The organism is Edaphobacter sp. HDX4 (assembly GCF_036877565.1).
GTDB lineage: Bacteria > Acidobacteriota > Terriglobia > Terriglobales > Acidobacteriaceae > Edaphobacter.
This window is the reverse complement of record NZ_JAEDXW010000017.1, coordinates 57672-114737: the sequence shown is the minus strand read 5'-3', so window position 1 is coordinate 114737 and position 57066 is coordinate 57672. Positions and strand designations below refer to the sequence as shown.

At 57.4% G+C, this 57066-nt stretch carries 54 protein-coding genes and 1 pseudogene (2 of these 55 running past the window's edge); 31 read left to right on the top strand and 24 right to left on the bottom strand.

Annotated features, from left to right (window positions below; all coding sequences use genetic code 11):
• Positions 1–186 carry the final stretch of a hypothetical protein gene (locus tag JAO29_RS16380; RefSeq protein WP_334269325.1) on the top strand. The gene continues 756 nt to the left of window position 1, outside the view, so only the last 186 of its 942 coding nucleotides appear in the window; its start codon lies off the left edge, out of view; it ends in the stop codon at positions 184–186.
• A gap of 96 nt (positions 187–282) precedes the next feature.
• Here JAO29_RS16380 and JAO29_RS16375 read toward each other — a convergent pair whose 3' ends face one another.
• Together JAO29_RS16375 and JAO29_RS16370 are read right to left on the bottom strand one after the other, a co-directional pair.
• Complete coding sequence (locus tag JAO29_RS16375; RefSeq protein WP_334269324.1) at positions 283–546, bottom strand: hypothetical protein; 264 nt, start codon at positions 544–546, stop codon at positions 283–285.
• A 42-nt stretch (positions 547–588) separates the two neighbouring features.
• Positions 589–1647, bottom strand: coding sequence for a hypothetical protein (locus JAO29_RS16370; protein WP_334269323.1), 1059 nt, complete (start codon positions 1645–1647; stop codon positions 589–591).
• A gap of 263 nt (positions 1648–1910) precedes the next feature.
• Between JAO29_RS16370 and JAO29_RS16365 the strand changes: the two genes are divergently transcribed.
• Positions 1911–3242, top strand: coding sequence for an NAD(P)/FAD-dependent oxidoreductase (locus JAO29_RS16365; RefSeq protein WP_334269322.1), 1332 nt, complete (start codon positions 1911–1913; stop codon positions 3240–3242).
• Between the two features lie 47 nt (positions 3243–3289).
• Positions 3290–4927, top strand: a complete 1638-nt coding sequence (locus JAO29_RS16360; protein ID WP_442886414.1) for an ArnT family glycosyltransferase — start codon at positions 3290–3292, stop codon at positions 4925–4927.
• 37 nt (positions 4928–4964) lie between these two features.
• Here the strand turns inward: JAO29_RS16360 and JAO29_RS16355 are convergent, their stop codons facing one another.
• The gene (locus tag JAO29_RS16355) at positions 4965–5624 is read right to left on the bottom strand and encodes an HNH endonuclease (protein ID WP_334269321.1); all 660 of its coding nucleotides are present in this window, start codon (positions 5622–5624) and stop codon (positions 4965–4967) included.
• Positions 5625–5673: 49 nt separating this feature from the next.
• Positions 5674–6759 carry a ComF family protein gene (locus JAO29_RS16350; protein WP_334269320.1) on the bottom strand — a complete coding sequence of 362 codons (1086 nt, stop codon included), beginning with the start codon at positions 6757–6759 and terminating at the stop codon, positions 5674–5676.
• Here JAO29_RS16350 and JAO29_RS16345 point away from each other — a divergent pair.
• The 3 genes from JAO29_RS16345 (at position 6758) to JAO29_RS16335 (ending at position 10452) form a co-directional block, all read left to right on the top strand.
• The gene (locus tag JAO29_RS16345; RefSeq protein WP_334269319.1) at positions 6758–7339 is read left to right on the top strand and encodes a hypothetical protein; all 582 of its coding nucleotides are present in this window, start codon (positions 6758–6760) and stop codon (positions 7337–7339) included. The genes JAO29_RS16350 and JAO29_RS16345 overlap by 2 nt on opposite strands.
• Positions 7340–7438: 99 nt before the next feature.
• Positions 7439–9907, top strand: a complete 2469-nt coding sequence (locus JAO29_RS16340) for an OPT family oligopeptide transporter (RefSeq protein WP_334269318.1) — start codon at positions 7439–7441, stop codon at positions 9905–9907.
• On the top strand, positions 9904–10452 hold the full coding sequence (locus tag JAO29_RS16335) for a DUF2059 domain-containing protein (protein WP_334269317.1): 549 nt from the start codon (positions 9904–9906) through the stop codon (positions 10450–10452). Before JAO29_RS16340 ends, JAO29_RS16335 begins: the two co-directional genes overlap by 4 nt.
• Before the next feature lie 4 nt (positions 10453–10456).
• Here the strand turns inward: JAO29_RS16335 and JAO29_RS16330 are convergent, their stop codons facing one another.
• A complete protein-coding gene (locus JAO29_RS16330) occupies positions 10457–10861 on the bottom strand; it encodes a response regulator (RefSeq protein WP_334269316.1) in 405 nt (134 codons plus the stop codon).
• A gap of 124 nt (positions 10862–10985) precedes the next feature.
• Between JAO29_RS16330 and JAO29_RS16325 the strand changes: the two genes are divergently transcribed.
• Positions 10986–12716 (top strand): rhamnogalacturonidase, encoded by a 1731-nt coding sequence (locus JAO29_RS16325; protein WP_334269315.1) that lies wholly within the window; start codon positions 10986–10988, stop codon positions 12714–12716.
• A gap of 237 nt (positions 12717–12953) precedes the next feature.
• On the opposite strand, the gene JAO29_RS16320 is transcribed toward JAO29_RS16325, so the two are convergent.
• Positions 12954–15155, bottom strand: a complete 2202-nt coding sequence (locus JAO29_RS16320; RefSeq protein ID WP_334269314.1) for a glycosyl hydrolase — start codon at positions 15153–15155, stop codon at positions 12954–12956.
• A 179-nt stretch (positions 15156–15334) separates the two neighbouring features.
• Here JAO29_RS16320 and JAO29_RS16315 point away from each other — a divergent pair, with 179 nt between their 5' ends.
• Together JAO29_RS16315 and JAO29_RS16310 are read left to right on the top strand one after the other, a co-directional pair.
• On the top strand, positions 15335–16036 hold the full coding sequence (locus tag JAO29_RS16315; RefSeq protein ID WP_334269313.1) for a DUF4339 domain-containing protein: 702 nt from the start codon (positions 15335–15337) through the stop codon (positions 16034–16036).
• Positions 16037–16047: 11 nt separating this feature from the next.
• Entirely contained in the window at positions 16048–16473 is a 426-nt protein-coding gene (locus tag JAO29_RS16310) for a DUF2752 domain-containing protein (RefSeq protein ID WP_334269312.1), read from the top strand.
• A gap of 123 nt (positions 16474–16596) precedes the next feature.
• On the opposite strand, the gene JAO29_RS16305 is transcribed toward JAO29_RS16310, so the two are convergent.
• Positions 16597–17103 carry a bactofilin family protein gene (locus JAO29_RS16305; RefSeq protein WP_334269311.1) on the bottom strand — a complete coding sequence of 169 codons (507 nt, stop codon included), beginning with the start codon at positions 17101–17103 and terminating at the stop codon, positions 16597–16599.
• A 388-nt stretch (positions 17104–17491) separates the two neighbouring features.
• Here JAO29_RS16305 and JAO29_RS16300 point away from each other — a divergent pair, with 388 nt between their 5' ends.
• The 3 genes from JAO29_RS16300 (at position 17492) to JAO29_RS16290 (ending at position 19503) form a co-directional block, all read left to right on the top strand.
• Entirely contained in the window at positions 17492–18184 is a 693-nt protein-coding gene (locus tag JAO29_RS16300) for a hypothetical protein (protein ID WP_334269310.1), read from the top strand.
• A 143-nt stretch (positions 18185–18327) separates the two neighbouring features.
• The gene (locus tag JAO29_RS16295) at positions 18328–18516 is read left to right on the top strand and encodes a YqaE/Pmp3 family membrane protein (RefSeq protein WP_334269309.1); all 189 of its coding nucleotides are present in this window, start codon (positions 18328–18330) and stop codon (positions 18514–18516) included.
• Positions 18517–18558: 42 nt separating this feature from the next.
• Entirely contained in the window at positions 18559–19503 is a 945-nt protein-coding gene (locus JAO29_RS16290) for an NADP-dependent oxidoreductase (RefSeq protein WP_334269308.1), read from the top strand.
• 8 nt (positions 19504–19511) lie between these two features.
• Here the strand turns inward: JAO29_RS16290 and JAO29_RS16285 are convergent, their stop codons facing one another.
• Positions 19512–20195 carry a MarC family protein gene (locus JAO29_RS16285; protein WP_334269337.1) on the bottom strand — a complete coding sequence of 228 codons (684 nt, stop codon included), beginning with the start codon at positions 20193–20195 and terminating at the stop codon, positions 19512–19514.
• Here JAO29_RS16285 and JAO29_RS16280 point away from each other — a divergent pair.
• The 3 genes from JAO29_RS16280 to JAO29_RS16270 all read left to right on the top strand — a co-directional run bounded on the left by JAO29_RS16280 (position 20194) and on the right by JAO29_RS16270 (position 22645).
• Positions 20194–20946 (top strand): FmdE family protein, encoded by a 753-nt coding sequence (locus JAO29_RS16280; protein WP_334269307.1) that lies wholly within the window; start codon positions 20194–20196, stop codon positions 20944–20946. The genes JAO29_RS16285 and JAO29_RS16280 overlap by 2 nt on opposite strands.
• 143 nt (positions 20947–21089) lie before the next feature.
• A complete protein-coding gene (locus JAO29_RS16275; protein ID WP_334269306.1) occupies positions 21090–21479 on the top strand; it encodes a VOC family protein in 390 nt (129 codons plus the stop codon).
• Positions 21480–21736: 257 nt separating this feature from the next.
• Positions 21737–22645, top strand: a complete 909-nt coding sequence (locus tag JAO29_RS16270; protein WP_334269305.1) for an SGNH/GDSL hydrolase family protein — start codon at positions 21737–21739, stop codon at positions 22643–22645.
• A gap of 81 nt (positions 22646–22726) precedes the next feature.
• Here the strand turns inward: JAO29_RS16270 and JAO29_RS16265 are convergent, their stop codons facing one another.
• The 6 genes from JAO29_RS16265 to rpiA form a co-directional block, all read right to left on the bottom strand.
• Positions 22727–23179, bottom strand: coding sequence for a RidA family protein (locus JAO29_RS16265; RefSeq protein ID WP_334269304.1), 453 nt, complete (start codon positions 23177–23179; stop codon positions 22727–22729).
• Between the two features lie 272 nt (positions 23180–23451).
• Positions 23452–23787, bottom strand: a complete 336-nt coding sequence (locus JAO29_RS16260; RefSeq protein ID WP_334269303.1) for a hypothetical protein — start codon at positions 23785–23787, stop codon at positions 23452–23454.
• Positions 23788–23944: 157 nt separating this feature from the next.
• On the bottom strand, positions 23945–25531 hold the full coding sequence (locus JAO29_RS16255) for an amidohydrolase/deacetylase family metallohydrolase (protein ID WP_334269302.1): 1587 nt from the start codon (positions 25529–25531) through the stop codon (positions 23945–23947).
• A 239-nt stretch (positions 25532–25770) separates the two neighbouring features.
• Entirely contained in the window at positions 25771–26478 is a 708-nt protein-coding gene (locus JAO29_RS16250) for a DUF899 family protein (RefSeq protein ID WP_334269301.1), read from the bottom strand.
• A gap of 632 nt (positions 26479–27110) precedes the next feature.
• Positions 27111–27590 carry a DUF3828 domain-containing protein gene (locus JAO29_RS16245; protein ID WP_334269300.1) on the bottom strand — a complete coding sequence of 160 codons (480 nt, stop codon included), beginning with the start codon at positions 27588–27590 and terminating at the stop codon, positions 27111–27113.
• 349 nt (positions 27591–27939) lie between these two features.
• Entirely contained in the window at positions 27940–28623 is a 684-nt protein-coding gene (gene rpiA / locus JAO29_RS16240; RefSeq protein WP_334269299.1) for a ribose-5-phosphate isomerase RpiA, read from the bottom strand.
• Positions 28624–28742: 119 nt separating this feature from the next.
• On the opposite strand from rpiA, the gene JAO29_RS16235 reads away from it, so the two are divergent.
• Positions 28743–29285, top strand: coding sequence for an inorganic diphosphatase (locus tag JAO29_RS16235; protein ID WP_334269298.1), 543 nt, complete (start codon positions 28743–28745; stop codon positions 29283–29285).
• A gap of 347 nt (positions 29286–29632) precedes the next feature.
• The gene (locus JAO29_RS16230; RefSeq protein ID WP_334269297.1) at positions 29633–32239 is read left to right on the top strand and encodes a capsule assembly Wzi family protein; all 2607 of its coding nucleotides are present in this window, start codon (positions 29633–29635) and stop codon (positions 32237–32239) included.
• Positions 32240–32258: 19 nt separating this feature from the next.
• On the opposite strand, the gene JAO29_RS16225 is transcribed toward JAO29_RS16230, so the two are convergent.
• Positions 32259–33347: a glycosyltransferase family 4 protein gene (locus tag JAO29_RS16225; protein WP_334269296.1), complete on the bottom strand. Its 1089-nt coding sequence runs from the start codon at positions 33345–33347 to the stop codon at positions 32259–32261.
• A gap of 122 nt (positions 33348–33469) precedes the next feature.
• Between JAO29_RS16225 and JAO29_RS16220 the strand changes: the two genes are divergently transcribed.
• The 3 genes from JAO29_RS16220 to JAO29_RS16210 all read left to right on the top strand — a co-directional run bounded on the left by JAO29_RS16220 (position 33470) and on the right by JAO29_RS16210 (position 37400).
• Positions 33470–34345, top strand: a complete 876-nt coding sequence (locus tag JAO29_RS16220) for a glycosyltransferase family 2 protein (RefSeq protein ID WP_334269295.1) — start codon at positions 33470–33472, stop codon at positions 34343–34345.
• A gap of 896 nt (positions 34346–35241) precedes the next feature.
• Complete coding sequence (locus JAO29_RS16215; RefSeq protein WP_334269294.1) at positions 35242–35991, top strand: hypothetical protein; 750 nt, start codon at positions 35242–35244, stop codon at positions 35989–35991.
• Between the two features lie 59 nt (positions 35992–36050).
• On the top strand, positions 36051–37400 hold the full coding sequence (locus JAO29_RS16210) for a hypothetical protein (RefSeq protein ID WP_334269293.1): 1350 nt from the start codon (positions 36051–36053) through the stop codon (positions 37398–37400).
• Between the two features lie 29 nt (positions 37401–37429).
• Here the strand turns inward: JAO29_RS16210 and JAO29_RS16205 are convergent, their stop codons facing one another.
• Positions 37430–38071 (bottom strand): DapH/DapD/GlmU-related protein, encoded by a 642-nt coding sequence (locus JAO29_RS16205; RefSeq protein WP_334269292.1) that lies wholly within the window; start codon positions 38069–38071, stop codon positions 37430–37432.
• 174 nt (positions 38072–38245) lie between these two features.
• Here JAO29_RS16205 and JAO29_RS16200 point away from each other — a divergent pair, with 174 nt between their 5' ends.
• From JAO29_RS16200 to JAO29_RS16160, 10 genes and pseudogenes are all read left to right on the top strand, one after another.
• A complete protein-coding gene (locus JAO29_RS16200) occupies positions 38246–39526 on the top strand; it encodes a GumC family protein (protein ID WP_334269291.1) in 1281 nt (426 codons plus the stop codon).
• Positions 39523–40929, top strand: coding sequence for a lipopolysaccharide biosynthesis protein (locus tag JAO29_RS16195; RefSeq protein WP_334269290.1), 1407 nt, complete (start codon positions 39523–39525; stop codon positions 40927–40929). Before JAO29_RS16200 ends, JAO29_RS16195 begins: the two co-directional genes overlap by 4 nt.
• Positions 40926–41246, top strand: a pseudogene (locus JAO29_RS23580) (glycosyltransferase family 2 protein); the annotation flags it as partial. The gene JAO29_RS16195 and the pseudogene JAO29_RS23580, both read left to right, overlap by 4 nt.
• A gap of 39 nt (positions 41247–41285) precedes the next feature.
• Complete coding sequence (locus JAO29_RS16190; protein WP_334269289.1) at positions 41286–41918, top strand: hypothetical protein; 633 nt, start codon at positions 41286–41288, stop codon at positions 41916–41918.
• Between the two features lie 114 nt (positions 41919–42032).
• On the top strand, positions 42033–42803 hold the full coding sequence (gene rfbF, locus JAO29_RS16185; RefSeq protein WP_334269288.1) for a glucose-1-phosphate cytidylyltransferase: 771 nt from the start codon (positions 42033–42035) through the stop codon (positions 42801–42803).
• On the top strand, positions 42797–43891 hold the full coding sequence (gene rfbG, locus JAO29_RS16180) for a CDP-glucose 4,6-dehydratase (RefSeq protein WP_334269287.1): 1095 nt from the start codon (positions 42797–42799) through the stop codon (positions 43889–43891). Before rfbF ends, rfbG begins: the two co-directional genes overlap by 7 nt.
• 16 nt (positions 43892–43907) lie before the next feature.
• Complete coding sequence (rfbH, locus tag JAO29_RS16175; RefSeq protein WP_334269286.1) at positions 43908–45305, top strand: lipopolysaccharide biosynthesis protein RfbH; 1398 nt, start codon at positions 43908–43910, stop codon at positions 45303–45305.
• A 55-nt stretch (positions 45306–45360) separates the two neighbouring features.
• Positions 45361–46278: an NAD-dependent epimerase/dehydratase family protein gene (locus JAO29_RS16170; protein ID WP_334269285.1), complete on the top strand. Its 918-nt coding sequence runs from the start codon at positions 45361–45363 to the stop codon at positions 46276–46278.
• A complete protein-coding gene (locus JAO29_RS16165) occupies positions 46275–47093 on the top strand; it encodes a transketolase (protein ID WP_334269284.1) in 819 nt (272 codons plus the stop codon). Before JAO29_RS16170 ends, JAO29_RS16165 begins: the two co-directional genes overlap by 4 nt.
• Positions 47090–48004, top strand: a complete 915-nt coding sequence (locus JAO29_RS16160; RefSeq protein WP_334269283.1) for a transketolase family protein — start codon at positions 47090–47092, stop codon at positions 48002–48004. The genes JAO29_RS16165 and JAO29_RS16160 overlap by 4 nt, the downstream gene beginning before the upstream one ends.
• A gap of 132 nt (positions 48005–48136) precedes the next feature.
• Here JAO29_RS16160 and JAO29_RS16155 read toward each other — a convergent pair whose 3' ends face one another.
• The 6 genes from JAO29_RS16155 to JAO29_RS16130 form a co-directional block, all read right to left on the bottom strand.
• Entirely contained in the window at positions 48137–50911 is a 2775-nt protein-coding gene (locus tag JAO29_RS16155) for an SLBB domain-containing protein (protein WP_334269282.1), read from the bottom strand.
• A 162-nt stretch (positions 50912–51073) separates the two neighbouring features.
• Positions 51074–52525 (bottom strand): Asp-tRNA(Asn)/Glu-tRNA(Gln) amidotransferase subunit GatA, encoded by a 1452-nt coding sequence (gatA, locus tag JAO29_RS16150; protein WP_334269281.1) that lies wholly within the window; start codon positions 52523–52525, stop codon positions 51074–51076.
• Between the two features lie 33 nt (positions 52526–52558).
• Positions 52559–52888 carry an Asp-tRNA(Asn)/Glu-tRNA(Gln) amidotransferase subunit GatC gene (gene gatC, locus JAO29_RS16145; RefSeq protein ID WP_334269280.1) on the bottom strand — a complete coding sequence of 110 codons (330 nt, stop codon included), beginning with the start codon at positions 52886–52888 and terminating at the stop codon, positions 52559–52561.
• Positions 52889–52898: 10 nt separating this feature from the next.
• Positions 52899–53171, bottom strand: a complete 273-nt coding sequence (locus JAO29_RS16140; protein WP_334269279.1) for a DciA family protein — start codon at positions 53169–53171, stop codon at positions 52899–52901.
• Between the two features lie 32 nt (positions 53172–53203).
• A complete protein-coding gene (locus JAO29_RS16135; RefSeq protein ID WP_334269278.1) occupies positions 53204–54121 on the bottom strand; it encodes a glycosyltransferase family 9 protein in 918 nt (305 codons plus the stop codon).
• A gap of 256 nt (positions 54122–54377) precedes the next feature.
• On the bottom strand, positions 54378–55121 hold the full coding sequence (locus JAO29_RS16130) for a sugar transferase (RefSeq protein WP_334269277.1): 744 nt from the start codon (positions 55119–55121) through the stop codon (positions 54378–54380).
• Positions 55122–55487: 366 nt separating this feature from the next.
• Between JAO29_RS16130 and rfbC the strand changes: the two genes are divergently transcribed.
• Positions 55488–56051, top strand: coding sequence for a dTDP-4-dehydrorhamnose 3,5-epimerase (rfbC, locus tag JAO29_RS16125; RefSeq protein ID WP_334269276.1), 564 nt, complete (start codon positions 55488–55490; stop codon positions 56049–56051).
• Here rfbC and JAO29_RS16120 read toward each other — a convergent pair.
• The gene (locus JAO29_RS16120) at positions 56048–56647 is read right to left on the bottom strand and encodes a D-glycero-alpha-D-manno-heptose-1,7-bisphosphate 7-phosphatase (protein WP_334269275.1); all 600 of its coding nucleotides are present in this window, start codon (positions 56645–56647) and stop codon (positions 56048–56050) included. The genes rfbC and JAO29_RS16120 overlap by 4 nt on opposite strands.
• Positions 56644–57066, bottom strand: partial view of a VOC family protein gene (locus JAO29_RS16115; RefSeq protein ID WP_334269274.1) — the 3' portion only. 15 nt of this gene lie beyond the right edge of the window; only the last 423 of its 438 coding nucleotides appear in the window; its start codon lies off the right edge, out of view; its stop codon occupies positions 56644–56646. Before JAO29_RS16115 ends, JAO29_RS16120 begins: the two co-directional genes overlap by 4 nt.

The window sequence follows — 57066 nt, the reverse complement described above, 5'->3', positions numbered from 1 at the left end:
AATGGTGCTGCCCGGCAGGATGTCCACATGCGCAACATCGTCCGTTATACCGATTACAAGCAGTTCCGCGCGACCAGCCGCATCATTTACAACGGCGAGGACATCACCAACGATCGCGCTCCACAGGACGACAAAAACAAGCAGCAGCCGCAGCAGCCAGCGGCTCCAGCCGCGCCGCCCAAATAGAGTTTCGAACCCATGCAGTGATGCCCCGGCAGTCAGACTTCCGGGGCATCCCTGCTTTGTGTCGAAACTCAGCCGTTCTTGGGAGAAAACCTTCGCTTACGCCGTCTGACAGTGCGCATCGGGGTCGGCGTGCTGCTCCATCATCCAGCGGTCCATCATGGTTCCGGCGCAACGCGCTCCGCAGAGATGGTGAACCCCGGCGGAATGAGCATGATGGGCCTGCCATCGAGTCAGCTTGATCAGGGGCTGGTCTTCCTCGGGTTTGGGCCCCGGAAAACAGTCCACCCAGGCCAGCCACCAGCCGTCAGACTCTTTCTTCTTCCCGCAAACGTCACACGTATAGCTTTCGCTGTAAGCCATTCTTACTCCACCGATCAAAGGAATCTCTACACCAGGCAAGGACTAACGGAGTGCTACCGGGTCCACGCGTCCGGAATCCTGCAGCATCTGCCAGTCCGACTCATCGACCGCCTCGAAGTCCTCACCCTTGAGAACCTTTAGGCGCGCCAGGTCGCTGTCGCTCCATCGCTTGTCTGGTTCGCCGATGATAAACCAGGGACCGCCGTTGTCGGAAAGGATCATTCCGTACTTCTTCAGCCCCTTCAGGATCACCTGATTCTCCTTGGAGAACTTGGAGATGTCGTAGTCGGCACGCAGGCGGAACCTCTCACCCATCGGGGGATACGTCGGGTCCGTGATGCGGGAGGCGAAGTGCCGTGCCGGCCAGACATAGAGCCTCTGGGTGTGGGGCGTTGTAAACCGGATCGCGTGCTTGACCTCTCCGGCAGCGACCTCGTCGTACCGCAGCAGGCCCGGAAGAACAGCCAGACCGGCGGCATCGGTGGAGGTCTTGTCGGGAGCGCGCAGGGCGTTGCTGGTAAGGTCCATCTTGATACCGGCGCCGCCGCTCCAGCTGCCATCCTTCTGCTTGACCATGCCTCCGAGCTCGGTCAGCATGCAGCGGCCCTCGTCCACCATGATGATGTGACGATCGGAGTCCTCGGGCGAGTTCGGTCCGCCCTCCATCAGGGCGCCTTCAGGAGTGGGATAGTGTCCGGAGTCGCTCTCGTCCCCATACATGAAGGTGATTGGGATACGGGGACGTCCGGGCTTGATGATCGTGATCGGAATGCCATTGACCGATTCCGAGCCAAAGTTGGGATGGATCGGGAGCGCCGGTCCCATCCGCTGGATGTAGTCCTCGGAGTGCTTGTCCTTCTTAAGCGTGTCGATCGGGGTATTCCAGACGTTGTCCGCGGGGAAGATCGGGCAACCGGCGATATGGGGACCGGACCCGGAGGCAGGTCCCGCAGCGCCAGCCATTCCGGAACCGATGGCGGCCAGCTTTGAAGCCGCCATAACAGCGTCAGCCTCAGTGGGGGTTTTGGAGTGCCAAACAAGAACGACTACCGCAATGCCGAATAGAACTGCTCCCAACTGTCTCTTCTTGCTGGCTTTCATTCAACCTCCACGAGAAAATCCTAGGCTGCAGGGCAGCGCGGGTTTATTTCGTCAGGACCATCATAATCTGCGCCGATGCAGCTAACCGGTTTTTCTGGCGCTGCATCCAACTCCCAATTGGCCAGCGTGGTCCCGCTACACGTGCGCCTGCCATACAGGAGTCCTGAACGTCCGGACTTTCCGCTGTAGTTCTTCGGGCCTGGTTTATCAGAAGACATCTAGATAGGGGAATCTCCATCCCGCACCGGGATGCCAATCTGTTTATGGCGAAAGTTCTCGTTATCGGCGCAGGAGTGATGGGACTGGCAACTGCCTGGCAGGCGCTCAGGGATGGGCACCAGGTGGATTTGCTGGAGGCAGCCCCTGAGCCAGGGGGCATGGCAGCCCATTTCGACTTCGCCGGCGATTCCATCGAGCGCTTCTATCACTTTGTGTGCCGCACCGACTATCCGACCTTCGAGCTGCTTCGCGAGCTTAATCTCGAAGACCGCCTGCGCTGGAGACCGACGTCGATGGGGTTCTATACCGATGGACGGCTTCACCCGTGGGGCAATCCTGTGGCGCTGCTTCAACTTCCGCATGCTCCCCTGCTTTCGAAGCTCCGTTACGGCCTGCTGGCGTTCGTGAGCACCCGCCGCGACAGCTGGCCGGAGCTGGAGAACGAATCCGCGAAGGACTGGATCATTCGCTGGTGCGGCGAAGACGCCTACCGGCGGTTCTGGAAGACGCTGCTGGAGTTCAAGTTTTACGAGCATGCCGATAACATCTCGGCGGCGTGGATCTGGACGCGCATCCGGCGCATTGGACGCTCCCGCTCGAGCATCATGCAGGAGGAGCTGGGCTATATCGATGGCGGATCGCAGACGCTAGTGGATGCGCTTGTCCGGGATATCGAGAAGCTGGGCGGCCGCATCCATCTCGGCTCGCCGGTGCAGTTTGTGACCACGCAGGGCAACCGGGTTACGGGTGCGGAGACATCCTCGCAGCACTTCGAGGCCGATTACGTGATCTCGACCACCCCAACCCCCTATGTGGCCGATATGATTCCCGACCTGCCTGAGGATTGGAAGCAGCGTTACCGCGCCATCCAGAACATCGGGGTAATCTGCGTCATCTTCAAGCTGCGCAGGCCGGTCACGGAACACTTCTGGGTGAACGTCTCAATCCCCGACCTGACCATACCCGGTGTCGTCGAGCTGACGAATCTGCGGAAAGAGATCAGCAACTCCATCGTCTATATCCCCTACTACATGCCGACGACGAATGAAAAATTCTACTGGCCCGACGAGCATCTTCTCGCAGAAGGTTTCGGCTGCCTGCTGCGCCTGAACCCTGAACTGAAGGCGAGCGACATCGTCGCGACTCACGTGGGACGGCTGCGACATGGTCAGCCTGTGTGCGAGCCGGGATTTGCAGCGAAGATTCCTCCGGTGCAGACTCCGATCGAGGGCCTGCAGATCGCCGACACCTGCTTCTACTACCCGGAGGACCGGGGAATCGCAGAGAGCGTCCGGCTCGGCCGCTCCATGGCACGCGCCATCCCTCAACCGATACCTGTGCCTGCGCCCTCTCCTCGTGTGGAGTCCATTGTTTGAATCGATCGTCGTTCCGAAATCTCTCCTGCGCGATAGAGAACCGGCCTGTGCTCGCGATGTGCGGACTGTTCCTGCTGGCCATGCTGGTTCAGGTTGTTGGATTCAAAAGCAGCTGCGGGCCGTATGACGAGTTTCTGTCTCTCTACGGTGCCGACAGTGTCCTGCACGGCAGGATTCCTTACCGTGACTTCTGGACCTTGTACGGCCCCGCACAGTTTTACCTGCTCGCAGGTTTTTTCAAGATCTTTGGCGTCAGCACGCTTGGGGGCCGGGTCTACGATGCTCTCATCCGCGCCGGAATTGCCTGTGTCTGCTATTCCCTCGCCCGGCTGCTGACCAGTCGGCGCTGGGCCTTTATCGCCTTCGCTGCCGTAATCTTCTGGCTGACGGGGATCTACTACCCGGCTTATAACTTCCCGGTGTATCCGGCGACGCTCGCTTCCCTGGTAAGCTGCCTCTTCTTCGCCAGCTACTTCCGTCACGGCTTCGACCAGAGGTCGCTCTTTCTCGCGGGCTTCTTTGTCAGCATCACCACGATCTTCCGCCACGACTCCGGCTTCTACATCTTTGTGGCGGAGCTGGTGATGCTGCTCTGGACGAGCCGAACCCGGATTCCGGGAGAATCGACCCGCCAATGGGCCTGGACCGCAGGACGAAGAGTGCTGATCTACCTCGCCGGTGTTGTGTTGATCGCCGGGCCTGTCTATCTCGTCATCGTGGTCAAAGCTGGCTTCCAGAATGTCTTCTACGACCTCTTCTACGTGCCCGCCGTCATCTACCCGAAGGTCCGCCGCCTTCCCTTCTTTACCCCCGAGACGTTGCAGGCGCTTCGTCATCCGCTGTCCTGGGATGGGCGAGTAGCTATCGAGTCGCTCATCGTTCTGCTGCCCATCTTCACGATGGCGGCGACCGCACTGGCGCTTCTGACCTCGCGCCGTTCGCGCATCTTTCCGCATAACTGGCAGCGCCAGACCTTCGCGCTTCTGGTTCTGCTGGCCTCGCTCTTCTTCGGAAAGGGACTCATCCGCGTCGGGCCGGTCCAGCTGCTTCAGAGCATCATCGTCTGCCTCACTGTGCTTGCCATTCTCTTCGGACATCTCCGCGAGTTGAGCCGTCCCGTGGGAGCTGCTCTCACCCTCACGGTCCTCTTTCTCGCAGTCTGCACCGCTGCGACCTTCTCTCATATCCTGACCTTCGCTCGGGTCAATCTGCGCGATGCGCTGCATCCGGCGGCGGCCAACTCCTTCTACCACCGCTGTCACCCCCCGGCTGAGCTAAGCCGCGCCCGCTGCATGCTGGTAGAGCCTGACGAACTCTCCGCCGCGCTCGAGATCGAGCGCAGAAGCAGCCCGGACCAGCTGATCTTTATCGGTAATGGACGCCATGATCGCCTGTTCTGGGGGGATGTCAGGCTCTACTTCCTCTCTGACCGGCGCTCGGTTACGCGCTGGTACGACCTGCATCCGGGAGTACAGACGACCCTTGCGATTCAGAACGACATGATCGATGACATCCGCAGGGAGGATCCGCCGGTCATCGCGCTCAACTCCAGCTGGGACGATACCTTCGAACCAAATGACAGCCGTATTTCAAGCGGAGTCACCGCTCTCGATGACTACATCCGTTCGCACTACACTCCACAGGCCAGCTATGGCAGAATCACGATACTCGCACCGAACCGCTGATCGACTGGCACCACAAGCAGGCGAAAAAATCAGGAACTCAGGCAGCAGGCTCCGTGTGCTCGAAGTAGAGATACTTCCTCCACGCAGCGTCCGCACTCCCGATCATTCGCATGATGTGTCGCGAGGTATGCAGGGAAAAGGGACGGGGCTCGCGCTTGAGGCGCATATCCGTAAGCTCGTGGAGCATCTGGTTACCCTTCCTTCGATTGCATGCATGACAACACGCCACGAGGTTCTCCCACGTCGAGAGGCCTCCGCGAGAGCGGGGGATGACATGGTCCAGCGTAAGCTCCGCCGCCGTCAGGATCGTCTCGCAGTACTGGCAGCTGTTGCGGTCGCGAAGCAGGATGTTCTTCCTTGACAGGGCACGGGTCTGGTGAGGGATTCTCCTGTACTCCAGAAGGCGGATCACGCTCGGCATGGGAACCCGCATTCGCGCCGCATGCAGCATCTGCCCCTGCTCTTCTTCGGTTCTCGCGACGCCCTTCAGGACGAGGACCAGTGCCCGCCGCGCCCCGCAGATATTGATCGGCTCGTAGGACGCATTCAACACCAGAACCGGCGTCTGCATCGCCGGTTGCCGGAACACTCCTGCCCGCACCTCTGTGGTCGTCACCACGCGCGTCGGGCTGCTGGAACCGTGTCCCATGTGCCGTTTGCTGTTTATACCTTGCTTGCGCTGCTTGCCCGATTGCATCTTCCTGTCCTCCGGTCGAACACGTTCAGATCTCAAACTCGCACGCAGGCTATCTCGTTAGCGCCTGCACCTCATCCCGCAGAGACTCGCTTTGGCCCACATCCCACCGCGCCACCATCTCCTTCTGTGCCCGGGCCACCGTCGCCACCCACACCTTTGCCGCTCCTGCCTGTCGCAACACACGTGCGCATTCGCGCGCGGTAGCGCCGGTCGTATAGATGTCATCGACGAGAAGAACCTCACGGCCGCTGACCGCCGCCGGGTCTTTTACCACAAAGGCTCCTCGAAGATTTCGGCGACGCTCTCTCGAGCTCAATCCAAACTGGCTCTCGGTCTCGCGCACGCGAATCATCGCCGGATGCGCTGTCTTCAATCGCAGGCCAATCTTCGCGAGCCGCCGCAAAGCCTCGTCCGCAAGCAGAACCGACTGGTTGTATCTCCGTATCCTCTGCTTGCGCGAGGACAATGGAACCGCGATCACGATGACCTCGCGTCCCATTCCCGACTGCTCCAGCCTCTCGATCACGCGGGCCAGCAGCACTCCCAGGGGACGTGCCACCGCCTCCATCCGCTCGTACTTCAGCAGACGAATCGCGTCGCGCAGGCTATCGGAGTAGACGCCCCATGCAGCGGCCCGTTCGAACTCCGGACGAACCATGCGGCAGGGCGAACAGAGGACGTTCTCTCTCTCTATCTGCTGAGTAAAGCGCAGCCCGTCCATGTCCAGAGCCTCGCCGCAACAGGCGCAGAGCTCCGCTGTCTGCTCCCGCAGCGAATCGACACATCCATAACAAAGAGGAGAGAGTCCAGCGCTTGTCAGCGGTCCCCCACAGACCCTGCAATCGGCTGGAAAGATGGTTGTTACCAGATCGCCCAACATCGCCCGCACCAGATAGCCCGGACTCTTGAGCACGCGCGAAACAGCGCGCCATTCCTCCACACCACCCGGCGGACCTCCTGGCGGAGCTCCCTGAGCAGATTCGAGCGCATTGTCTATCCAGCGTTGGCTGAAGACGCACCTCACTCGCAGCAACGAATCGGATCGTGCCGATGCCCGCAGTATAGTCCTCTCCCTCGGCCCCGCGTCAAGATTCCCGCACCAGATCAGGTGCGCCTGTGCTAAACCTGAGAGCATGTCTCGTGTGCTTGCCTGGTGCGCCAAGTGCCTCTTTCTGTATCTCCTTGTCGCGATTCTGGCCATCAAGTTCGCCTGGATCTTCGTTCTTCCCGTCTGGGCCATCGCCACCAAGATGCACTGGACGACGGTGAGCAAGTTCGTCTTTCTTCTCAACTACTTCCTGCCAATCTTCGCGGCGTCGGGCTTTCTCCTGGGGCTGGTGCCGTTTGGCCGTCTGGGCAAGGCTGTGACCGAGCTCGCTCCGGGAATGGCTCGCTTTGTCGAGCCCGACAGAATCCCTGCCGTTCTGCTGGCCTGGATCCCGGTCAGCATCGCCTTCCTGGTGCGTTTTTTCACGTGGGAGTCACGAAACGCCAGCGTCCTCGGAGCCAACAATACTGTGGGCCGGGTCACTCGCTTCTTCGGAACGCTCAATTCGCAGACACCTGCGCTCTTCGACACCCGGTGGGCACAGGATCGCTTCCTCTTTACCGGGCCGATGCTCTTCCTGATGGCCTGCGCTTTGGGCGCGCTGCTACGTTATGCAATCGTCGGCCGCCCGGCAGCTCCTGAGCCCTTCTCTTCTCCTGACCTGTAACCTAGACGACAACAGACGTTCTTCTCCGTCGCGAGGCCGTCCATCGCTGGTACACTCAACCAGCCATAAACGTCACGTGACGCGGAGACATTCTTGCCTATGGCGACGACCACCACCAAACCCGCCTTCCAGTCGTTCGTCCCTGCCACGGAGTCGCGACCCGAGTTCACCGTTCGCGCACTCCTGCTCGGAGCCGTCTTCGGTATCCTCTTCGGCGCAGTCACTGTATACGTCGGGCTGCGCGCCGGCCTTACCGTAGCGGCATCGATCCCCATCTCGGTGCTGTCGATCTCGATCCTTCGCGCCTTCGGTCGCGCCTCCATCCTCGAGAACAACATCGTCCAGACCACCGGCAATGCCGGACAGTCGATCGCCTCGGGAGTGATCTTCACCCTCCCCGCGCTTATCTTCCTCGGGTTCGATCTCGAATCCACCCGCATCTTCGCCCTCGCCCTCTTTGGAGGATGGCTCGGCGTCCTCTTCATGATCCCCCTGCGCCGCCAGCTGATCGTCGAGGAACACGGCAGCCTGACCTATCCCGAAGGCACCGCCTGCGCCGATGTGCTGATGGCGGGCGAGCGGGGAGGCAGCTTCGCCAGCAGAGTCTTTCTCGGCCTGGGACTCGGTGGCCTCTATACGCTCTTCCAGAATGAGAATCTCTTCAGCCTCTTCCCCTCCACGCCCAACTACTCTCCCGATCTCGGCACGCAGCACCTGCTGCGCGGCGGAGCCATCCGCGCCGACGTCACCCCCGAGTATCTCGGCGTGGGCTACATCATCGGCATGCGCGTCGCCGCGGTCATGCTCGCCGGAGGCGTGTTTTCGTGGCTGGTGCTGATGCCTGCCATCTACTTCTTCGGATCGCACCTCAGTACGCCGCTCTATCCCGGCACTACGCTAATCCGCGACATGAGCCCTTCGCAGCTCTGGTCGACCTATGTTCGTCCCATGGGAGCCGGTGCCGTGGCCTGCAGCGGCCTCATCACGCTTCTCCGGACCGCACCGACCATCCTCGCCGCCCTGACCGAGGGAGTCCGCTCCATCGGCAAGAACCGAGCTGGCAAGAGTGTGTCATCCCGACCGGAGCGCAGCGAAATGGAGGGATCTGCGGCTAGTAGCACTAGTGCTCCTCCCAGGACCGAACACGACCTGCCCTGGTCGGTGGTCATCGGAGGCTCCGTTCTGCTGGTTGTTCTTCTCTGGGTCTTTCTCGAGTTCAAGCCTGTCCCCGGAGCCCAGGTGGGAGCCCTCGCCAACCTCGCCGCTGCCTTTCTGGTCGTCCTGTTCGGCTTCCTCTTCGTTACTGTCTCGGCACGGATCGTGGGCATCGTCGGCTCATCCGCATCGCCTGTTTCCGGGATGACCATCGCCACCCTGATGGCCACCGCCGCCATCTTCCTCGTCAAGGGATGGACGGCTCCCGCCTTCGGGGCCCTTGCCATCACCATCGGTGGAATCGTCTGTATCGCAGCCTCGAATGCTGGAGACACGGCTCAGGACCTCAAAACCGGCTACCTGATCGGAGCCACGCCCTGGAAGCAGCAACTTGCCATCATGATTGGCGTCATCATCTCGGTGCTCTCCATCGGCATGACGCTCAACGCGATGAACAAGGGCCTCGAAAGCTTTCAGCGTATGCCCAAACCCATAGCCATCTCGCTATCTCAGCTTCCGGATGGCGTCCAGAATCAGGGCAGCTTCACCCGCGATCGCATCCATCTCAGCAACCCGGGAATTCCATCCTCAACAGCGCAGGCGAACACTCCGAATTCGCCCGAGAGCGGCGGCGAGATCACCAACGCCCGCAGCTATATCCTGCTCAACGCCATCGGATCTTCCACCCTTGCAGACGGCAAATATCTGTACAGCCCCTCCACCGGCCAGATCGAGATCCAGTGGACGCAGGGCATTGGCAGTGAGAAGGCCGCGGCTCCCCAGGGCCGCCTCATGGCAACCGTAATCAATGGAATCCTCAGCCGTAAGCTGCCATGGTCGCTCGTGCTGCTCGGCGTCGCTCTCGTCATCATGGTCGAGCTGCTGGGCGTACGCTCCCTTACTCTTGCAGTCGGAGCTTATCTCTCCATCGGCACCACACTCGCCATCTTCGTTGGCGGAGTCATCCGCTGGCTGGTCGATCGCGCTGCTGAAAAACATTATGAAAGCGATTCTGAATCAGAGCTTCAGGCATCCCTTGATCTCTGGCTGAGCGACAAGGATGCGTGGCTGGCACAGCACCCCGACTTCAACCCTGCCGATCCCTCGCATCTCGATAAAGACACAGGTCTTCCTGCCAGAAGCATCTGCCTCCGCGATCCCGAACTGGAATCCGAGATCTCGTCCGGCTCTCTCTTCGCCTCCGGGCTGATCGCTGCCGGTGGGATCGTGGGTCTGATGGGAGTTGCCATCAAACTGTACGAGTCTGCGACCGATCGAACCATCCCCCGGTTCAGCAGCTACAATCCGCTCCACCATGACTGGGTCAGTGTTCTCATGTTCGCGCTGCTCGCCTGGTCTCTTTACCACTTCGCGCGCAGGCCGCTCGAACAACCAGATAAGGTATCTAAATGAGATTTTTTTCCGCAGCTCTTCTCTTGTGCTTTGCAACCGCTCCCCTCCTCCATGCCGATGAGGCCTCCAAACGGGCAAAGATCGAGGAACTTGTGCAGATCACGAAAGTCGACCAACTTGCCGATCAGATGACCCAGCAGATGACAGGCCGCATGAAGGCCATGGCTGCGCAGCAGACAGCAACGCGAACTGTAACGCCGGTGCAGCAGAAGACGATCAACGACTACATCGGGCAGATCCAATCGATCACCCGCGGCGCTGTATCCTGGGACAAGATCAAAGCCTCTGTGATCCAGAACTATGATCAGGCGTACACCGAGCAGGAGCTTGACGGCATCCTCGCCTTCTACCGCTCGCCCGCCGGACAGGCTCTCATCGCGAAGTCTCCGCTGCTGATGGGAAAGACGATGCAGCTGATGGAGACTCAGGTGAGCATGGTCCAGCCACAGATCCGCCAGGCGAACGAAGAGTTCAACCGCAAGATGAGGGAACTGGCACCGGTAGCACCAGCCGCGTCCCACACGGCTCCGGCAGGCAAGCCGTAAGCTCTTAGCTCCGCTTGTCTCGGCTCAACTGTTCGTCCCGCCTCTCGATCTCGAGGGTCTCCTGCGGCTTCAAACCCTGCAGGGTATCCAGGAGCATCTGGGGCTGGAACGACTCTACCCGGAAATCCGCGCTCGGACACGTTGACGTTCCGGGCGCGCAGATCACGATCACCGGCACCGTCGGTACCAGAGCTTTCATGCTCCGAGCAAGATCTTCGGCGGGAATGTCTTCCATCTCACAGTCCATGACCACCCCATCGATGGCTGGAAACCGTCGAAAGATCGCCGCGGCCTCACGACCACTGTAAGCTGTCAAAACGTTAAACTTTGCAGTCTCAAGCACCAGCTTCCTGGTAGAGAGAGTGCCCGGAAATTCACGATCTACAACCAGAAAGCACGGCCTGTCCATCTGGGAATTATCTTGGATTGCGAGGTTTTTGGCGAATGCCGCCAAAGGCTGCGGACCTTTGCTTTACCTTTCAATTAGGAAATAGTTTCTGGTCCTACCACTTCTCTGCTAGCATGGCTGCGCCATGAATACCATAAACTCCGCTCGCCGTGACCTTCTCAAACTGGGGGGCATGGGGCTGGCCGCAGCTGCCGCCACCGCCGTGCCTTCCGCCCACGCCGCTCCACGCTCCTCTGCCGCCTTCCCTGCAGGCGCAATCTTCGACATCCGCACCTACGGAGCGGCAGGCGATGGCAAAACCGTCGATTCACCCGCGATCAATAAGGCGATTGAAGCTGCTGCCGCTGCAGGCGGGGGCACCGTATATTTCCCCGCCGGAACCTGGCTCTCCTTCTCCATTCGCCTCAAGAGCCACGTCTCGCTCTTCCTCTCCCAGGGTTGCATCCTGCTCGCGGCTGAGTCTCCGAAGCCCGGCGAGACCACCGGCTACAACGGCGGAACCTACGACGCCGCCGAACCCAACACCGCCTGGGACGCTTACCAGGACTACGGCCACAATCACTGGAAGAACTCGCTGATCTGGGGCATCGACATCCAGGACGTCTCCATCGTCGGCCCGGGCCTCATCTACGGGAAGGGCCTCAGCTTCGGCGCAGGTCCCGGTCGTCCTCCCGGCGCACCGAAGACCACCGGATTCGGTCCGGAACGGCTGGCCGGAACCCCGACGCCCCCACCCACGCGTCCCCCACGTGGCGAGTACCCCATGTACCAGGCCGAGCAGGCTGGCGTGGGCAACAAAGCCATCGCGATGAAGAACTGCCGCAACGTCATCTTCCGCGACTTCTCCATCCTGAAGGGCGGACACTTCGGACTTCTGCTGACCGGCGTCGATAACCTCACCATCGACAATCTCACCATCGACACCGACCGCGACGGCATGGACATCGACTGCTGCCGCAACGTTCGCGTCTCCAACTGCTACGTCAACTCGCCGTGGGACGACGGTATCTGCCCAAAGTCGAGCTACGCTCTGGGCTACGCGCGCGCGACTGAGAACATGACGATCACCAACTGCTACGTCGCCGGGTCCTACGAACTCGGAGCCATGCTCGACGGCAGCTACAAGCGATTCGCCCCGAACACGCAGCACGTCGCCCATAACGGACGCATCAAGTGCGGTACGGAATCCAACGGCGGCTTCAAGAACATCACCATCTCCAACTGCGTCTTCGACGCCTGCATGGGACTCGCGCTCGAGAGCGAGGATGGCGCCCTCTGCGAAGACATCGCCATCTCCAATATCACCATGCGCGACGTCGTCAACGCTCCACTCTTCTTCCGTCTTGGCTCACGCCTGCGTGGCCCGAAAGAGAGCACCAAGGTAGGCACGCTGCAGCGCATTGTGGTCGACAACCTCGTCAGCTACAACACCGTTCCCCACATCTGCTCCATCCTCAGCGGCATCCCTGAATATCCCATCAAGGACGTTAAGCTCTCCAACATCTTCATCCAGCACCAGGGTGGAGGCACCGCCGACGACGCGAAGATCGTCATGCCCGAGAAGGAAGCAGCCTACCCCGATCCCGGGATGTTTGGCCACACCACTCCCTCCCAAGGCTTCTTCCTGCGCCACGTCAAAAATATCGAGATGAGCCATGTCGAGGTTCAGCCTGCCGAGGCCGATCAGCGGCCCAGCTTCTACCTCGAAGAGGTCAATCGCGCTGACTTTATCGCTGTCACCGCGCCCACCAATCCCTCGGCGTTTGCGCTAAATAAAGTCACCGATCTTCGCATCGCCCTCAGCCGTGCTGCAAAGGACACCCAGTTGGAAACTGCCGACGGCAAGAGCCTTTGATCCTTCAGAGAACCTCTCTGACAAAGAGAGGTTCTCTGAAGTTCTCCCACCCACAAACCTCCCTCCACAAACCGATGTCCTCCCGACCGGAGCGCAGCGAAGTGGAGGGATCTGTTTCTCTCCCTCTTACCTCCGCCGTCGGATGCGGGGGGCCACTACCCCATTCGCGCGGAGCTCGAACCTCTAACCGATCACACCACCCGCCGAAGTTGTCATCCTTCGATCTTCGAAGGTCCCTCACCGCACTACCAGGACACGAGCCTCATAAGGGTGCAGCGAAAGCGCGATCGATCTTCCTCCAGCGATGGCCGACGACTTCACCTCCGTGACCTTGCCCGTCCCTGGATCCCAATCCTCCACACGATTGGCCTTGCCGCGCACTATCATCTGCTCATTGAATGTTTTGGGCCCTTCGTTGAACAGCAGGTAGAGATCCGCATCCCTCAGCCGCCGCTTCATAACACGGAGCGACTTGTCCGGGCGCTCCAGACTCACATCGCCCTGCTTCACCGCTTCACGCAATGCCTTCTCGAATCCCGCAGGAACCACCTGCGCTGCCGGCGGCTCTGCAGGTGGCTGTGCCGGAGGCGTTGGTGTCGCCGCGAGCTGAGCGCCAACCTCTACCTTCGCCCATGCAAAGTCCGTCGGCTTCGCCTCCCTGGCATCGCGATACGTCTTTCCTGAGAGCAAGGTGGGCAGATGGTCGAGGAACAGGACCTCGCCTCCGGCCTTCGCGAACTCCCGCAGCCGGTCGAGCGCCGCCTCCGAGATCACTATCTCTCCCGGCAGAATCACCGTCGTATAGCGATTGCCGCTCCTCGTCTCGAACGCTCCCTTGCCAGCCTTCAAGTCCTTCGCCAGCGCATCCTCGCTCACGATATCGAAGTCGATCTGACGCTCCGAAAGCATTCTCTCGGTCGAGACGAACGCCCGGTCGGCTGCCTCATCTCCCATCCACATCGCGCTCGATGGAAGATACAGTGCCACCGACGCCGCAGGCCGACCCATCGACAGCAGATAGCTCATGCGCCGCACATACTCGAGCAGCGCCGGATAGCCTTCCTCGTGCATGTAGGGCGAGCCTGCGTGCCCGCCGGTGCTTGCGGGGAAGTACATCGTCTCCACCAGGTTCACACCTCGTACGAACTGCTCGTTAAGGATGTACCGCGCCATATCGACGTCGGGCTCCGGGCGGTACGCCGCAAAACTCTCCGTAAACGCTCGCGGCCGCCCGTAGACATGCGACACCGAAGAGGCCAGCCTCGGGAAGTCCGAGATCGTGTCCTTCCATATCTGGTGCCAGATGGAATCGATCCCAGGAACCTGCACGTACTGCATATCGCGAAAGAACTCTCCCTCGCTGCGTACCAGGTTCATCTCCATCTCTTCGTGGTTCAGGTGAACCTGATACTCCAGATGATTCGCCGCACACCAATCTCCCTGCGGTTTAAAGAAGCCATCGCGAAACATCTGCGAGAAGACGTCGGAATAGTCCGCCCTCACTCTCCGCTCCTGCTCCGGCATCTCCTCAGGCTTTGCGAACAGTCCCGCCAGATATGGCCGCAGGTCGTAGCCTTTGATCTCTCTGAACCGGTCAAAGAACTTCGGCGTCCACGGCAGTCCACGAATGGAGTAATCCGGTTCATCCCCGCGAAATCCCAGGATGGTCTTTCCGAACTCGTCGCCGACATATCTCTTGTACTGTTCATGCGTAAAGGCGAGATACTGCGCCGTCGCGGCGGGATCCAGGTAATCTTCGAGCGACTGCGATCCATCCTTCACATTCTTCGGATTGGTGTCGCTTCTCGTCGGCGAGGTGCTGAAGCGGTGCTCCACAATCGTCACCTTCCAGCTCCCTTCCGGTGCCTTCCACCTCATCTTCCCGCCGGCAAACGGAATGGCCTCGGTCCCGTCTCGATCCAGACGTGTCGCGGTCACCGCAACCGTCTCCGGTTTCAAAGAGCGCTCCACAACCTCGCCGCCAGCGACTGTAATCGTCTCCGCCGCCACCAGCGACTGCATCCGCAGCTCAGGCCTCTCGGAAGAAAACTTTCCTCCGGCAAATCCACTTGGATATCCGGCATCATCCACGATCCACACCCGCATATCGCGCTTCTTCGCCTCATCCACAAACTTCCGGAAGAACGCAAAGTACTCCGGCGAGAGATAGGCAAACGGTGCACCCCGGCCATACTGCACCGTTACCGCGCGATATCCGAGGCGCTTCATCGTGTCCAGGTCGCGGCGAATGACATCAACCGTTATCGCGCCGCCCATCCCGTAGTAGGGCTCCGGTCCATACTCGGAGGGAGGATTGATCCAGCGCTTTGCGACCTCATTTGCTGCCGGCATCTCGATCTTCTGCCACGCGGGTGCCTGCCCGGTGACGCACTGCGCCAGCGCCAGCACAGTAACCAACACTCCTGCATTTCTGATCACACTATCTCCCCTGCCCATATCGCGTCGTGCGGCCAACTTCACACGCCTGCCTCTTTATACAAATCAAGATAGGAAATAGTTTCAGCAGGACCACTTCGTCGTCCTTCCGTCGGGGAATTCTCTTTGTCTGGAGAGCCTGCCCGTGTTCTCATCGGTCTTTGAAAGACTGAGGAGCCGCTATGCCTTATCTCATCTCCCGTGCGGGTCAGACCTACGGTCCCTACACGCTCGAAGACCTGCAGCGCTACGTTGCAACCGGCAACGTTCTCCTTACAGACCTCGCGAAGTCCGAAGAGATGCCCGACTGGCTGCCCGTCGCCCAGATTCTCAATCCGGCGACTGCACCCCATCCCGCAGCGGGAACTCCTCCAATGCCGTATGCTCCACCTACTGCAGCCTACGGGCAGCCCGCGGCCTACGCCGTGTCTCCCTATCCCGATCCGCCCAACCTTCACTGGGCTCTGGTGCTGCTGCTCGCCATCGTTACCTGCGGCCTCTTCGCCGTCATCTGGGACTTCGTTCAGGTCCTCTGGATGAAGCGGGTTCAGCCCCAGACGCGTGCCTTTCCCTACTTCCTCGGCTACGCCATCCTCTCCTTCGTCAACGGAGGCATATCGGCACGCACCAGCGCACTTGCAATGCACGGCCACCACCACACCTCACCGTTATCCGTCCTCATCAGCATCGGGGTCTTCGTCCTGGTCATCCTGTACCGGTTTGCGATGCGCGATTCGCTCGAAGCCCACTTCAACAGCGCCGAACCAATCGGCCTGCGGCTGGGACCCATCATGACCTTCTTCTTCGGCGGCCTTTACTTTCAGTACCACTTCAACCGCATCAACGAAGCCAAGCAGGGGATGCGCTATCGCAGCGGCCTCTAACGGGAGCCAGGATGATCTCTCCTCTGCGTAACCCGGTGTCTCACCTCCGGCACGCATCTTCTAAGCCGGACTCCTTGCTCATCCACGCCTCCGGCAGGAGGATCACTCTGGGAGCCGCGCTGCTCTGTACCGTTGCCGCTGCCATGCTGTTCCGCTTCCCTCCCGCGGAGTACAGCTTTTATCCGCAATGCCCCATTCACCAGATCTTCGGGATCCTGTGTCCGGGCTGCGGGACCACGCGAGCTCTCGCCGCGCTTCTGCACGGCCACCTCGATCAGGCCCTGCACCTCAATCCCTTCACCATGCTGCTCATTCCGATCGTCATGGCATGGCTGGCTTTTGCGCAGATCCGTCAGCTTCCGCTCAAGCCTCCACCCGTGGCTATCTCGGCGACGCTCATCCTAGCGGCTCTCTTCACCGTCCTGCGCAACCTTTAGATCTGGCACTCAGACCCGCATCCCATCCATCTGGCAGGAACGGCGAATGCCTGGCAAAACGAGAAACGGCCCCGGCATCGATGCCGGAGCCGCCTCTGCAAAATCAGTTACTTTTGGCTACGCCTAGACTGTAACCGGCTCAGCAACCTGGGCCGCCTTCGCATCAGCGGTGCCCGGCTTGCGGATGTCGATGCCGCCCTTGAAGAAGGCACCATCTTCGATCGAGATGCGTGCTGCGATAACATCGCCCGTCAGCGAACCCTCGCTGCGGATATCTACACGATCGCTGGCCTGGCAGTTACCGCGGACCTTGCCCAGAACCACAACTTCGCGAGCCACGATATTGGCTGCGACCTGGCCGTTGCGGCCAACGGTTACGCGATTGCCCGGAAGATTGATCGCACCTTCCACCTTGCCGTCGATATAAAGGGACTCAGATCCCGTGACCTCGCCCTTTACAACCAGCGACTTGCCGATCGTTGCCTGCTCACCCGTTGCACTGGGTGCCGCAGTCGTTCCTGCGCCGGGAGAAGCCGCACGCGGAGCCTCAAAGCTCGGCGCCGGAGGAGTCGGCCGCGACGGTTCTGGTGTTGAGGGGTTGTTGCTTCCCGGCTGATTCGGTTTCCACATATCTGTTTGTATCCTTTCCACTGCTGGAGATGACCCCTCTGCGGGCTCCACTCGGCGTGCCTCCCATAGGCACACGCTCCGTTTTCACGATACTACTCCGCTCACCTTCGCGGTTTAAGCAACATTCACAAGGTATTCCACAGCCGCTGTACCTTCCTCAGCACCTCGGGAAGACTTTCCCTCCCTTCATGAACTTTCTTCCACAGATAACCCCTTTTGTTCCACTCCCCAAAAGTGTTAGCTGTCCGCCGTCCAAGCCTCAGGACCTTTAGATAACATGGCTGCATTCATGCCGTGCCACGGAAAACCTCCGTGCGCTTTTCTATCATCCAGACCAGCTCTCACCGAACCCAAGAACGAGCTGGTCCCTACCCCCGGGTTCGACCAAGTGAAATCTCTTCCCGCAATCCTTCTACTGCTGAGCCTGACTTCGCTTCCTTGCAAAGGCTTCGCAGCAGGATCCAAAACTCACGCCGTTGTACTCGGCGGGACGCGGCGCGTCTCCTACACTCAGCCCGACGCCACGCCCGAGGCTCAGCTCGACCTCACCTCCACCATCAAGGTTCGCCCCTTGATCGTCGACGGCCGCCAGCGCGACTGGACCACGGGAAACATTCACGAGATCACGGACCGTACCTTCGCCATCCGGCGGGCACTTCGCGTCAACGATGCGCTGCCCGCTGACACCAGCCCCCGCTGGATCTGGCAGCCCGGTCCCTGGATCACCGTGGATCGGCTCACCGGTCATATCACTGCGCTTCATCTTCCCGACTTCGACCCGCTCGTCTCGGACGCTGTCTGGTTCCGCGACTACGCCGCGTACTGTGGAACCTCAACCACCGCGAAGGGCTCCAGCCTTTATGTCATCGTCGCGCAGCTGGGAGCCCACCGCCCGGTCTTACAGAAGCGTATCGGCCCCTGGCCGCAGGCCAGTCATGCCACCCCGGTATGCTCTCCCGCAAAGTGGGATCGCCTTCCTCTCCGGGTCAGCATCCAGCCCGCAGGCGCTGAAAGCACCACCTACGATGTCGTTGGAACCTCCTCCATCGTGGAAGAGGGCGATAACGACGACCAGAACTAACCTGTCCCGTGTTGCTTACGATCCACCGGGCTTGATTCACCAGAGCTGGGAGAAGTCCATTAACTTTGGCCTGTCTCCTCTCATCTGTTAGAAAGAACTCAGTAGAGAGAACAAGAGAATAAATCCAGCCCGGAGGGACTCCAGTGAGACTCCTCATCGCCTTCCTGCTTCCCTGGTTTACCTTCTTCACGATCGGACGCCCCTTCGCTGGTGTGCTCTGTCTGATCCTTCAGATCACCCTCATAGGCTGGATCCCCGCCACCATCTGGGCCGTCTACGCTCTCAGCCAGTACAACACTGAGCAAAAGATTCGCCGCGCCTTTCGCAGCTAACTTCAACGCTCCACGCAACCCAGGTACTGGAGGGCTCTCCCCATGAAAGTCATGCGCCTCGCCGATTCCAGCAACACTCCCAGACTGGTTGAAGCCATCTTGCCGGATCCCATCCCGGGACCGGGCCAGGTTGTCGTCCGTGTCTCCGCAGCCGGCATCACTCCCACCGAGCTTGAGTGGTACCCCACCACGCACGATGCCGCCGGTGGCCCCAGAACCGGCGCCGTCCCCTCCCACGAGTTCGCCGGCACCGTCGCTGCCCTTGGGCCGGATGTCCACGACTTCACTCTTGGTCAGGCTGTCTTCGGGATGAACGACTGGTTCGCTCAGGGTGCACTTGCCGAGCTGTGCGTTACAGAGCCCTCCTCGATCGCGCCCGCGCCGATCACTCTCACCCCTACACAGGCCGCCTCTGTTCCCATCGGCGCTCTCACTGCGTGGCAGGGACTCTTTGAGCACGGCCATCTCCATCCCGGCGACCGCGTTCTTGTCCACGGAGCCGCTGGAGCTGTTGGCCACTTCGTCGTTCAGATCGCCCATCTGCACGGTGCTCATGTCATCGCGACCGCATCGGCTGCAAACTTCTCTCTCGTCCGCCAGCTCGGAGCCGACGAGATCATCGACTACCACTCCCGTCGCTTTGAGGACGTAGTCCAGCAGCCGGTCGATATCGTCTTCGATACAGTTGGCGGCGATACTCTCCTGCGTTCGCTTCCTCTGGTTAAAACAGGCCGCTTCGCCGTCACCATCGCTGCCGATAAAGAATCATCAGAAGATCCTCGGGTGCAGCACGCCTTCTTTATCGTCAAACCCAGCCAGCGTCAGCTCATGGAGATTGCTGCCCTGATCGACACAGGCAAGCTCCGGACCTGCGTCGCTGGGGTCGTACCCTTCACCCGAGCCGAAGAAGCCTACACTGGGAGAGTCGCTTATCGCACTGGGCACGGCAAACTGATCGTCGCCGTCAGCCCCGCGGCAGTCATCTAGACGTACACCTATACGTGATGTCGGAGCAGCGGCGTAATCAGCGCCTCAAGTCCGTTCCAGGCAATCTGCACGCCGATGCAGAGCAGGATGAAAGCAATTACCCGCAGAATTCCATGGGTCGTAGACGGTGAAATCTTTGCGGTGATCTGCGGAGCGAATGCGTAGCACACGTAGACCAGCACACCCAGCAGAATCACCGCCACGAACAGCCCTGCACGCGCCAGCACGTTCTCGGTCAGGGTCGTCCCCTCCATGGTGTGTGCGCTCAGCGTCAGCATCACCACCAGGCATCCCGGGCCGGCTGTAATCGGAAACATCAGGGGATAGAAGGTCTTCGACGCCCACATCCCCTGTGGGGCGACCTTGCTGGCTGCCATCTGTGCACCTGCGGCCTGGCTTGCGCTGTCCGCGTCCGGCTGGTTCAACACTCCCCAGCCGATCGCCGCCACCACCACGCCGCCCGCCAGTTGCACGATCGGCAGCGAGATCCCGAAGAAGGACAGGACATAAGACCCGATCAGCTCGATGACCGCGAAGAAGACCACCATGTTGATCGCAATCTGCCGCGCCAGGGATTTGTACACGGCCACAGGCTGGATACCCACCAGCCCCAGGAACACCAACGCTGTTCCAAGAGGATTCACCAGCGGCAGCAGCGCGCTGAATCCCAGTGCGAAGTGCCTCCACAACATGCCCACGAACTTTCCTCCAGCAGCGTTCCAAAAGTCTGTTGCAACGATACCGCAACTTGCGATGGGACATTCCTTCGCGCTCTCCCAGGCCGCGGCAGCCTCGCTCATCTCCTCGTATCATCCCCCTATGGACTCCTTCGACGACCTTCTCCGCCAGGCCGAGCTCGCCCACGGCCACCTCTGCGCTGGTCAGATCCTCGGCGTGCGTCTTGCCCTGCTCGGCTGTCAGCGCCTCGGCATCACCGAGCCCCGCACCAGGGAACGGAAGCGCCTCGTCACCTTCGTCGAGATCGACCGCTGTGCCACCGACGCCATCGCCGTCGTCACCGGCTGCCGCCTCGGCAAGCGCGCCCTGAAGTTCCGCGACTGGGGAAAGATGGCTGCTACGTTTGTCGATCTGCACGCTCCCCTGGAGATGCACCACGACTCCCCTACGTTCAGGGGAATCCGCATCGCTGCGCTTGAGTCCTCCAAGCAGCGTGCCCGCGAGCTCTACCCTCATATCGAAAACAAGAACCAGCAGCAGATGCTCGCCTATCGCGAGATGTCCGAAGCAGATCTCTTCGACGAACAGTGGGTCAGCGTGCCACTTCATCCCCGCGAGATGCCGGGATACAAATCACCCCGCATCTCCTGCGCGATCTGCGGAGAAGGTATCAACTACGACCGCAACATCGTCGACCCGGACGGTCTCATTCTCTGCCAGTCCTGCGCCCTCCCGGAAGCCCGTTACTACCAGCCCCTCGCCTGACCGGGCGCCTCTATCCAGGTCGTGATGCTGAGATCCCGCCGCATCCCCACCTGTCTCGGCCAGTGGATAGAGTACGCATCCGGTGGGTGCATACTACTGGCAAGCCAACCCGGCTAAAGATGTCTATGCGAGAGGAGACGTTCTTGGGACGAGCAACGACCACGGAAATTTCACCGTTCTTCATCGTCAGTAATGTCGATCAAACCTCCCGGTTTTATCGAGAAAAGCTTGGGTTTGAGATTACGTTTCAGGAACCAGATCGGAATCCTTTTTTCGCAATCATTAGGCGCGATGGAGCGCAGCTCTTCGTTAAGGCTGATCAGGATGTGGCACCCCTGTCGAACCATCTACGCCATCCCTCCATGAGGTGGGATGCCTATGTATTTGCACCAGACCCCGATACGCTGGCCGCCGAGTTTGTCGAACGAGGCACGATCTTCAGTACACCACTAAAGGATACGGATGATGGCTTGCGTGGCTTTGAAGTCTCCGATCCGGACGGTTATGTCCTGTTCTTCGGACGTCCGAGATAGATGCCTAAAATTTGGAGCTGACCAGAGCGCTTGCACTCGGCGGACTTCTCATGGAGATCCGTGGGTCGGCCAGATCCTCTGCTGGCCGGCAATGTTCTGACAGCACGCACAGATGTTACGATTGCGTCATTCTGAACGCGGTCGACACAGACCCGTTCCGATCCCGGGCCCCCAAAGACAATCCAGAGTTTCCCAAGCTGTTCCTCGCTCCACATACAGGAGCGAGATAGTCGCTGTTTTTACAAAGGAGTTCTCCCGTGCCCACTCGCAGGTCCGCAATCCTTTCAGCCTTTGCCGCCGCCGTTCTTCTGTCCTTCGCTCTGCCCGCGCATGCCGATCCCTACTCCGCCGTCTTCGTCTATGGGGACAGCCTGTCGGATAATGGGAATCTCCATGCCGTCTCCGGCATACCTCCGGCTCCCTACTACAACGGCCGCTTCTCCAACGGTCCGGTTGCGGTAGAACAACTGGCCGCTCAGCTGGCCGCTCCTCTCTTCGACTTCGCCTGGGGCGGGGCGACCACGGGAGTCGGAAACAGTGGCGATGGCGGCTCGCAGACCAGCCTCGGCATCTTTGGTCTCCCCGGAATGCTCTCCGAGCTGGCGGCCTATCCTGTACCCCCTGCACTCATCCCCAGTTCCCTCTTCGTCGTCTGGGGCGGCGCCAATGACTTCGAGGCCGGCGGCTCGGTGAACACCTCGATCGCCGACATCAACGCGATCGTCGCCTCGCTCGAGGCCAGTGGAGCAACGCATATCCTTGTCCCAGGCCTGCCCGATCTTGGTCTCACCCCGGAGTTCTACGGCGATCCCACGGCAACCCTCTTCAGCCAGCAATTCAATCTCGGACTGCAATCCACGCTTCCGTCCAACGTCATCTATTCCGACGTCTACGGTCTGCTGAACTCCGTAACCCAGAATCCCGGAGCCTACGGATTTACCAACGTGACTACGCCTTGCTTCAACGGAATCACGGTCTGCGCCAATCCCGACCAGTATCTCTTCTGGGACGATATCCATCCCACCACAGCCGCGGACGCTCTTCTGGCCAGCCAGTTCCAGTCGAACGTGTCTCCCGCACCCGTGCCCGAGCCGTCCTCGTTCGTTCTGCTGGCAGGCGGAATGACTGGCCTGGTCACGGTGCTCCGAAGACGCAGACAAGCCTGACCATCGCTCCAGACAGAACAAACCCCGGAGCTCCTCTAACGGAACTCCGGGGTCTTGTTTCGGATCTCTTCTACTAGCCGATTAGTGCTTTACGGCAATTGCGGCGATCTCGATCTTCGCGCCGCCAATCAGCCCGGCAACCTGCACGGTAGCACGCGCTGGCTTGGGATCTGGCATGTCCTTGATGTAAACCTCGTTCATCTTCTTGACGTCGTCCAGGTCGGTCACATACACCGTCACCGAGACCAGGTCGGACATCTTGAAGCCAGCCTTCTCAACCACCTTCTTCACCGCGGCGATAGCGTTGGTCGTCTGCTCAGTGATGTCGGTGCCGGTCACCTTGCCGTTTGCGTCCGGTCCCTGCTGGCCGGCAACGTACAGCGTCTTGCCTGCGACGAATCCGTCACTGAAGGGGTTCCCCTGCTTGAAGTCGATCGCCTTGTTCTGGGCAAAGGCGCTACCCGAGGCACAGACAGTCATGATCCCGGCCAGGATCAACCCGCGCTTCAGCATCAGCGAATACAGCTTCTTCATCGTTCAGTCTCCTGTTTTTAGATTGCTACAGCATCTTCTCATCTCTGCCGTCTTTCGACATCTCACATCTGTCCTAGATCGCGGTTCTCAAGCTATAGATCGAGGTTCTCGAGTTACAGATCAAGGTCTCAAGCTATAGATCGAGGTCTCGAATCCTGGATCGGGGGCAGAACTCGCTGGAGCGATCCCTTTCATACTCTTTTTCTTGTTCCCCTAAACAGAAAAAGGCCGGTGCGGAGAGATCCGCAACCGGCCCTGACAGCCTGCTTTACTTACCATCCACGATAGCCATCGCGGTCATATCCACGATCATGCGCCCAGCGCTCATGCTGCTCGTGACGAGCCCAGGCCTGCCGGCGCAGCCACTCCTGTCGCTCAATCTCGGCGCGGCGCGCCTGCTCCACGCGCAGATGATCGTAGTAGCTGCGACGGGCGTAGTAGTCGGGGTAAGCCGTGTAGCTATATCCATACGCCGGTGTACCAAACTGCACCCCGATGCTGAACTGCTGCGCATCAGCCTTCTTCGGTCCAGCAAAGAGCAGCGCACCCGCCAGCAAACCAGCCGTCATCATCGTTGTAATCATTGACTTCATCTGAGTGGCCTTCATGACAACCTCCACATTCCACTTAACTGAACACTCATTCAGTGGGCCGGTTGCGCGCAACTTTGTGAGCCCATCGGGGTCCTTCACCCGACCTGCCAGCTACCAAAAAGAACCGCGCCCAAAGTCTGAGCGCGGTCTCTGATATTTTCTACGTCCGCGTTTATTTTCTTGCTGCTGGCCAGGAATCGAACGGGGGTGTAGCCCAGGTGGCAGCCGGAGGAGGCACATCGAGCTTCGCCTTCTTCGCTCCCGCAGGTGGAAGCTTTGCGGCGGCCTTCAATGTGACCTTCCCGTTGGGGCCGACCTCATAGGGATCCCAGTGCGGCCAGCGGGGCCGACGGGCCATGCTAGCCTGCTGCTCTGGCGTAAGCTCGCGCTGCATGCCCGGAGTACGAAGCAAGGTCCACTTTCTCGCCTCCTTCTCGGCCTCTCCCGGCGGCTGGTCCCAAGGCAGTGCAGCCCGACCGTTGAGGTCATAGACGAACTTGCCGCTCATCACGGTGAGTTCGCACTCCAGTCTCTCGTGCCCCTTCATCATGGCGCCGGAGCCATCTTCGAATCCGAAGTCGCCATGGCGCACGTTGAGGACAGCGATGTCTGCGATAGACCCGACGGAGAGATTGCCGAGCTGGGGCTGCTGGATCTCGATCGCCGGATGCGATGTCATCTCTGCAATGACCTCCTGCAGGGGAAGCCCCATCGCGAGGAACTTGTCTGCAGTGGTCAGCTGGTCCTTCAGTCCCTCGTTCACATTGTCTTCATGAATGTCAGTCGAGATCGAGTCAGGAATGAAACCGGCCTTGATTAGAGGAACGGCCACACTGAAGTTGAAGCTGGCTCCTCCATGACCTACGTCGAAGTAGATGCCGCGCTTGCGGCCCTCCCACATGCCCTTGCCGGGGCCGCCGGTCTCGGGGTCCTGCTCGCCGCGGAGACCGCTGTACATGTGGGTGTAGATATCACCCGGCCGAAGCTTGTTTTCGAGAAGCTGATCGAGCGGGCGTTCCGCGCGACGCGAGCCAAAGTCGATCATGACAGGGATGTGCGCGACGGTCCCCGCCTTGAGTGCCTGGTCGTAGGGAAACCACTCAGGACCGGTGAAGTGAGCGCTCTTGATGCCTACCACCACACCTGGATATTTGAGTGCCGTCTCCCCGGTCTTCTCGCCATCCATATCCTTCATGTTCTGCTCGATGGGGCCGCTGCCCATGCCTGCTCCGACGATGTTGAGCAGAGCAAGAACCCGCGTCTGCGAACGGTCAATGACGCGCTCCTTGAACTCTGGAAAGTTACGCCATCCCGACGATCCCGCATCCACGACGGTGGTCACGCCGTCCCGCAGAGTGAACCCATCGGGCATGATGGCCCAGTCGCCACCGGCGTAGTCACTCTTCTTCAGACCCCAGAAGACGTGAACGTGGATGTCGATCAGGCCCGGTGTGACATAGAGGCCAGCGACGTTCACCGTCTTGATCGCGGAGCTCGAAGGAATCCCCACAGCGATCTTCGCGACCTTTCCATCCTTGATCGCTACATCCCGAATCGCATCGACCTTGTTCTTCGGATCGATGAGGTGGCCCCCCTTCAGCAGCAGGTCGTACGGCTTCGCCTCCATGGGAGCATTCGCCGCAGCGGTTCCGGGCGCCGCGGCGGACCGCGGCGTAGTCTGCGCAACGAGTTGAGGCGCAAAGGTACACGCTGCAAGTGAGAGTCCGGCACACGCACGAACGAGAAACTTACTATCCATTGAGGCTCCTTATGGCTTTTCTGGGGTTGCTGCGGATCGTTTCGCGAATAAGCAAGCTTTTATAAACGAAAGATCACGCCCCCGCAACGGACATAAGCCCTATCCTGCCCGCTGCGCAGTTTCGTACAGACGCGACGATGCGACCACGGCGTAGGTTCGACCGCAATTCCGGAGCGATGGAAGAGACATTCCCCAGTGTTCCAAACGAGACCAACATCCGCACAACTATGCGAATACGTTTATCTGTCTCCGTAATCGAGCTTTGGATACCAGTCTTTCCCTCGGCCTCCCGGAGTGAGATCCAGCATCAGCCACATCGGATCGAGATCCGGAGCACCGCGCGGATCCTGTCCCGGATCGGCCATCTCGCCGCTCATCTCCCCGCTGTAGAAGTGGCGAACGACACCATCGCGTCGAGTGAAGACGGCGAATCCCGGAACATCGGCGTCCTCCGCGTTGACATACGTCCGCGTGTATTCGCCCGATCCGTCGGAGACAAATGGCAGATGCGCGAAGCTGCGCTGCCTCTTGAACTCCAGCAGCCGCTCGATCGGCGAGCGCGCAGTCACTGCAACCGCAACTCGCTGACGCAGGTTCACAGCTTCTCCATTGAACGCAGCCAGAAACGATGTACACATAGGGCACGGCGCCGTCCGCTGCGGACCGAACATCATGCTGTAGACCAGCAACGTGTCTTTCTCTCCAAACAGGCTGGATAGTCCTGCAACGCCACTCTCCGAAACCAGCTCGAAGTCCTTCGGAATCTCGCCTCCCTCCGGCAGAGCCCTGCGCTGGGCCGCGACACGCTCGATCTGACGGCGTAATTCGATCTCTTCGACGAGCAGCGCATTGCGCGCCCTCCGATACTGCGCGCTCTCACCAGGAAAGTGAGCCTTGTTGGTCGCAACCATCTGCTCGGCAGGAACAAGAGTCTGTGTGTCCGACATAAAACCTCCAGGGCACAATCCTACCCATGCATCTCAAAAGGAAATAGAACAGCGACCTTCACTGGTCACAAAATCCCGCATGAAGTCGCAGTACAAGCAGGAAATCGCAGCACCGGCAGTTCCATAAGCGATCGCCGGAGCGCGTTACTTCGTACTGATATCGGTCTTCTCCATGGGAATCTGCCTCGCAGGTTCATTCAGTGAAAGAATCCCTGTCTTCCTCATTCGAAGCATTCGCAAGCTATTTGTGTTGGGCTCCGTCTATAAGATATGCGAACTGTCGAGTGCGTTCTTTCTTCGGGATCTCACCTGCCTGATCGTATTTCTCATCTCTTTCGGAGTCCTCGTTTCCCTGCGTCCACGCAGACATCCGGCCGCAGCCATGCGACGCAGAAGACGGTTGACGATCACGCTCATCCCGCTGGTCATCGCCGACCCGCTCTCGCAGACCAGACTTTGTGCGCGATATCGAACCATGATTGCGCGCGGCAAGAAGCCCACGGTCATTGTCGCTGCACAACACGTGAACTCGCGGGCTTTATCCGGGCTATCGGTCAGGAGATGCGATTGACTGCCGCGACTTGATATTGGAGAGCACCAGACGTCCTCAGTCCACAGCACATTCGTCACCGTTATGGATTTCTGCTCAGCAAGTTCCGCAGGCTAGGTACGGTTGCGCTACCGACGTCATAAACCCTCCACCCATCCTTTGTGAACACCAAGGTCAGTCGAACGGTCTTCGTGGTTGAGTCGGGGTAATGAAGGATCACAGTCGTGGGAACAAATTGATTCTTTGCAGGATCTACAGTGATGGATTCAACACGAAGCCCGTCCGGGTCTTGGCATGAACAGATTGGATCGAAATCAAGCCGCCCGGCGAAGCCCTGTGGCGTAGCCTCAACATCCCTCTTGATCAAACGAAACAGTGTTGGTGAGAACACATCTTGCCCGTCTTGCCGGAGGAAATCAGGCCCCGAACCTTGAGCTCTACTGTAGCGAGCATAGATCGCTTCGGCAAAATTCCGAGCGCCATCCTTGCCTTGAGCGGTTTGTCCAGCCATACCGAGCAACATCGCCAGAGCAAGCATCGGAGAAAGATACCAGATCGTCAACTGAGACTGGCTTGATCAGGTGTAAAGGGGATTGTTGAACACGCCTATGGCGTGGGGAACCGGCCAGCCGGTCATGGTGATCCTCATGAGCCCCCTGGGCCGGAGTACCTTCCGACGCCCGCGCTAAGTCCGAGGCAAGCTGCGACGACGTACGTTCGTGCGGTCCAACCCGCGTATGGAAGTTTGAGCGACTGTCGCTGAACGCTGCCCGGTTCCCGACCCATAGGAACTCATAGAACTAAGAACAACTGCGGCCTTAATAAGGCAAAAATGCAGTGCACCTGTTCCTGCGCTTGACACCGAAGAAAAGACATGGAGTGGGCTCTACCTGATGAGACCGGACACCTTGCTATCGCGTCCGCTCGATCAACCCGCCCGCCTCCGCGATAAGCGCCATATTCGCCATCCCCAGAAACAAGCCGTGCTCCACCACTCCCACAATCGAGTCCAGCTTCTCTGCCATTGCGGCAGGGTCATCGATCAGCAACCCCGAGCAATCCAGAATCAGATTCCCCTCATCTGTGATGTAGTTCGAGCCGTCCGGCTGCGTTCTGATCCTGGGCGTAAACCCAAGCTCGCGTAGCTCGCGGCTCACCAGCGGCTCTGCCATCTGGATCACCTCGACCGGCAGCGGGAACTTACCCAGCTTCTCCACCTGCTTCGAGCCGTCCGCGACGATCACAAACTGCTTCGAAGCGCTCGCGACAATCTTCTCCCGCAGCAGCTTGCCTCCACCGCCCTTGATAAGCGCCAGTCCGGGAGCCACCTCATCAGCGCCATCCACCGTCAGGTCAAGGCTCTCCACCTCGTCGAAACTCGTGAACGGAATCCCGTAGCTGCGGCCCAGCTTTTCGCTGTCATCGGAGCTGGCAATGGCGCGGATCTTTAGTCCTCCAGTACGAACCTTCTCACCCAGCAGCTTGATCCACAGCGTCGCCGTCGAACCGGATCCCAACCCCACCGTCATACCCGGCTTCACCAGTTCCAGGGCTCGTTCTGCTGCCTGCTGTTTCAGCTGCGTCTGTTGGTCCATTCCAGGCTCCTCCTCATCCATTCTTCCATCCTCCGGCTCGGCGTCGGAACCTATTCCCCTCAAAATTTCCGGCGTGCCCGCGAAGCAACATCCCCTTCACCCCGCGCCTCCTACCTGTCATGAACCGCAGAAGCTCCCTCGCCAACCCGGAGCAGCTTCCGCCAACCTCGAAGGAGGAGGGCCTGCTTCAGATCATCATCGAAACACCTCGCGGAAGCCGAAACAAATACTCCTTCGACAGCGCCCAGAATATCTTCTCGCTCAAGAAGGTCCTTCCTCTGGGAATGGTCTTCCCCTATGACTTCGGATTCCTCCCCCAGACCATGGCCGAAGACGGCGGTCCGCTCGACGCTCTTGTCCTCATGGATGAACCGGCGGTTCCCGGCTGCCTGGTACAGGCGCGGCTCATCGGTGTGGTCGAAGCAGAACAGCGTGAGGGGAAGAAACGCGTCCGCAACGACTGGCTCCTGACCGTCGCCGCCGCAACCCACCTCTACGCTCCGGTGCTCCATTACAAGGACCTTCCTCCGGGCTTCCTCCATCAGCTGCAGGAGTTCTTCGCCAACTATCACCGGCTCGAGGGGAAAGAGTACGAGATACTCGGCTGCAAAGGCCCCGCAGGCGCCTCACAACTCATCCGCAAGCTGCGGAATTCGCCGTGACCCGATGGCTTGCCAAGGCCAGCCCTTGTCAAGCGCGGAAACCCGTAAACCACTGATCCACATACACATATATCTGCCGATTCATCCATGCCCACCTGCTAAGCTGAAAGAGCAGGGTAGGAAAGAACTTAGGCCCAGACGCGAGGTGTCACTCGCTCCCGCTTGAGGCTCACGCGCGACCCTGGTAACCGCCTGCCACTAGGTCCGGACCTAAGTCGAATGTTTCGAAGATTTGCGCAAAACAGGGGGAGTACCCCCCGCCCCGTTCCGCTAGGGCGATGGAGGCGACCCTATGGTAGCCTTCCTGTTAGGGGTGGCATCGTTGACGGCAACCTCGAACCCCGTTTATGGATGTGACCCCTAAAAGAATCTGGCTGCCGCTGCTCTCCGTAGCCTGTATCTTTCTTGCGCCGCCGCAGTTCGGAATTGCTCAGACTGCAGCTCCCAACGCCGTGATCGGCTCGACCGACCTGCCTGAAGCTCCCCAGCCACAGAACCAGCAGAAGCCCAGCCAGATGACGCTGCTCCCGCGCGACCAGCGATCTGAGGACATCACCCTCGCCGGAACCCCGAAGCGCCTCCTCGAAGACCAGAAGGCCATCTGGACCAGTCCTGCCCACCTCAAACCCTCGGATGGAATCTGGCTCGCTCCTCTCGGAATCGCCACGGGACTCTTGATCGGAAGCGATCATCACACGATGACGGAGCTGGTCCATGTGACTCCTGACGGCCAGAACAAGGCCAACACCCTTTCAAACGGCACCCTCGTCGGCATCGCAGCCGTTCCGGCGACCTCCTATCTCTGGAGCCTCTTCAATCACGCGCCGCAGGCTCACGAGACCGGCCTGCTCGCCGGCGAAGCAGCCCTCGACGCCTACGCAGTCAACGAAGCCCTCAAGATCACCTTTCGCCGAGACCGCCCGCTCGAGAACAACGCGCAGGGCAAGTTCTTCAACTCTTCCTGGAACAACGGCTCCTTCCCGTCCAATCACTCCATCCTCGCCTGGTCGATGGCCTCGGTCGTCGCCTCCGAGTACCCCGGCTGGCTGAGTAAAACGGCCGTCTATGGACTGGCCTCCACTGTCAGCGTGAGCCGTGTTCTCTCCGAGCAGCACTTTCCCTCCGACGTCCTCGTCGGAAGCGTCGCCGGCTGGCTGATCGGTCGTTACGTCTATCGTGCCCATCACAACTACACGCTGAACCCGTACGATTCTCCGCCGCCGCTGCCTCGCAACTACGTCGCCGCAAATACCGGCTCCTCATCATCCTCTGCACAGCTTGCGGCGCCACCTCCGCCACCGCAGTTCGCCCTGCCGCCGGACCCCATCGAGCACCGTCCGCCGGCTCCATTCGACGCCGATCCAGACACAATCGGATCCACGAACGTTCCCATGGACAGCTGGATCTACCCGGCGCTTGAGAGGCTCGCCGCCCTCGGTCTGATTCCTACACAGAACGTCGGCATCCGTCCCTGGACCAGGCAGGAGTGCCTGCGTCAGCTGCATCAGGCAGAGGAGATCGCCGACCGGATGAGCACCTCGGACCCAGGCATGGTCAAGGAGGCTCGTCGGCTGATGGACGACCTCGATAAAGAGCTCTCGAAGGAGTCGAGCTCTTACCAGGAACTAGCGCTCGAGTCTGCCTATGCTCGCTACGGCACTATCGCAGGTCCCGCGCTCAATGACAGCTTCCACTTCGGCCAGACCTGGTGGAACGACTTCGGTCGTCCGCAGGGAAGGGGTTCGAACGCGATCGCGGGCTTCTCGGCCCGAGCCCATTATGGGCGCCTCTTCTTCTATGCCCGGGAGGAGATGCAGCACGGCCCCGGCAACCCGGGCCAAACAGAGCAGATGAATCAGTTCATCAATCAGCTGGACGGAACGAGACCCGGAATCACGCCACTGATCCCAATCGTCCCGCAACGGGCAGCTTTCGAGAGACAGCGACCGCTCGAGCTCTACGGCGGCATCGCGTTTGCCGGCAATTCGCTGTCATTCGGAAAGCAGCAGCTTTACTGGGGCCCGACTACGATGGGGCCGCTCGCCTTCTCAAGCAATGCGGAGCCCACTTACAACGCCCGCTTTGTCTCCACGCGACCGCACCCATTGCCCCTGATTCCGTCTCTGGGGACGTATCGTTTCGACATCGTCCTCGGCAAGCTGTCCGGTCATTCTCTTCCGGCTCGGCCGTGGTTCAACGGACAGAAGATATCGCTCAACCTCGGCAATAACCTCGAACTTGCCTTCACGCGCTGGTCGGTCTTCTGGGGTGTAGGACACCCGATTACCTTCCACACCTTCAAACAGAATCTCTTCAGCTTCAATTCGACGGGCACCTTCGTCTATGGCGATCGTGAAGATCCCGGCGACCGTAAGAGCAACTTCGACTTCCGTTACCGGCTCCCTTTCATGCAGAAGCTGGTCACGTTGTACGCAGATGCCTACTCCGATGACGACCCCAGCCCTATAGCGGCTCCGCGCCGTGCGGTCTGGAATCCTGGCATCTACTTCGCGAGGCTGCCGTGGCTCCCGCATATGGATCTTCGGATAGAGGCCGTAAGCTCCCAGGGATTGGCCACCGATTTCGGAGGAAATCACTTCTTCCAGAACAATCAATATCTGGACAGCAACACAAATAAAGGATTTCTCCTGGGCAATGCGGTCGGGCGTGATGGGCGGGCGATCGAAGGGCGGAGCGGCTACTGGTTCTCAAGCCGGACAAGAGTGGAAGGCGGCTATCGTCAGAATAAGGTCAGTCACGTTTATCTTCCTGGCGGAGGCACCATCAGTGATGGCTTTATCAACGGTTCCTACGCTATCACCCGGAACTGGACGGCGCAGATCTTCACGCAGTACGAGCGCTTTCTGATTCCGTCATATACTGCCGGGTCCCAGCACAACACAAGCGCATGGCTTCAATTGACCTGGACTCCGGACCTAAACATCCGCCGTTAGCGGCTCGGGGCCGAACACTCTAGAGAGATTCGAGTAATCTCGAAGCGGTTTTTTCGCTGCAGGCTTCCCAACTGTAATGTGCACTCTGTCTCAGACCAGACTCTCGGAGTTGCACCCGAAGTGCGGGCTCTTGAGCGATTTGGAGCAGGCGCTCCGAGATCTCGTCCTCCCCCAGAGGATCGAAATAGAGTGCGGCATCACCGCACACCTCCGGCAGCGATGCCGCGCGGGATACGACAGCGGGAACACCGGCCGCCATCGCCTCAAGCGGTGGCAGACCGAAGCCCTCATAGAGAGAGGGCATAATCAAGGCATCGGCGTGCCCTACAAGCGACAGCAGATCTGCCTGAGGCACCGATCCCGTCATCTCAACACGCGGTCCGGCAGCACGTATCTGATCGAAGAATTCCTTCGATTCTCCTGTGAGCATTCCCTCTTTCTGGCCCACTATGACCAGATCATGAGGAATGGCGTGCTGCACGTTCTGAAAAGCTCTCACCAGACGTGAGATGTTTTTGTTCGGCTTAACATTCCCCACGCAGATGAAATAGGGCTTCGGCCGAATTGCAGGTAGTTCCGCTGCTTCACGCCACTCAGGGGCCACACCTAAATGGATGGAGATGATGTTGTCGCTTCGTCTGCCCTTCGTGAGCCGGAGAAGCTCGTTTTTCGTAAAGTCAGAGACCGTAAAGATGGTGGATGCACGTTTACGGACAGCACGAAACATCATCTTAGCGTAGAGATATTTCTTCCTGTCAGAGATAATCTCCGGCAGGGTGAGATGAGCCAGATCATGGACCGTTACGGCGATTTTGCCGCGAAAAAACAGCGGGATTGTGTAGTAGGGAGAAAAGAACAGGTCAGTTTCAGAAGGTATCGCCAGGGGAAGCTGGATCTGTTCGGCTATCGAGTACCTTCCGGCCTTGCAGTCGATCAATCGAAGATTGGCGGATCTGCTCCAGGGGAACTCTTCGATTCGGGTCGCATCTCCTAAGCCCACGATGGAGACATCGGACAGCCGCTCGACAATTCCAGGCATTATGCCTTTGATGTACACGCCAACGCCGGAAGCATCAATCCAGCGCAAATCGATGCAAAGAGTCTTCATAGCTCATTATCGCTTGTGGAGGTTTCGCTCTATTGCGGGGACGGGTAGACTAGCGCTGCAATGTGCCCGTCGCTGTTTGAAATGGATATCATTAGACCTAGGCAGGGAGTGCGAGTAGAAGGATGACATCAACACCAAAGGTAGCCTGCGTTCTTGTGAACTGGAATGGCTGGCAGGACACAGTTGATTGTCTCGATGCTCTCAAGCTCAACGACTACCCTAATCTGAAGATCATTGTCGTGGATAACGGTTCCACGAACGATTCAGTGAGCAGGATCAGAGCATCTCATCCGGACATTTTATTGCTTGAGAGCTCAAAGAATCTGGGCTTCGCGGGCGGCAACAATATCGGGATGCGCTATGCGCTGTCTGATAAAGCGGAGTACATCTGGCTGTTGAATAATGATACAAAGCCTGCGCAGGATTCCCTTTCCAGGTTGGTCGCAAAGGCGCGGACGGATCCCAAGATTGCCGCTGTGGCATCGGTCTGCTACTACGCCGATAATCCATCTACCGTGCAGGTATGGGCAGGCGCGAAGGTCAATCTGTGGATTGGATATGCCCGAAACTTCACTGAACCACAGAGTGATCAATCGCTTGACGCACTCTATGGAGCAAGCATGCTGATAGCTCGACCAGCTCTCGAGCAAGTGGGCCTATTGGACGAAGGATTTTTCCATTATTGGGAAGAGACTGAGTTCTCGGTGCGCTTGCGCAATGCAGGCTGGCGGCTCGCTGCAGCCCCCGAATCCCGGATTCTACACAAGGTGGGCGCCAGCACAGGCGGATACAATCCTGTCCTCGACCGGTACTTCACAACGTCGGGGCTTAGAATTCTTCGCCTTCATTCGAAGATTCCTCACTTTGCGATGCTTTGGTTTTTGACTGTGCGGCTGGCCACGCGCGCGGTTCGATTCAAGGTGACGCAGTGCAGATCAGTCTATGCAGGCGTGCAGGATTATCTTCGGTCTCTGCCGATCCAGTTGAAGATACGCTAGCAGGGGCACGCCAGCGCGCCCACATCCTTCTAGTCGCGTGCCGCAACAATACTTCGAAGATCATGGTCGTCGGTGTATATCCCTCTCTTCGGAGACGGAGCTATACCTCCAGACCGCCCGTGCCAAGTACCTGGTAACTGTAACCTCCGAAGCGGACGCTTTTCATGTTCGCCAAGGGTTCCGAAATTGATTAACATGAGCCAAGATGGGAGAGCAGAGAGTGAGTCCCCCTCCAAGCGTGAACTCAGTATTCAGAGGACAAAAAGATCAAAGACGAGTGGACACGCTTAAAGAAGCTTTCGCCGCAGATTGCCGAATGGTATGTGGCAGGATTGTTCTTTCTGTACGGCGTTATTCTGCTGGTACATAAGGCCGCTCCGTCGCTTACAGATTACAGCGATTGGATCTATCAAGGAGTTCTGCTGCGAAATCACATCCTTGGCATACCGGATCCGTGGCACATCCTGAAGGCGTATCCCGTACCTAACACTTTGACGACGGTTGGAATAGCCGGACTTGCCTTGTTATTCCAATGGCAGATCGCAGCAAAGCTGTGGCTCTGCGCGCTTTTATTCCTCTCGTTTCTGTCTGCTGGCCGCATGATACGGGCTGTCGAGAACACTGCCGTCTTATGGCTGATCCTTCCCTCGTCCCTATTTCTTAACGTAAATCTCTGGTACGGATTTATAAATTTCCAGTTCGGTCTTTGCTGGCTTCTTTTTATCGCTTGCTTCCTAATGAACGAGGATAAGCATGACTGGATACTGGGACTTCTATTAGTACTGTGCTTCTTCTCGCACATGATTCCGTTCGCTTTGGCTTGCCTGCTCGTTTTCTTATATGCGGTGCAATTCCGACGACTGCGACTGCTTTGGCAGCTAGTTCCTGGGATACTCTTGAGCGCTTGGTATGTCGTTGGCAGGTTCTACCTGGAGAACAACGCCGACGGACAAGCTGGCATGGTCTCCGCAGTTCGGACTTACTCCGCGGCATTCTGGGCTTACAAGGTTAATTCTTACCTCAAGTCTTTCGGGTTCATTAATCCGGTGACCTCCGATGGCTCCATCGCACTTCATCAGTTCGGTACAGGCATCTTTCTCGCCCTGCATCTCCTGAACCTTATTTTGTGCGGAGTGATTGGATTAGGTTTAGCGGTAGCAATGATCTCGGGATTTCGCGATGGAACGAAAGAGAGATTTGTGTGGGTAGCCGGCTCGCTCTTCTTTGTACTTTTTCTCCTCGTCCCCGGAACGGCGCTCGGCATATCCGATCCGGGCTCGAGGCTTCTTCAGGCTGTGCTCGCAGTAACCGCCTTCCTGGGCATCTCGAAGGGCAATCCCCCTGCGTTCGCAAGGCGCACCGCAGTAGTGTGCGCCCTCTGTCTTCAGGCGAGTGCGCTTGTTCTATTCTCATGTGCTGTGTTCACGCCTGATGTCAAGGGGACAACAGCCGAGCATCTGCCCACATCAGTTCTACTTTTCGCGCACGTTCCTATCCATGTGGAAGATGAAGCCCTTAGAGCGCTCGAGATGGGAGATATGAAGTTACAGATCTTTCCAACGGCTTTATTCTTGAACAGACCGAACTCGAATAGTCCAGCTTCGCCTTCGAGTCCTGCCGATGAGCCACATCCATATGCACGGTAACCTTTCAGAAATGGCTGCGGTAAGAGTTCGCTTCGAAAGCGGGAGAACACTCTAACTCGATGCCAACGATTGTCGGAACCATCTTTCTGTGTTTTGCGGTGTTTTTCTTCCTGTTTCGACAGGATCGCCTCTTTGGGCTCCTGATTATCGCCAGTATCTTCCAGGGATCTGCCGCGTTGAAGTTTGGAACACGAGGACTTCAGTCGTTTTTCATCATCGAGATGCTGATCGTGCTGCGTTCGATAGGAAATCTACTATTGAGGCCCCGCCAAAGAGAACCACTGCCCGAAGGATTTTGGCTGTTGCTCTTTGGAGGAATCTCGATAGCTTCGGCTTTTATTGGGCCATTCCTCTTCGCCGGGATGCCGATCTACGATCCTTTGCAGGGAATCGATCTGGGTGCGCTCATACGTCCTCCTCTTCACTTTGGAGGGACGAATGTGACACAGGTTGCCTATCTTTCGTTGCACCTGGCGACCGCTTACGCCTTGATGACAATCCCTTATTCTGAGAAAAAGACTTCTAAGGCTTATCTCATAGCTTTCTATTTATTGGCGCTTTGTGTATTCGTACAGGCGTTTTGTCGCGTCACAGGTATACCTTTTCCGGATTCAGTGGTTCGCAACAGCCCAGACCTGATGGATCTCATGAGTTCCCCTGGTCTGTTACGCAAACCGGGACCATTTATGGAACCATCCTTCGCAGGTGCATGTCTTGCCTTGTACTCTATCGGTTTTCTAACGGAGTATCTCGAAGGAAAGGGCAAAGCTTTCAGGGTGATGGTTGCTATTGCGGCAAGTGTCGCCGTCACATCGACTGGTTCCCTATTCACGTTAGCTATCTTCGCGGCTATCTTACTGTCTCGCTATTTCCCCATCAGGTTTCCGTGGTATGTCAATATCAAAAAAGGGAAGCGAGTCCTGGCATTGGCGAGTCTCTGTCTCGTGCCGATCGTCTTGGCATTGCCTTTACTCCTGAACTATCAACAGGTACTGCTACAACTGACTGTCTCCAAAGGGGAGTCAGGCTCGTTCATCAACCGAACAACCTCCGATATTTATGCACTCGGCATCCTGGTTCATACCTATGGAATTGGCGTCGGCCTGGGAAGCAATCGGCCTTCCAGTCTCGTGACTTTTCTGCTGAGCAATGTGGGGATTGCCGGTTTCCTGGCCTTCGCAATCTATTACTTACGACTCTTTTCCGGATTATCCCAAACGAAGCGGTGGCTATTCTGGGCAGGCGCAGCGTTGCTATTCAACATGTGCGTCGATGTGCCCGACGTCACATTTCCCATATTGTGGATGGCCATATTCCTCGCTGCTCAAACCCGCCGCATGGAAAGGAAACAGTTGTTGGGTGTGAAGCCAATGGCAAGCGATGGACGGGTGCTGAGCCCATCTGCATAGGCTCAGCACTTTCATCTACAGGGGATCTGCTAAATTTTCACCCAACGCTTTTCCAGCGCATCATAGCGACGTATGGGCCTTGCAGGAACTCCCGCGACGAGTGTAAAGGGGGGGACGTCCATCGTGACAACGGCGTTGGCTCCTGCCACACTGCCTTCGCCGATGGTGACACCAGGGCACACTACTGCGCCGTCGCCCAGCCATACGTTAGATCCAATGACGACAGGCCGGTCTCGCTCAAGAGGGCGTCGAGCAGGTGGCAGAGTGGGCGATGCGGTATTCCTGGTGAAGCTGCCATGATTGTGGTCGGTGATAATCACCTTGCTGCCGATCAGAACACCATCTCCGATCGTGACGGAATGGGTGCAGGCAATATGACTCCAATGGCTGATGGAGACGTTCTGACCAATCTGGATCTTCGGCGTAAAGCTCTCATCGCCGTACCGGTTAATCGCCTCGAGCCAAAGACCGTCCCCGGCGAAGAAGTTTTCTCCAAGAGAGATATAACTTAGGCCTCTGAGGTGGGCTCTCGGACCAATGGAGAGATGCCGCACGTGTAATTTACGCTTTAGAAAGCGGTTGCGGAGGTAATGGAGCGGTCGCGTTACCAGAACGGTAGAGAAGACGTAGAAACCATTCTCTCTATAAAAGGAAGTAATCTTTCCGAACATCCGGCTACGCCGCTCCGATGCCAATCATGGCTCCTTCTGGGAGGAGCGGGTTCTGGACCAATGATTGCAATGATATAGGGGAATTATCCAGCGAAGACTGCTCGGTCTTCAGGTTGGACCCCCGCAGGCTTTTCCGATGTCTGCCCGGTTTGTTACTGTGAGAATATAACACTTGTGACTCGGTTCGATGAATCCTTGGGAACGCTGAATCAAAACGAGGAAGAGACAATCTCTGTGGTTACTGAGCCTAGGGAAGAGGAAGAGATTTCCCTGATGGAGCTTCTGATCGTCATTGTACAGGGGCGTCGGTTCATCCTGAAGGCAACACTGGCAGCCATCTTGCTAGGGGTTGTTATCTCCTTGATTCTTCCGGTTCACTATCTGGCAACTACCGCGATACTTCCTCCTCAAGGCGGCAGTTCTGTTGGTGCTGCACTCATGTCGCAACTCGGAAACCTGGGTTCGGTTGCGTCTCTTGCGGGCGGCAGCCTCGGACTAAAGAATCCGAATGATCTTCAGGTAGCAATCCTTAAGAGTCGGACGATCGAAGATGCGATGGTAGATCGCTTTAATCTGATATCGCTCTACAAGGTAAAGTACCGCGCCGAGGCGAGGAAGAAACTCGAGAGCGACGTTGATATCGATAATGGAGCGAAAGATGGGCTCATCCGTATCTCCGTCACAGACAGCGACCCCCATCGCGCGGCCGAGATAGCCAACGCATACGTTGACGAATATAAGAAGCGAACTGCAAGCCTTGCGGTCACAGAGGCATCGCAGCGACGCATGTTCTTCGAACAGCAGTTGGCGCAGGCGAAGGATAATCTCGCCAAGGCAGAAGAAGACCTGAAGAAGACCGAACAGAAGACCGGCGTCATCTCGCTGGATGCTCAGGCCCGAGCCGCCATCCAGCTTGTTGCTGATCTGCGAGCGCAGATTGCCGCAAAGGAAGCGCAGATTGCAGCCCTGCGTTCCTACGCTACAGCTGAGAATCCTGGAATTCAGATCGCCGAACAGGAATTAGCCGGCCTGCGGGCACAGGAACAAAAGATGGCAGCCAGTTCGGGAAATGCCACAAAAGCATTCGTTCCTCAGGGCAGTATGCAGGAGGCCGGCATCGAGTACGTCCGGAAGCTGCGAGATGTCAAATACTACGAGACCATCTTCGACCTGCTGGCGAGGCAATATGAGGTTGCCAAGGTGGATGAAGCTCGCCAGGGAGCAATTGTGCAGGTGGTGGACCCAGCCGTCGTACCCGAGCGCAAGTCGTTTCCAAAGCGCTCGTTGATCGTGCTTGGATTCGCGATCCTCGGCCTGATCGGCAGTACCTTTTGGGTCATGATCAAAGAGAAGTTACGGCACCTATCCAGTAGCCCCGTCGAAGGCCCGCAGTTGGATGCGTTGAAACAGGTCTGGAGACGGAACAAATCCGTTCGTGCAGAGGCAAACAGGTGACAGGGCAAGACGAGTCGGAGGCCTCTCTCACCACCGCACCTAGCGTCCCCGTCCATCCAGTGAAGCGATGGCTCAAGGATGTAGTTGGGCTTGATTGGGCAATCATCTTCACGGTTCTCGCTCGTGTATGGCAAAGCGCCGCGGGCCTGGTCACCATAGCGTTAATTGCCCATCTGCTCTCTCCTGCAGAGCAGGGCTACTACTACACATTCTTCAGTCTGGTTGCCCTACAGGTCGTCTTCGAACTTGGATTCTCTTTCGTGATTCAACAGATGGCGAGCCACGAGAGCGCCGCACTAAAGATTTCATCGGACTACAAGATCCATGGCGATCCTGTAGCTCACGCGCGTCTGGCATCTGTACTGCAGAAGTCGGTGCGCTGGTATTCGATCGCCGCTGGCTTTTTGGGACTCTTCCTTATCTCAGCTGGTCTGTACTTCTTCTCGAACCATCAATATGGAAGTTCCGTCGTGAACTGGAAGGCTCCGTGGTGCTGCGTAGCTCTTGCTGCGACACTGACCTTCCAAATTGATCCCGTTCTAGCCTTCCTGGAAGGATGCGGATATGTCGCGAAAGTGGCCCGCCTGAGACTGGCTCAAGCTGCAGTGGGGAGCCTGCTGGCCTGGTCGGCTCTCATAACGCATCATGGGCTCTTCGCACCCGCGATGATGATCGTAGGGACCGCATCGACGGCCATCGTCTGGCTGTATGGAAAACGGACTCTTCTGCTTGGACTGCTTCGCCATAACCCGGACGAACACCGGATCGAGTGGGCAAAAGAGGTTTGGCCCTTTCAGTGGAAGATCGCCGTCAGCTGGATCTCGGGATACTTCATCTTCCAGCTGTTCAATCCGGTGGTATTTGCTTATCGCGGAGCTGTTATGGCTGGCCAGATGGGCATGTCTCTCAACATAGCCACGGCGCTCCAGACGGTCGCCGTTGCGTGGGTGAACACGAAATCTGCCCCGTTCGGAACCATGATCGCCCGGAAGCAGTACGGCCAACTCGACCACGCTTTCTTCCGCTCCGTGAAGCAGGCTTTGCTGGTCTGCATGCTGGGAATTGTCACGATCATGACAGGCATCCTCTGGCTCAATCACCGGGAGATTCCTTTCGCACATCGGCTACTTTCACCTCTGCCCGTAGGACTGCTTCTGACCGCGGTGGCCGTCAACATCGTCGTCTTCTCCGAGGCTCTCTATCTCCGCGCCCATAAGCAGGAGAAGTTTTTGCTGAACTCGATTCTCACTGCTTGTTTCGTCGGCGCATCTACGGTTCTCTTTGGACGGATTTATGGGCCCGTGGGAATTATCACTGGATACCTGATCGTCGTGGTTGTTATCAGCTTGGGACAAGGAACCTATACCTTTTTGAAATATCGCAGGATTTGGCACGCGGAGTGAATACCTTACTTACGATCGCAATCCCTACCTATAATCGCAGCCGATACATCTGCCGTTTGCTGGATTCACTGTTGCCTCAACTGGAAGCGATCCGAAACAACTTCGCGATCGAGTTGCTGGTCTCGGACAACGCTTCAACCGACGATACAGAATCGGCGCTAGCAGCATATCGAAGCCGTGGTCTAGCGTTTCGCTATGTTCGCAATCCATCCAATCTTGGAGCCGATGCGAACATCCTACAGTGTTTTGAGCTAGCTACGGGTCAATACGTGTGGATCGTCGGAGATGACGACATCATTCTGGCCGGGGCTCTGGCTCAGGTCGTAAGCCTCCTCAAGCGTGAGGACCTGGATATCGTGCATCTGCGCGCGAAGCTTCTGATTGACGACACGCCACAGCCCGAGCGGGCCGCTCCCCTTCATATCAGCGTGACCGAAGATGCGAAGACCTTCACGCTTGAATGTCATGTCGATCTGACTTTCATCAGCGGCAACATCGTAAATAAAGAACGAGTTCTATCCCTGCCTCACGCACCCTTTCACGAACTGATTGGGACGAACCTGGTTCAGCTAGGCTGGACCTATACTCTTCTGCGCCAATTCAGAAGAGGAGCATATATCTCACAGCCAATCGTTGCCGCAGGCGCGGATGCTCGGGGCGGATATGCCTTGTTCAAGGTCTTTGGCGCTAATTTGAAATCGATTAGCGAGAAATGGCTGGCCAGGCCTGAATTGACTCGGATTATTCTCAACGGAACTCTCCAGATTTTTTTCCTGCCATTCGTCCTCAATGCTGGGCGCGGCGAAGAGGCTTTTCTGGATGAGAAATATGAAGAGCTTCTTTCCTCGCTCTTCTCAGATAATTATCGATATCACCTGTTCGTCTACCCGTTGATTAAATTGCCGCCCAGTCTGGGCTACATCTGGTTTATTCTTTGCCGTGTCATCAATCGCATCAATCGAGCCATGGGGAATCCGATGCTTCGCTGAACCTGACAGGAGCGGCGGTCAGATATTTCCGTGCGATCTTTAGATCATTTAAAATTCTCTGCGTCTGCAGTACATAGAGTCATTGACAGGCACTAGAACCTTGAAAAGGATTACATGAAGGCCGTTATTCTTGCAGGAGGACTGGGTACAAGAATCAGTGAAGAGACATCCGTCCGTCCGAAGCCGATGGTGGAGATAGGTGGACGTCCCATCCTTTGGCACATTCTCAAGATCTATTCCCATTATGGGATCAACGATTTTGTTGTTTGTCTGGGCTACAAGGGGTACATCATTAAGGAGTTCTTCGCGAACTACTTCCTGCACACAGCAGACGTGACCTTCCACATGGACCAGAACCGGATGGAAGTTCATGACAGCATGGCCGAACCTTGGCGCGTGACCTTGATTGACACGGGCGATGCGACTCAGACCGGGGGCCGTCTCAAGCGAGTCAAAAAGTACGTGGAGAAGGAAGACGCATTTTGCCTTACGTATGGGGACGGATTATCGGATATAAATATTGCCGATTCCATCGAATTTCACTGCCGTCACAACGAACTTGCGACCATGAGCGCGGTCCAGCCGGCAGGGAGATGGGGATCCCTCGATATGGTTGACACGAAGATCACGTCGTTTCGCGAAAAGCCGGCGGGCGATGGCGCCTGGATCAACGGAGGCTTCTTTGTCCTTTCGCCCAAGGTTCTGGACTACATTCAAGGCGATGAGACGATCTGGGAACGGGAGCCCCTGGAGCGCCTTGCAAAAGAAGGCAATCTCAACGCCTATCTGCATTCCGGCTTCTGGCAACCGATGGACACACTTCGCGACAAAAAACATCTCGAGGAACTCTGGGAAAGTGGTACTCCGCCGTGGAAGAAATGGTGAATGCGGTCTCGGAATCCGTATGGAAGGGCCGTCGCGTATTCCTTACGGGACACACAGGCTTCAAGGGAAGCTGGCTGACTCTCTGGCTGCATAAGATGGGGGCGACGGTCTGTGGATATTCCCTGGCGCCTCCAAGTTCTCCTAATCTTTTTCAGGTCGCCCGGATCGGTGAGTTGATAGAGCATGTGGAAGGAGATGTCTGCGACCAGCAGAAACTCCAAGCCGTCATGCGAAACTTTGCTCCTGACGTTGTTCTTCACCTGGCTGCTCAGTCTCTTGTCCGACGCTCCTACGAGGAGCCTGTATTGACGTATGCGACAAATGTAATGGGGACAGTCAATGTTCTTGAAAGCATTCGCAATACCAAGTCTGTGAAGGCAGCAGTGATGGTTACGACTGACAAATGCTATGAGAACCGTGAATGGCATTGGGGTTATCGCGAGAATGATCGACTTGGTGGTCACGACCCATACAGCAACAGCAAAGCCTGCGCCGAGTTGGTAAGCGCATCGTATCGCGACTCCTTCTTTCCACCTGCCAAACTGGGATCCCATGGTGTCGCAGTTGCAACCGCGAGAGCAGGCAACGTAATTGGAGGCGGTGATTGGGCCTGTGATCGACTGATCCCCGACCTGATGCGTGGATTCGTTGCCAAAGAAGACGTTCTGATCCGGAATCCCGAAGCAATACGTCCATGGCAGCACGTGCTTGAACCCCTCCGGGGTTATCTCCAACTTGCGGAGAAGCTGCTCCTGGAAGATGCAGATTTTGCTTCTGCATGGAACTTTGGTCCAGCAGAAGAAGATGCTCGGCCTGTGAAATGGATTGTCGAGGAGATCGCCCGGCAGTGGTCACCCACTGCGTCGTGGACGATAGACGAGCGCCCGCATCCTCATGAGGCGACTTATTTAAAGCTCGACTGCGCACGAGCCAGGAATCTGCTTGGATGGAGCCCTGCGCTCAGCCTCTCAGACGCCCTACGACTCATCGTAGAATGGTATAAGCACTGGCAGACCGGGGCCGACATGCGGCAGATCACCCTCGACCAGATCGAAGCCTATCAACAGCTTAGTAGCTCACGCAGATAGGCGACAGGAGTTAGGAATGCAATCGACGGTTGAGAAAAAGGGAGAGCAACTCGACTCCGAGCGTCAGGCGACGCCACCTGGGAACGACAAGCCCCGTCAGGAGTACCTGCGCGAGCAGATCCGAGAACTGGTCACCCAGTATCACGCAGAGGCCTTTCCCAAGGGTGAATTTGTTGGTGGAAACACCGCGGTACCAGTGTCCGGTAAAGTCTTCGACGCTGAGGATATCCAGCACGCCGTAGATGCCTCTCTTGATTTCTGGCTGACAACGGGTCGCTTCGCCGACCAGTTTGAGCGCGAGTTCGCTCGCATGATGGGAGTTCGCGATGCCCGCCTGGTGAACTCGGGATCCTCCGCGAATCTGGTCGCTCTCTCCGCGCTGACCTCCCCATCGTTGGGAGACCGCGCCCTGAAACCTGGGGATGAAGTCATTACTGTCGCTGCGGGTTTTCCAACAACCGTTAATCCAGCCATCCAGAACAACCTGACACCGGTTTTCGTTGACGTTCAACTGGATACCTACGATATCGATTGTTCGCAGCTTGAGTCCGCCGTCTCAGAGAAGACACGTGCGGTGATGATCGCCCACACGCTGGGCAATCCTTTCGATCTCGATGCGGTCACCGCATTCTGCAAAAAACATGATCTCTGGCTCGTTGAAGACTGCTGTGACGCCGTTGGTGCTACCTATCGAGGGCGGGGTGTCGGCACGTTCGGAGATATCTCCACGGTCAGCTTTTACCCGGCGCACCATATCACCACGGGAGAGGGCGGCGCAGTGATGACTCAAAAGCCTGCGCTCACCAAGCTCATTGAGTCCTTCCGCGACTGGGGCCGTGACTGCTGGTGCGCGCCGGGCAAAGATAATACCTGTGGCAAGCGATTCGAGTGGGAACTCGGAGAGCTTCCCTGTGGTTACGATCACAAATATATCTACTCCCATATCGGCTATAACCTGAAGCTGTCGGACATGCAGGCCGCAGTAGGCGTATCGCAGCTGAAGAAACTTCCCGGATTCATTGCGGCTCGGCGGGAAAACTTCAAGCGCCTGTATGAAGGACTCTCGCCGCTGCAGGAGTTCTTTTCCCTGCCCAAGGCGACGCCGGGATCCGATCCCAGCTGGTTCGGCTTCCCCATTGCGGTGAAACCTGAGGGCGGGCTAAAACGAGATCAAGTCATCCGAGCGCTGGATCAACGGAAGATTGGGACCCGCTTATTGTTCGCCGGCAATCTGCTGCGACAGCCGGCCTATCTCAATGCCAAATATCGCAAAATTGGTGATCTGCCCAATACGGATTATGTAATGAATAACGTGTTCTGGATTGGTGTCTATCCGGGATTAACTGAGGAGATGATTGATTTCATCATCCAGTCATTCCACGAAATCGCTGACGACAGGCTGCGAGTCCTCTAAGAATGAGCACTGCTGTTTTGACGAGTTCCACAACCTCATCTTTTCGAAATCACGTATGAAGTGTCTTGTTACAGGAGCAACGGGTTTCATTGGTTCTTTTCTTGTCCGCAAGCTCCTGGCCGATGGACATCAGGTCCATGCAGTCATTCGTAACCCTAGGCCTGAAAGCACCTGGCGCATCGCGGATAAACTCTCTGAAATCGGCGTTTTGACGGCAGATCTGAGTAAATCCGATCTCCACCAGGTTTTTCCTGACCTTAAACCGGATGCCGTTTTCCATCTGGCGTGGGATGGCGTGGGATCTGCAACGAGAGACTCTCCGCAACAATTGGTCCAGAACGTCAACACGACATTGCAGATGCTGGACTTCTGCCGGCTTACCCAGTGCCCGGTCTTTGTGGGGCTCGGCTCTCAGGCTGAGTATGGCATCGCAACCGGGGCGCTAAGCGAAGATTCCCCCTGCACCCCTGTAACTGCATACGGAGTTGCGAAACACGCACTGTCTCTTCTCGTAAACAAATTTGGACAGGTCACCGCTACCCGGGTTTTATGGTTTCGACTTTTCTCGGCATACGGTCCGATGGATGATCCACATCACCTTATCCCGTTGCTGGTGAAGATGCTGCTGGCCGGCAAAGCTCCTTCACTGACGCGGTGCGAGCAAAGATGGGACTATCTCTATGTAACCGATGCTGTCGATGCTCTCGTCTCGGCGGCAACATCATCGGCCACAGGCATCTTCAATCTTGGATCGGGTAACGCTCAGCCTTTGCTCGAAACTGTAGAGTCAGCTCGCGACCTTGTAGATCCGACATTGCAGATCGGTTTTGGGGATATTCCATACCGCCCCGATCAGGTAATGCATCTTGAGGCTGACATCACTCGTCTGCGTGAGGCGACAGGTTGGCAACCGCGAGTTGGACTCGAAGAAGGCTTGCGCGCGACCGTCGCCTGGTACAAGGAAAATCAATGACCCAACAAGCTGATCTTGGCCTCGTTGCGAAAAGATTGCGAGCTCATGCGGTTCGCATGGTTCATCACTCCAAGGCGTCCCATCTGGGGAGCTGCCTGTCGATGGCAGATATCCTCGCGGCGCTCTACTGGCGAGTGCTCCAGATTCGCCCGGAAGAGCCGGAGTGGAATCAACGTGACAGGTTCATTCTCAGCAAAGGTCATGGAGCGGCCATTCTCTATGCCACACTCGCAGAGCGGGGATTCTTTCCACTTCCGGAGTTGTCGTCCTATTGCGAAGCGGGAGCCCGCTTGACCGGTCACGTCACCAGCGGAGTTCCTGGCGTGGAGCTTTCCTCGGGTTCGTTGGGACATGGATTGCCTGTAGGATGCGGCCTCGCCTTAGCCGCAAAGCGAGAGGGCAGCCGCAGCCGCACCTTTGTTCTTGTAAGCGATGGCGAACTCGACGAAGGTTCCAACTGGGAGGCAATCTTATTTGCGCCTCAGCACCTGCTCGATAATCTGACGCTGATCGTCGACTATAACAAGATCCAGAGCTTTGGACGCGTGGAGGAGATCCTCGAACTGGAGCCGTTAGCCGACAAATTTAAAGCCTTTCGCTGGGCCGTTCGTGAAGTGGACGGGCACAATCTCGATGAGATCGTAGACACCTTCGCCTCTCTTCCGCTCGAACGGAACAGACCCAGTGTCATCATTGCTCACACCGTAAAGGGAAAAGGAATCAGCTTCATGGAAGACAACCTCGCATGGCATTACAAATCACCTTCCGATGAACAGGTTCTGATGGCAATGAAGGAGCTGGGAGTTGCTGAATGAGGACAGCATTCATCGAGCAGCTTTGTGAATTGGCCGAGCAGGATAGTCGAATCTGGCTCGTGTGTGGCGATCTCGGCTATTCCGTCCTTGAAGCCTTCTCCAGTCGCTTTCCCGAACGCTATCTGAACGCAGGTGTGGCGGAACAGAATATGACTGGCATTGCCGCTGGGCTTGCGCTTGCAGGGAAGACGGTCTTCACCTATTCGATCGCGAACTTCCCAGTCATGCGGTGCCTGGAACAGATCCGCAATGATGTTTGTTATCACAATCTCAACGTCAAGGTTGTGTCCGTCGGTGGCGGACTCGCCTATGGGAGTCACGGCTACACACATCACGGTGTTGAAGATCTCGCGGTGATGTCCGTTATGCCGAATATGACCGTTGTGGCTCCTGGGGACCCGATTGAAGCGCGCGCGGCGACAACCGAGTTGGCAAGGAATCACGGCCCTGCCTATCTCAGGCTTGGCAAAGCTGGCGAACCGATACTCCATCAGCACAAGATTGAGTTCGAGCTAGGGAAGGCAATTCAGATTCAGGATGGCAATCAGCTTACTTTGATTGCCACAGGTGGAATGCTGGGAACCGCCATCGAAGCCTCCCGCGAACTTGCGTCCAAAGGCCACTCGGTGCGTCTGCTCAGCATGCCCACACTCGTCCCCATAGATGCGGAAGCCATTCGTCAAGCTGCTGTTGAGACACGCACAATCATTACGATCGAAGAGCACGGCGTCGGCGGTCTTGGAACGAAAACAGCAGAGATTCTCGCCCAGATGGGCATGGCAATTCGATTTCGCCCGCTGCGTCTGCAGCCCTCTCCTATAAAAGTTGCAGGCTCGCAGGTCCAGCTCCGAGAGTCGCAGGGACTTAGCGTGAGCGGTATCGTCGCTGCATCAGAAGAGCTGCTGCGGTAGCCGTCCGATCTCGCATGTCCAATTAGCAGAAACGAGCCACTCGGCCTCGACGAAAACAAAGGGTACGGCAGAGATTATCTCTGCCGTACCCTTTCACTCTTTTCAAGCTATTTGATTTTGCTTCGATTCCTACTACTGCCCCAAAACTGTATTGGCTGCAGCGATCGCAATACCGAACTGGCCTACGATCTGTGCGATATCGACGACCAGACGCATCGTCTTACCCTTATCCAGATTCAGAGGAATGACGACAGTATCCCCTGGATAAAGATGGAGTGAATCGAAGCCATTTCCGCGCAGGGATGAGCTGTATTGTTTGCTGATGACGGCTCCGCCCGCTCGGATCACATAGGCCCGATTTTTATCGGCATCGCGCGTCGCTCCGCCTGCCAGCTTGACGTAATCTCCCAGGCGACGATGTGGGTCGTAGAGGAACGCATTCTGGTTGTAAACTGCGCCCTCGATACTTACAGTCGACGGAACGCGAGGAATGATGAACCGATCTCCGTCTTCGAGCGGAAGATCCGGTAGCTGATCGATGTTATTGGCGTCAGCTGCAAGCTCCAGCACAACTCTTCCTGTGGCTCGAGCCCTGCGTAGATTGGAGATGATATTTTGTGCCTGCGCCTGTTGTGCTGAGGCTGCGGCAGTGTCTTGTGGGTTGATGGAACGGCTGGCGTTGGCCGTGGCAATCGTGCTCGCCTGTAGGGCGATCTGGTCTACATACTCATTCAGCCGCTGCTGCTGAACTCGCCGTGTTGACTCCCGTGTAAACTCTGCGCCGTAGAGATATGCATCAGGCGACAAGCCACCTGCCCTCGCCACCAGCTGCCGCAGCGTCTCACCTGGTTTCACGCTATAAATACCCGAGGAAACGAACTCACCTTCCAGACGTACGAATCGTGTCTGCTGCGACTGCGGAACCCGAAGGTCCGCCTTGGAAAAGATGGTCACGACATCGCCCGGTTCCAACTCCAGATTCTGTGAAGCATCTCCCTGCAGGACGATCTTGCCCAGATTGAACGGCAACAGAGAGGTGGTGAGATTCTCCCTGTTCTGTCGCTCAATCACGGCATAAGACCAATCGATATCGGGCTCGCTTAGCTTTACGTCGTTCTTCGGTTCGAAGTGATTCGAAACACTGCGCGAGCTTGTTCCCAGACTCGCACTCGCCGTACTCATCTGGTTGGAGGTAGACGTCTCAGGATATTGAGATTGCGTGGCCATTCCCGGATTGTTGGGATTGTTCGGGTTTTGAAAGCCGTTCTGCTCTATAGCAGAGAACCTGCTTATGTAATAAGGGACTTCGGTGTACTGAGAACAATCCAAACCGCCGTCAGTATCGGTCAACGGATCACGCAGCTGGCTTTGTTGCGTGGACATATCCGAAGGGGAAACCAGACCATTCCGCTGGGCCTGACGGTCCACGTCAACAGAGGGATAGCCCCTGAGAGCTCGATATTCCTGGGTCGACGAGTATCGCCAGAAAGGATCCTCGCCCTCTTCCCCGACAGGAATTCCATAGCGCAGACTTGGGATTCCATATGGATTTGTCGGAAGGCAAGTCGGGATGTAGGTCAACATCGGCTGCCCAAGCTGACTTCGCTTCAGCCAATAGTCGCGTGTGATCAGCGCCTCTTTTGTGGGGATGAGGTCCTTGACTCTCATGCCAGGTTTCCAGGCATACCGACCAGGATTTGCGACATTCCCGCGCAGCGTCACCGAATCCTTGAACTCGCCGGCCACGGCGACAAGCTCAAGCAGATCTCCATCCTGAACCCGCGTCGTCTTTCCTTCGGTTTCAAGAGAGACCTCGATGGTCCTGCGCATATGTCGCTCATCGATGCGTTCCAGGCGAACCTTGTCCTTGGACGCGACGCTGGTCAGGCCCGCCGCGAGTTCCAGCACATCGTCGACGGTAGTGTTATCGGGGGATCTCAACTCATAGATCCCCGGAATTTTCACATTCCCCGCTACCGCCACCTGGGATCCGACCGGGGGGATGTAAATGACATCTCCAGCAAGCAGCGGAACGTCTTTGGATTTATCGCCCCGTACCAGGAGGTCATAAAGATCGAAATCGACGATCAGCTTGCCTCCGCGCTTCAACTGAATGTGTCGAAGGCTACCCTGGGGCGACGGTCCTCCTGTCGTAAAGATTGCGTTCACGAGTGTACTGAGGGAGCTGATGGTATAGGTCCCCGGCTGACGCGCCTGTCCGACCACGATGACCTGAATAGAACGCAACTGCCCCATCGTCACATTGAGGTTAAAGTTGCGAAACAACCTATTCATCTGCGCCTTTAGAGCGGGCTGAACCTGGTCAAATCTCAGCCCGGCAACATGAAGCGTGCCCACCTGAGGAACAAAGATGTCTCCTGAGCGATCAACCTGGAACCGGCCGTCCGTCGTGACCTGCCCCCATGACTGGATCATGAGCTCATCCCCGGGGCCCACCACGTAATCCGGTGTAACCGGCACCATGGTGGCCGGGGCGAAGGTCGATGGCGGATTGCGAAACAGGTTCGCTCCAAAGATCGGGAGCATCTTCCCTACAGAATTGGCCACCAGCTGCTGGAACTCAGTCGGGGGATCCAAAGGCAGCTGGGCGAAGCGATTGAACATCTGTGGCTGCGTCTGGCTTGACGGCGTACTAGGAGAGGAGCCGCTGATCACCGCGCCGGTTGGAAGGCTGGTTCCGGTCTGCTGCGGTGCGCGCGTCTGGTATGGGATCTGATTGCTGGAGCCTCCGCAGCTCGGATCGGAAGGGCTGCAGTTGGATTGATCGGAGCCTCCGCCTCCCAGGCTCTGGACGGGGAGTTGTTGACCCGAGACTTTCGCACTTCCATAAAGCAGAAAAGCAGCTGCAAAGTGAATTGCAATTAGCCGCCCAAAACCAGACTGCATCCGACCTAATTCTCGCAAACCGATCAACCTCTCAGAAATGCCCTCGCAAAGGGCCGCTGGCGCCTGAAACCGCAGTCCAGAACCGCCCCTTCAAGCATACTCGAACGTACTTCTTCCTCTTGGAAAAAGGACATAGCGACAAGCTTGTCGCTCGCTAGCTCTTCAACTACTTTGTTGCGCCGATTCGATTGTTTGTGCGATCTGCAGCATGGTGGCTTCGCCAAAATGGCGGCCGAAGATCTGAACTCCTACAGGCAGAGAGTCTCGGGTCTGTCCGCAGGGAACGCTCATAGCGCAGATACCCGCCAGACTGGCTGCAACCGAATAGATGTCTTCGAGGTACATCTTGACCGGATCGTCCGTCTTCTCTCCCAACTTGAAGGCCGGGGTCGGGGTGACCGGCGCAATCAGGACATCCACCTCTTCAAAAGCTGCAAGGAAGTCTCGGGTCAGCAGGGTTCTTACTTGCTGCGCCTTCTTGTAGTACGCATCGTAGTAACCCGCACTCAGTGCATACGTTCCCAGAAGGATTCTTCGCTTTACCTCTGACCCGAAGCCAGCGTCACGCGTCTTGCGGTACATATCGGACAGCGACTTTGCCTCAGCATCCCGCAAACCAAAACGAACGCCATCAAACCGGGACAGGTTCGAGGACGCTTCGGCGGTGGCGATAACATAGTACGTGGGAACTGCATACCGGGTGTGCGGCAGACTGACAGGCTTTATCAGGCAACCGGCCGCCTTCAGGTCGGCAAGCACCTTCTCGATCGCGGCCCTGATCTCCGGGTCCAGTCCCTCTCCGAAGTACTCCTGAGGAACCCCCACTCTCAGCCCTTCCACAGGCCGATCTAATTCTTCGAGATAGCGGCCTGCAGGCTCCTCGGAGGAGGTCGCATCCAGCGCATCCCGTCCAGCCAGAACCTCCATCATGGTTGCGGCATCCTTTACGTTCTTCGTAAAAGGGCCTACTCGATCGAGAGAAGATGCAAATGCAATCAGGCCATAGCGGCTTATCCGGCCGTATGTGGGCAAGACACCAACAACGCCGCAAAATGCCGCAGGCTGTCGGATAGAGCCGCCTGTATCTGTTCCAAGGGTGGCTACAGCAAAGCCTGCCGCTACGGCTGCTGCAGACCCTCCGCTGGATCCTCCAGGCACGCGGTCGAGTGCACGGGGGTTCTTCACCGGTCCATAAGCGGAGTTTTCGTTCGAGCTTCCCATAGCGAACTCGTCGCAATTCAGCTTGCCCAGCAGAACAGCTCCTGCTCTCTCCAGCCGCTCCACTGCGGTAGCATCGTACGGCGGACGATAACCTTTTAGGATGAGTGAACTAGCCGTTGCGGGGGCGCCCCGCATGACCAAGGCATCCTTGATCCCAATCGGAACTCCGGCAAGGGGAGGCAACAGCTCTCCTCGCTGTGCCATCGCGTCGATCTTCTCGGCTTGCGTCATTGCGCGTTCGCGGCTGACAGAGAGATAGCTATGAATCTCCTTATCCCCAGCTGCAATGCGCTCATAGTGCATTTCGGCCAGAGCCGTGGCCGTGGTGCGTCCTGCCGCAATTGCGCCGCGGACCTCATCAATGGTCAGATCTTTCAGGCTTTCTGCTGTCAAACTCTATCTCCACAAACCGGCATGGCGCCGGCTTTATCGCTCGATAACCTTTGGAACCTTGAAAAACCGACCGTCGGTCTCAGGCGCGGCAGCCATCACCTCAGCTCGATCGAGGCACGGCTGGACGGTATCGCTGCGCAATGACTCGCCACGACCAGGAACAATCTCTTTACCGAGCACCTCACCCACCTGTGACATAGGCGGCACGTTCTCGGTATTCAGCTCATTGAGCTGAGCGATGTAGTCGAGAACCGCGTTCAGATCCCGCTGCATGCGCGGCTCTTCATCCGGCGTGAGCTCGAGATTCGCCAGCTCCGCCACTCTCCGCACGTCCTCGATCGTTACACCAGACTGCCCACTCATCGTTCAGCTCCTACCTCTTCACTACCAAGTGTAGCTCGGCAACCGGCACTCGGGCGATGCGAGTAAGCTCCAGCTTGAGCTGTTCTTTCATCACCCTAAGCTCCTCAAGCCATGCACCATCCAGAACTTCGACTGTCACCTGCGCGTCTTTGTATTCCACCACACAGCTGCGATCGGCTAATGCCTTGCCGCATACCACTAGCCAGGCCGCAGCCAGACGGTCTTGCGCTGGCAGATGGCGGAGGCTCCGCGCGAGCCCCCCCGTGCGAAGAACCTCTCGCATCGTTTCAAGATCGCTTCTGAAGGCATAAGACATCAACTCCCCAGACCCACCGATATCTTCTCTGCCGTCGTAGCCGACACTCTTTTTAATAGCCGTTCGACAGCAGCAACGACCTGATCCACAGAGGTTCTTTCCATACAGTCTGTTGGATTACCCTCGAACTCGAAGCCAAGATGAAGGAACCCACAGCCTTCCCCTCGAGCCGATATGCCTTCAACCCACTTGCCCATCGGTCCCCAACGGCGATTGTCGGTGGGCCCGTTAATGGAGACTGTTGGAGTTCCAAGAACCGCGGCCAAATGCATTACCCCTGTATTCACGCTGACTACAAGTCTGGCGCGTCTCAGGAGGTGCGCAAGAGAGATGAATCTATCGTTTCCGATGAAAGGGACAACATTCAGCCCCGCCGTCTGTGCCTTCCTCCAAAACTGTTCAACCTTTGGCTTATCGCTTGGTGCGCCGGTGATCACAAAAACAGTCTTGGAGGTCGAGATCGCCGATGCCAGCTTTATCCATGAGTCTTCTGGCCACTCTCTTAGGGCGCTTTGAGTTCCAGCCCAAAGATGGAGCACGATGATGTCGTTCTCTTCCCGGAGCGGCTGCACCTCGATCTGTGGAATCTGTAGCCGTGGAGCCGATCCGGTCGGGATCCCCGCAGCTTTGACCAGAGCTCGAAAGTTTTCAAGTTCATGCCGATCACGTTGATGCTCGACAACAAGGTCATAAGCAGCAGCTCGATGTTGACCTGGAGATCGAAATCCGACTGTGAATCCAGCCCCGGACATCAAGGTGTAGAACGCGATGATTCTTTGCCACGCCGAAAAATCAAGAAGCACATCCAATTTCTCTGCACGGATGCGACCGATCGTCTCAAATGGTCGCGTGATGTTCACGTGGATTCTACGATCGATCCCCTGCAACAACTCAGCCGCTGCGAGATTCTGTTTCATGCAGATGTGGATCATTTGAGCATTCGGGAAGCTCTTTCTCACATCTTCAACAGCGGCTGAAAATAGGATCGTATCGCCTAGGGCAGGAGAACAGATAACCCCGATTTTTTCTATTTTTTCGGGCCATGATCGTCTCCTTCGAACACATCGAAGGAGAGCAGCTCCAGTCGCAAGTACCGGCACTCCTACCCAAAAATCCAGCAGCCGGTTGGATCGACTTCCTCTCTGCATGCACTTATTCTAAGGTGTTCGACGGCTAATAAGCCCCATCTTGTTTCAGTACAACCACCGCAGTCTTCAGTAGGATCTTCATATCCCGCCTCAGAGACCATCGATTTACGTACTCGCAGTCCAGTGCCACTCGCTGATCATAATCCAGCTCACTGCGCCCCGATACCTGCCAGAGGCCGGTCAGACCAGGCTTCACGCGGCAGTAGCATTCGAAGCAGTCAGCATATTTCTCAACTTCGGCGGCAACAATAGGACGCGGTCCGACCAGGCTCATATGTCCTGCCAGCACATTCCAGAACTGCGGCAGTTCATCGAGACTGTAGCGGCGCAGGAAAGAACCAATCCTGGTAATACGAGGATCGTGACGCAGCTTGTGCGTCTTGTTCCATTCCTTCCGTGCTACAGGATGGGCGGCCAGATACTCCTCCAGAACCTCAGCGGAGTTGACGCACATGGTTCTGAACTTCCACATGGAGAAGAATGCACCATGACGGCGGATGCGGCGATGAGAATAAAAGACCGGCCCTGGCGAGCTGATCACGACCAGCACGGCAACAATCCCTATTACCAGCAGGACGACGGGCGAAAACAGAAGGATAAGCGCGACGTCAACGCAGCGCTTCAACACCCTGTACCGAAAGAGGACAGAGGGTCCACGATCCAGGGAGTAAGTCGTCCGGAATACCGGCCTGCTGAGGGTCTCCGTATACGAATAAGAATCTTCGATAGCCGCTGTCCGCGACTCGGGAGATTGATATTCAGCCTGCATTGAAATCCTGTGTCTGTATAACGCTACCCTCGCCAATTTGCGATGGTCCCGGCATACGGTTGTTATGCGTCAGAGTATCGCGGCAGAGAACTCAAATTCCGAACTATTTCTTCAAACTCCGGCTCTGCCTCTCCGCGTCACAAGTTAAATTGAAGGCGACCTTTCGTAAATGGGTCTTAGATTCTCGAATCCCACGGTCCGGCATCTCACATTCCTCGTAACTCGGAGACAAGCACTTCAGCACGTCAGTCCGTTCATTCTAATCATGGAAGCTTCGATAAATACAGTCTAAATTAGCGGTCGCACCAGAAGCGTCCTCATTTCGGAACTACCGACTGCAGCTCCGCCGTCAGCTAAACTTGTGGGATGCAAGTTTTGGATACTCCGCTGCACGATGTGAAACTGATCCAGCCGCGGCGTTTTGGTGATGATAGAGGCTGGTTTACTGAGATCTTCAATGCATCTGTGTTCGCTGAAGCGAAGCTCCCCGCATCCTTTGTACAGGACAACCAATCCTTCTCGATGAAGGGAGTGTTGCGGGGCCTTCATTATCAATTGGTTAAGCCCCAGGGGAAACTCGTCAGGGTGCTGTCCGGCCATATCTGGGATGTGGCAGTTGATCTTCGCCGAGATTCAGACCAGTTTGGACAATGGGCTGGCTTCCACCTGAAGCCACGCAATGATGCAGGCGAATTGGAGCTGCTGTGGATCCCCGAAGGCTTCGCCCACGGCTTTCTCGTGTTGTCAGAATCTGCCGAGGTCCTGTACAAGACCACCAACCCCTACTATCCCGCCGGTGAACGATCCATCCTGTGGGATGACCCTGCTCTCGCGATCCAGTGGCCATTGGACAGGCTCGACGGAGTAAGTCCTCAGGTAAGCGCTAAAGATTCCAAGGGAAGCACATTTTCAGCGGCCGAGCTTCCTTAGAAACTCCCATGAGAGAACGGGCCGCTCACCTCGCCAGAGTCGGCCCCGCTCGAATCCCGCAAGAGCCATTGCTCCACCTCATCTAGGGTATTTACCTCCAGATAAAACCCGCCGCAGCCAGATCTCTCGGTACCTGCAAGCAAAAACGCCTGGCGAAGTCCTGCGCTGTTTGCTGCGGCGATATCGCTGCAGCGATCCCCTATCAGCACGCTCTGAGTTAGAGATACGTCCAACTCCTTCATCGCGCGTCGCAGCATTCCGGTTCCCGGTTTCCTGTCCTCGTGCTCCCGTTTGTAATCTCCAATTCCATGTTCCGGGTGATAGGGACAGTAGTACACGGCATCAAGTTCTATCCCTTGATTCCGCAGCTGTTCCCCCATCCAGGTCATGAGCCTCTCGAAAGCCGCTTCGTCGTAGTAACCACGAGCAATCCCCGCCTGGTTAGTCACAATGACCAGCCGATATCCCAAACGCCTCGCGGTCCGACACAGCGAAAAAATGCCGGGAACAAACTCTACTTCCTCGATTCGGTGAAGATACCCAATCTCGACGTTAACCACGCCATCCCGGTCCAGAAAGAGGGCTTTGCTGCTCATCCATTCACCGTATAAGCATGTTCATGGCCCGGAGCTTCAATCAGCTCCACCATCAGGCGCTGTGCAGTCACCCAGAACTGCACCCGTGCACCCCCGTAAGCGACGGCGGGTTTCGCAGGACCGGCCATCATGGATCCCTTTTGCTGCAGCATGTCCGCATCTCGATCCAGATCGTTCGTGAGATAAGCAACATGGTTGAGGATGTTGATCCCTCGCTTGAGAGCCGTGGAAACCGGACTTGCCTCCCCCAGAGGTGAGATCAGCTCATAGCATGGCCCGTCAGCCGTTCTTCCAAACTGAACAAAGACCCCAATACCGGGATCTTCAAAGACCTGTGTCCAGCGATCAAGGCCGAAGGTACTCTCAAGAAACTCCCGGCCCTCCGTCATATCCGCGACCAGCAGGCCCATGTGGTCAAA

Excerpts from the sequence above, each read along its gene's own strand:
- JAO29_RS16375 (WP_334269324.1), bottom strand. The coding sequence starts at position 546 with ATGGCTTACAGCGAAAGCTATACGTGTGACGTTTGCGGGAAGAAGAAA.
- JAO29_RS16370 (WP_334269323.1), bottom strand. The coding sequence starts at position 1,647 with ATGAAAGCCAGCAAGAAGAGACAGTTGGGAGCAGTTCTATTCGGCATT.
- JAO29_RS16365 (WP_334269322.1), top strand. The coding sequence starts at position 1,911 with ATGGCGAAAGTTCTCGTTATCGGCGCAGGAGTGATGGGACTGGCAACT.
- JAO29_RS16355 (WP_334269321.1), bottom strand. The coding sequence starts at position 5,624 with ATGCAATCGGGCAAGCAGCGCAAGCAAGGTATAAACAGCAAACGGCAC.
- JAO29_RS16345 (WP_334269319.1), top strand. The coding sequence starts at position 6,758 with ATGTCTCGTGTGCTTGCCTGGTGCGCCAAGTGCCTCTTTCTGTATCTC.
- JAO29_RS16350 (WP_334269320.1), bottom strand. The coding sequence starts at position 6,759 with ATGCTCTCAGGTTTAGCACAGGCGCACCTGATCTGGTGCGGGAATCTT.
- JAO29_RS16340 (WP_334269318.1), top strand. The coding sequence starts at position 7,439 with ATGGCGACGACCACCACCAAACCCGCCTTCCAGTCGTTCGTCCCTGCC.
- JAO29_RS16335 (WP_334269317.1), top strand. The coding sequence starts at position 9,904 with ATGAGATTTTTTTCCGCAGCTCTTCTCTTGTGCTTTGCAACCGCTCCC.
- JAO29_RS16330 (WP_334269316.1), bottom strand. The coding sequence starts at position 10,861 with ATGGACAGGCCGTGCTTTCTGGTTGTAGATCGTGAATTTCCGGGCACT.
- JAO29_RS16325 (WP_334269315.1), top strand. The coding sequence starts at position 10,986 with ATGAATACCATAAACTCCGCTCGCCGTGACCTTCTCAAACTGGGGGGC.
- JAO29_RS16315 (WP_334269313.1), top strand. The coding sequence starts at position 15,335 with ATGCCTTATCTCATCTCCCGTGCGGGTCAGACCTACGGTCCCTACACG.
- JAO29_RS16310 (WP_334269312.1), top strand. The coding sequence starts at position 16,048 with ATGATCTCTCCTCTGCGTAACCCGGTGTCTCACCTCCGGCACGCATCT.
- JAO29_RS16305 (WP_334269311.1), bottom strand. The coding sequence starts at position 17,103 with ATGTGGAAACCGAATCAGCCGGGAAGCAACAACCCCTCAACACCAGAA.
- JAO29_RS16290 (WP_334269308.1), top strand. The coding sequence starts at position 18,559 with ATGAAAGTCATGCGCCTCGCCGATTCCAGCAACACTCCCAGACTGGTT.
- JAO29_RS16280 (WP_334269307.1), top strand. The coding sequence starts at position 20,194 with ATGCCCACGAACTTTCCTCCAGCAGCGTTCCAAAAGTCTGTTGCAACG.
- JAO29_RS16285 (WP_334269337.1), bottom strand. The coding sequence starts at position 20,195 with ATGTTGTGGAGGCACTTCGCACTGGGATTCAGCGCGCTGCTGCCGCTG.
- JAO29_RS16265 (WP_334269304.1), bottom strand. The coding sequence starts at position 23,179 with ATGAAGAAGCTGTATTCGCTGATGCTGAAGCGCGGGTTGATCCTGGCC.
- JAO29_RS16260 (WP_334269303.1), bottom strand. The coding sequence starts at position 23,787 with ATGAAGGCCACTCAGATGAAGTCAATGATTACAACGATGATGACGGCT.
- JAO29_RS16255 (WP_334269302.1), bottom strand. The coding sequence starts at position 25,531 with ATGGATAGTAAGTTTCTCGTTCGTGCGTGTGCCGGACTCTCACTTGCA.
- JAO29_RS16250 (WP_334269301.1), bottom strand. The coding sequence starts at position 26,478 with ATGTCGGACACACAGACTCTTGTTCCTGCCGAGCAGATGGTTGCGACC.
- rpiA (WP_334269299.1), bottom strand. The coding sequence starts at position 28,623 with ATGGACCAACAGACGCAGCTGAAACAGCAGGCAGCAGAACGAGCCCTG.
- JAO29_RS16235 (WP_334269298.1), top strand. The coding sequence starts at position 28,743 with ATGAACCGCAGAAGCTCCCTCGCCAACCCGGAGCAGCTTCCGCCAACC.
- JAO29_RS16230 (WP_334269297.1), top strand. The coding sequence starts at position 29,633 with ATGGATGTGACCCCTAAAAGAATCTGGCTGCCGCTGCTCTCCGTAGCC.
- JAO29_RS16225 (WP_334269296.1), bottom strand. The coding sequence starts at position 33,347 with ATGAAGACTCTTTGCATCGATTTGCGCTGGATTGATGCTTCCGGCGTT.
- JAO29_RS16220 (WP_334269295.1), top strand. The coding sequence starts at position 33,470 with ATGACATCAACACCAAAGGTAGCCTGCGTTCTTGTGAACTGGAATGGC.
- JAO29_RS16210 (WP_334269293.1), top strand. The coding sequence starts at position 36,051 with ATGCCAACGATTGTCGGAACCATCTTTCTGTGTTTTGCGGTGTTTTTC.
- JAO29_RS16205 (WP_334269292.1), bottom strand. The coding sequence starts at position 38,071 with ATGTTCGGAAAGATTACTTCCTTTTATAGAGAGAATGGTTTCTACGTC.
- rfbF (WP_334269288.1), top strand. The coding sequence starts at position 42,033 with ATGAAGGCCGTTATTCTTGCAGGAGGACTGGGTACAAGAATCAGTGAA.
- rfbG (WP_334269287.1), top strand. The coding sequence starts at position 42,797 with ATGGTGAATGCGGTCTCGGAATCCGTATGGAAGGGCCGTCGCGTATTC.
- rfbH (WP_334269286.1), top strand. The coding sequence starts at position 43,908 with ATGCAATCGACGGTTGAGAAAAAGGGAGAGCAACTCGACTCCGAGCGT.
- JAO29_RS16170 (WP_334269285.1), top strand. The coding sequence starts at position 45,361 with ATGAAGTGTCTTGTTACAGGAGCAACGGGTTTCATTGGTTCTTTTCTT.
- JAO29_RS16165 (WP_334269284.1), top strand. The coding sequence starts at position 46,275 with ATGACCCAACAAGCTGATCTTGGCCTCGTTGCGAAAAGATTGCGAGCT.
- JAO29_RS16160 (WP_334269283.1), top strand. The coding sequence starts at position 47,090 with ATGAGGACAGCATTCATCGAGCAGCTTTGTGAATTGGCCGAGCAGGAT.
- JAO29_RS16155 (WP_334269282.1), bottom strand. The coding sequence starts at position 50,911 with ATGCAGTCTGGTTTTGGGCGGCTAATTGCAATTCACTTTGCAGCTGCT.
- gatC (WP_334269280.1), bottom strand. The coding sequence starts at position 52,888 with ATGAGTGGGCAGTCTGGTGTAACGATCGAGGACGTGCGGAGAGTGGCG.
- JAO29_RS16140 (WP_334269279.1), bottom strand. The coding sequence starts at position 53,171 with ATGCGAGAGGTTCTTCGCACGGGGGGGCTCGCGCGGAGCCTCCGCCAT.
- JAO29_RS16135 (WP_334269278.1), bottom strand. The coding sequence starts at position 54,121 with ATGAAACAGAATCTCGCAGCGGCTGAGTTGTTGCAGGGGATCGATCGT.
- JAO29_RS16130 (WP_334269277.1), bottom strand. The coding sequence starts at position 55,121 with ATGCAGGCTGAATATCAATCTCCCGAGTCGCGGACAGCGGCTATCGAA.
- rfbC (WP_334269276.1), top strand. The coding sequence starts at position 55,488 with ATGCAAGTTTTGGATACTCCGCTGCACGATGTGAAACTGATCCAGCCG.
- JAO29_RS16120 (WP_334269275.1), bottom strand. The coding sequence starts at position 56,647 with ATGAGCAGCAAAGCCCTCTTTCTGGACCGGGATGGCGTGGTTAACGTC.